General features: G+C 43.0%; 53 protein-coding genes and 1 pseudogene (1 of these 54 running past the window's edge). 12 read left to right on the top strand and 42 right to left on the bottom strand.

Annotation, left to right across the window (positions count from 1 at the left end; all coding sequences use genetic code 11):
• Positions 1 to 28: the 3' portion of an asparagine synthase (glutamine-hydrolyzing) gene (gene asnB / locus AC1DOK_RS06755; RefSeq protein ID WP_477553483.1), read on the top strand. It extends 1,817 nt beyond the left edge of the window; the window shows 28 of its 1,845 coding nt (coding positions 1,818-1,845); its start codon lies off the left edge, out of view; it ends in the stop codon at positions 26 to 28.
• A 212-nt stretch (positions 29 to 240) separates the two neighbouring features.
• Here the strand turns inward: asnB and AC1DOK_RS06750 are convergent, their stop codons facing one another.
• The 3 genes from AC1DOK_RS06750 to AC1DOK_RS06740 form a co-directional block, all read right to left on the bottom strand.
• Positions 241 to 918, bottom strand: a complete 678-nt coding sequence (locus tag AC1DOK_RS06750; RefSeq protein ID WP_477553482.1) for a non-canonical purine NTP pyrophosphatase — start codon at positions 916 to 918, stop codon at positions 241 to 243.
• Positions 919 to 1,671, bottom strand: a complete 753-nt coding sequence (gene rph, locus AC1DOK_RS06745; protein ID WP_477553481.1) for a ribonuclease PH — start codon at positions 1,669 to 1,671, stop codon at positions 919 to 921.
• Between the two features lie 209 nt (positions 1,672 to 1,880).
• The gene (locus AC1DOK_RS06740) at positions 1,881 to 2,945 is read right to left on the bottom strand and encodes a GerMN domain-containing protein (RefSeq protein ID WP_477553480.1); all 1,065 of its coding nucleotides are present in this window, start codon (positions 2,943 to 2,945) and stop codon (positions 1,881 to 1,883) included.
• 249 nt (positions 2,946 to 3,194) lie between these two features.
• On the opposite strand from AC1DOK_RS06740, the gene AC1DOK_RS06735 reads away from it, so the two are divergent.
• Positions 3,195 to 3,710, top strand: coding sequence for a phosphatidylglycerophosphatase A family protein (locus tag AC1DOK_RS06735; RefSeq protein ID WP_477553479.1), 516 nt, complete (start codon positions 3,195 to 3,197; stop codon positions 3,708 to 3,710).
• Positions 3,711 to 3,793: 83 nt separating this feature from the next.
• Positions 3,794 to 3,988, top strand: a complete 195-nt coding sequence (locus AC1DOK_RS06730; protein ID WP_477553478.1) for a hypothetical protein — start codon at positions 3,794 to 3,796, stop codon at positions 3,986 to 3,988.
• A 214-nt stretch (positions 3,989 to 4,202) separates the two neighbouring features.
• Here AC1DOK_RS06730 and AC1DOK_RS06725 read toward each other — a convergent pair whose 3' ends face one another.
• Both AC1DOK_RS06725 and AC1DOK_RS06720 read right to left on the bottom strand, forming a co-directional pair.
• Positions 4,203 to 4,397 carry a DUF6199 family natural product biosynthesis protein gene (locus AC1DOK_RS06725; RefSeq protein WP_477553477.1) on the bottom strand — a complete coding sequence of 65 codons (195 nt, stop codon included), beginning with the start codon at positions 4,395 to 4,397 and terminating at the stop codon, positions 4,203 to 4,205.
• Positions 4,398 to 4,505: 108 nt separating this feature from the next.
• The gene (locus AC1DOK_RS06720) at positions 4,506 to 5,498 is read right to left on the bottom strand and encodes an MBL fold metallo-hydrolase (protein ID WP_477553695.1); all 993 of its coding nucleotides are present in this window, start codon (positions 5,496 to 5,498) and stop codon (positions 4,506 to 4,508) included.
• 149 nt (positions 5,499 to 5,647) lie between these two features.
• On the opposite strand from AC1DOK_RS06720, the gene AC1DOK_RS06715 reads away from it, so the two are divergent.
• Both AC1DOK_RS06715 and AC1DOK_RS06710 read left to right on the top strand, forming a co-directional pair.
• Positions 5,648 to 6,835, top strand: coding sequence for an amino acid deaminase/aldolase (locus tag AC1DOK_RS06715; protein WP_477553476.1), 1,188 nt, complete (start codon positions 5,648 to 5,650; stop codon positions 6,833 to 6,835).
• Positions 6,832 to 8,139, top strand: coding sequence for a D-arabinono-1,4-lactone oxidase (locus AC1DOK_RS06710; protein ID WP_477553475.1), 1,308 nt, complete (start codon positions 6,832 to 6,834; stop codon positions 8,137 to 8,139). Before AC1DOK_RS06715 ends, AC1DOK_RS06710 begins: the two co-directional genes overlap by 4 nt.
• 166 nt (positions 8,140 to 8,305) lie before the next feature.
• Here the strand turns inward: AC1DOK_RS06710 and AC1DOK_RS06705 are convergent, their stop codons facing one another.
• From AC1DOK_RS06705 to AC1DOK_RS06610, 20 genes are all read right to left on the bottom strand, one after another.
• Complete coding sequence (locus AC1DOK_RS06705) at positions 8,306 to 9,835, bottom strand: amino acid permease (protein ID WP_477553474.1); 1,530 nt, start codon at positions 9,833 to 9,835, stop codon at positions 8,306 to 8,308.
• Positions 9,836 to 9,869: 34 nt separating this feature from the next.
• Entirely contained in the window at positions 9,870 to 9,995 is a 126-nt protein-coding gene (locus AC1DOK_RS06700; RefSeq protein WP_477553473.1) for a hypothetical protein, read from the bottom strand.
• 30 nt (positions 9,996 to 10,025) lie between these two features.
• Complete coding sequence (eutC, locus tag AC1DOK_RS06695) at positions 10,026 to 10,946, bottom strand: ethanolamine ammonia-lyase subunit EutC (protein WP_477553472.1); 921 nt, start codon at positions 10,944 to 10,946, stop codon at positions 10,026 to 10,028.
• Positions 10,947 to 10,958: 12 nt separating this feature from the next.
• Positions 10,959 to 12,320 carry an ethanolamine ammonia-lyase subunit EutB gene (locus AC1DOK_RS06690; RefSeq protein WP_477553471.1) on the bottom strand — a complete coding sequence of 454 codons (1,362 nt, stop codon included), beginning with the start codon at positions 12,318 to 12,320 and terminating at the stop codon, positions 10,959 to 10,961.
• A gap of 46 nt (positions 12,321 to 12,366) precedes the next feature.
• Positions 12,367 to 13,833 carry an ethanolamine ammonia-lyase reactivating factor EutA gene (locus AC1DOK_RS06685; RefSeq protein WP_477553470.1) on the bottom strand — a complete coding sequence of 489 codons (1,467 nt, stop codon included), beginning with the start codon at positions 13,831 to 13,833 and terminating at the stop codon, positions 12,367 to 12,369.
• 43 nt (positions 13,834 to 13,876) lie between these two features.
• Complete coding sequence (locus tag AC1DOK_RS06680; protein WP_477553469.1) at positions 13,877 to 14,335, bottom strand: EutP/PduV family microcompartment system protein; 459 nt, start codon at positions 14,333 to 14,335, stop codon at positions 13,877 to 13,879.
• Between the two features lies 1 nt (position 14,336).
• Positions 14,337 to 14,678 carry an ethanolamine utilization microcompartment protein EutS gene (gene eutS / locus AC1DOK_RS06675; RefSeq protein WP_477553468.1) on the bottom strand — a complete coding sequence of 114 codons (342 nt, stop codon included), beginning with the start codon at positions 14,676 to 14,678 and terminating at the stop codon, positions 14,337 to 14,339.
• Between the two features lie 5 nt (positions 14,679 to 14,683).
• Positions 14,684 to 14,974 carry a EutN/CcmL family microcompartment protein gene (locus AC1DOK_RS06670; RefSeq protein WP_477553467.1) on the bottom strand — a complete coding sequence of 97 codons (291 nt, stop codon included), beginning with the start codon at positions 14,972 to 14,974 and terminating at the stop codon, positions 14,684 to 14,686.
• Positions 14,975 to 14,984: 10 nt separating this feature from the next.
• On the bottom strand, positions 14,985 to 15,830 hold the full coding sequence (locus AC1DOK_RS06665; protein WP_477553466.1) for a hypothetical protein: 846 nt from the start codon (positions 15,828 to 15,830) through the stop codon (positions 14,985 to 14,987).
• 18 nt (positions 15,831 to 15,848) lie between these two features.
• Positions 15,849 to 16,577 (bottom strand): phosphate propanoyltransferase, encoded by a 729-nt coding sequence (gene pduL / locus AC1DOK_RS06660; RefSeq protein WP_477553465.1) that lies wholly within the window; start codon positions 16,575 to 16,577, stop codon positions 15,849 to 15,851.
• A gap of 9 nt (positions 16,578 to 16,586) precedes the next feature.
• Positions 16,587 to 16,874 carry an ethanolamine utilization microcompartment protein EutM gene (eutM, locus tag AC1DOK_RS06655; RefSeq protein ID WP_477553464.1) on the bottom strand — a complete coding sequence of 96 codons (288 nt, stop codon included), beginning with the start codon at positions 16,872 to 16,874 and terminating at the stop codon, positions 16,587 to 16,589.
• A 34-nt stretch (positions 16,875 to 16,908) separates the two neighbouring features.
• Positions 16,909 to 18,393, bottom strand: coding sequence for an aldehyde dehydrogenase family protein (locus AC1DOK_RS06650; RefSeq protein ID WP_477553463.1), 1,485 nt, complete (start codon positions 18,391 to 18,393; stop codon positions 16,909 to 16,911).
• Between the two features lie 14 nt (positions 18,394 to 18,407).
• Positions 18,408 to 18,689, bottom strand: coding sequence for a BMC domain-containing protein (locus AC1DOK_RS06645; protein ID WP_477553462.1), 282 nt, complete (start codon positions 18,687 to 18,689; stop codon positions 18,408 to 18,410).
• A gap of 15 nt (positions 18,690 to 18,704) precedes the next feature.
• The gene (eutL, locus tag AC1DOK_RS06640) at positions 18,705 to 19,361 is read right to left on the bottom strand and encodes an ethanolamine utilization microcompartment protein EutL (RefSeq protein ID WP_477553694.1); all 657 of its coding nucleotides are present in this window, start codon (positions 19,359 to 19,361) and stop codon (positions 18,705 to 18,707) included.
• Positions 19,362 to 19,640: 279 nt separating this feature from the next.
• Entirely contained in the window at positions 19,641 to 20,834 is a 1,194-nt protein-coding gene (locus AC1DOK_RS06635) for a response regulator (RefSeq protein WP_477553461.1), read from the bottom strand.
• Between the two features lie 6 nt (positions 20,835 to 20,840).
• Complete coding sequence (locus tag AC1DOK_RS06630) at positions 20,841 to 22,664, bottom strand: cache domain-containing sensor histidine kinase (RefSeq protein ID WP_477553460.1); 1,824 nt, start codon at positions 22,662 to 22,664, stop codon at positions 20,841 to 20,843.
• Between the two features lie 51 nt (positions 22,665 to 22,715).
• On the bottom strand, positions 22,716 to 23,546 hold the full coding sequence (locus tag AC1DOK_RS06625; RefSeq protein ID WP_477553693.1) for a carbohydrate ABC transporter permease: 831 nt from the start codon (positions 23,544 to 23,546) through the stop codon (positions 22,716 to 22,718).
• An 81-nt stretch (positions 23,547 to 23,627) separates the two neighbouring features.
• On the bottom strand, positions 23,628 to 24,458 hold the full coding sequence (locus AC1DOK_RS06620; protein WP_477553692.1) for a carbohydrate ABC transporter permease: 831 nt from the start codon (positions 24,456 to 24,458) through the stop codon (positions 23,628 to 23,630).
• A gap of 136 nt (positions 24,459 to 24,594) precedes the next feature.
• Positions 24,595 to 25,929 carry an extracellular solute-binding protein gene (locus AC1DOK_RS06615; RefSeq protein ID WP_477553459.1) on the bottom strand — a complete coding sequence of 445 codons (1,335 nt, stop codon included), beginning with the start codon at positions 25,927 to 25,929 and terminating at the stop codon, positions 24,595 to 24,597.
• A gap of 178 nt (positions 25,930 to 26,107) precedes the next feature.
• Positions 26,108 to 27,319, bottom strand: a complete 1,212-nt coding sequence (locus AC1DOK_RS06610; RefSeq protein ID WP_477553458.1) for an MFS transporter — start codon at positions 27,317 to 27,319, stop codon at positions 26,108 to 26,110.
• A 334-nt stretch (positions 27,320 to 27,653) separates the two neighbouring features.
• Between AC1DOK_RS06610 and AC1DOK_RS06605 the strand changes: the two genes are divergently transcribed.
• Both AC1DOK_RS06605 and AC1DOK_RS06600 read left to right on the top strand, forming a co-directional pair.
• On the top strand, positions 27,654 to 28,949 hold the full coding sequence (locus tag AC1DOK_RS06605) for an MFS transporter (RefSeq protein ID WP_477553457.1): 1,296 nt from the start codon (positions 27,654 to 27,656) through the stop codon (positions 28,947 to 28,949).
• A gap of 189 nt (positions 28,950 to 29,138) precedes the next feature.
• A complete protein-coding gene (locus AC1DOK_RS06600) occupies positions 29,139 to 31,292 on the top strand; it encodes a YhgE/Pip family protein (RefSeq protein ID WP_477553456.1) in 2,154 nt (717 codons plus the stop codon).
• A 127-nt stretch (positions 31,293 to 31,419) separates the two neighbouring features.
• Here the strand turns inward: AC1DOK_RS06600 and AC1DOK_RS06595 are convergent, their stop codons facing one another.
• Positions 31,420 to 31,644: a helix-turn-helix domain-containing protein gene (locus AC1DOK_RS06595; protein WP_132420118.1), complete on the bottom strand. Its 225-nt coding sequence runs from the start codon at positions 31,642 to 31,644 to the stop codon at positions 31,420 to 31,422.
• 279 nt (positions 31,645 to 31,923) lie between these two features.
• Here AC1DOK_RS06595 and AC1DOK_RS06590 point away from each other — a divergent pair, with 279 nt between their 5' ends.
• On the top strand, positions 31,924 to 32,925 hold the full coding sequence (locus tag AC1DOK_RS06590) for a beta-ketoacyl-ACP synthase 3 (RefSeq protein ID WP_477553455.1): 1,002 nt from the start codon (positions 31,924 to 31,926) through the stop codon (positions 32,923 to 32,925).
• Between the two features lie 123 nt (positions 32,926 to 33,048).
• On the opposite strand, the gene AC1DOK_RS06585 is transcribed toward AC1DOK_RS06590, so the two are convergent.
• The 3 genes from AC1DOK_RS06585 to AC1DOK_RS06575 are packed head-to-tail and all read right to left on the bottom strand — an operon-like array spanning position 33,049 to position 35,451.
• A complete protein-coding gene (locus AC1DOK_RS06585) occupies positions 33,049 to 33,675 on the bottom strand; it encodes a glycosyltransferase family 2 protein (RefSeq protein ID WP_477553454.1) in 627 nt (208 codons plus the stop codon).
• Positions 33,641 to 34,693 (bottom strand): hypothetical protein, encoded by a 1,053-nt coding sequence (locus AC1DOK_RS06580; protein WP_477553453.1) that lies wholly within the window; start codon positions 34,691 to 34,693, stop codon positions 33,641 to 33,643. The genes AC1DOK_RS06585 and AC1DOK_RS06580 overlap by 35 nt, the downstream gene beginning before the upstream one ends.
• A gap of 5 nt (positions 34,694 to 34,698) precedes the next feature.
• Complete coding sequence (locus AC1DOK_RS06575; RefSeq protein WP_477553452.1) at positions 34,699 to 35,451, bottom strand: glycosyltransferase family 2 protein; 753 nt, start codon at positions 35,449 to 35,451, stop codon at positions 34,699 to 34,701.
• Between the two features lie 67 nt (positions 35,452 to 35,518).
• Between AC1DOK_RS06575 and AC1DOK_RS06570 the strand changes: the two are divergent.
• Positions 35,519 to 36,031: pseudogene (locus AC1DOK_RS06570) on the top strand (GDP-mannose 4,6-dehydratase).
• Between the two features lie 408 nt (positions 36,032 to 36,439).
• Here AC1DOK_RS06570 and AC1DOK_RS06565 read toward each other — a convergent pair.
• From AC1DOK_RS06565 to AC1DOK_RS06540, 6 genes are all read right to left on the bottom strand, one after another.
• Positions 36,440 to 36,859 (bottom strand): PaaI family thioesterase, encoded by a 420-nt coding sequence (locus tag AC1DOK_RS06565; RefSeq protein ID WP_477553451.1) that lies wholly within the window; start codon positions 36,857 to 36,859, stop codon positions 36,440 to 36,442.
• A 207-nt stretch (positions 36,860 to 37,066) separates the two neighbouring features.
• The gene (locus AC1DOK_RS06560; protein ID WP_477553450.1) at positions 37,067 to 38,749 is read right to left on the bottom strand and encodes a long-chain-fatty-acid--CoA ligase; all 1,683 of its coding nucleotides are present in this window, start codon (positions 38,747 to 38,749) and stop codon (positions 37,067 to 37,069) included.
• A 42-nt stretch (positions 38,750 to 38,791) separates the two neighbouring features.
• The gene (locus tag AC1DOK_RS06555; RefSeq protein WP_477553449.1) at positions 38,792 to 40,570 is read right to left on the bottom strand and encodes an acyl-CoA dehydrogenase family protein; all 1,779 of its coding nucleotides are present in this window, start codon (positions 40,568 to 40,570) and stop codon (positions 38,792 to 38,794) included.
• 26 nt (positions 40,571 to 40,596) lie between these two features.
• Positions 40,597 to 41,781, bottom strand: a complete 1,185-nt coding sequence (locus tag AC1DOK_RS06550; protein WP_477553448.1) for an acetyl-CoA C-acyltransferase — start codon at positions 41,779 to 41,781, stop codon at positions 40,597 to 40,599.
• Between the two features lie 26 nt (positions 41,782 to 41,807).
• A complete protein-coding gene (locus AC1DOK_RS06545) occupies positions 41,808 to 44,204 on the bottom strand; it encodes a 3-hydroxyacyl-CoA dehydrogenase/enoyl-CoA hydratase family protein (RefSeq protein ID WP_477553447.1) in 2,397 nt (798 codons plus the stop codon).
• Positions 44,205 to 44,335: 131 nt separating this feature from the next.
• Positions 44,336 to 46,507, bottom strand: coding sequence for a (Fe-S)-binding protein (locus AC1DOK_RS06540; RefSeq protein ID WP_477553691.1), 2,172 nt, complete (start codon positions 46,505 to 46,507; stop codon positions 44,336 to 44,338).
• 164 nt (positions 46,508 to 46,671) lie between these two features.
• Between AC1DOK_RS06540 and AC1DOK_RS06535 the strand changes: the two genes are divergently transcribed.
• The 3 genes from AC1DOK_RS06535 to AC1DOK_RS06525 all read left to right on the top strand — a co-directional run bounded on the left by AC1DOK_RS06535 (position 46,672) and on the right by AC1DOK_RS06525 (position 49,191).
• Positions 46,672 to 47,259, top strand: a complete 588-nt coding sequence (locus AC1DOK_RS06535) for a TetR/AcrR family transcriptional regulator (RefSeq protein ID WP_477553446.1) — start codon at positions 46,672 to 46,674, stop codon at positions 47,257 to 47,259.
• 144 nt (positions 47,260 to 47,403) lie between these two features.
• Positions 47,404 to 48,165, top strand: a complete 762-nt coding sequence (locus tag AC1DOK_RS06530; protein WP_477553445.1) for an electron transfer flavoprotein subunit beta/FixA family protein — start codon at positions 47,404 to 47,406, stop codon at positions 48,163 to 48,165.
• A gap of 48 nt (positions 48,166 to 48,213) precedes the next feature.
• Positions 48,214 to 49,191 (top strand): electron transfer flavoprotein subunit alpha/FixB family protein, encoded by a 978-nt coding sequence (locus AC1DOK_RS06525; RefSeq protein ID WP_477553444.1) that lies wholly within the window; start codon positions 48,214 to 48,216, stop codon positions 49,189 to 49,191.
• A gap of 173 nt (positions 49,192 to 49,364) precedes the next feature.
• Here AC1DOK_RS06525 and AC1DOK_RS06520 read toward each other — a convergent pair whose 3' ends face one another.
• From AC1DOK_RS06520 to AC1DOK_RS06490, 7 genes are all read right to left on the bottom strand, one after another.
• Positions 49,365 to 50,339 carry a polysaccharide deacetylase family protein gene (locus AC1DOK_RS06520; protein WP_477553443.1) on the bottom strand — a complete coding sequence of 325 codons (975 nt, stop codon included), beginning with the start codon at positions 50,337 to 50,339 and terminating at the stop codon, positions 49,365 to 49,367.
• A 13-nt stretch (positions 50,340 to 50,352) separates the two neighbouring features.
• A complete protein-coding gene (locus tag AC1DOK_RS06515; RefSeq protein ID WP_477553442.1) occupies positions 50,353 to 51,132 on the bottom strand; it encodes a hypothetical protein in 780 nt (259 codons plus the stop codon).
• A gap of 30 nt (positions 51,133 to 51,162) precedes the next feature.
• On the bottom strand, positions 51,163 to 52,884 hold the full coding sequence (locus tag AC1DOK_RS06510) for a glycosyltransferase (RefSeq protein ID WP_477553441.1): 1,722 nt from the start codon (positions 52,882 to 52,884) through the stop codon (positions 51,163 to 51,165).
• Positions 52,885 to 52,986: 102 nt separating this feature from the next.
• Complete coding sequence (locus AC1DOK_RS06505) at positions 52,987 to 54,762, bottom strand: CgeB family protein (protein ID WP_477553440.1); 1,776 nt, start codon at positions 54,760 to 54,762, stop codon at positions 52,987 to 52,989.
• Complete coding sequence (locus AC1DOK_RS06500) at positions 54,759 to 56,048, bottom strand: nucleotide sugar dehydrogenase (protein ID WP_477553439.1); 1,290 nt, start codon at positions 56,046 to 56,048, stop codon at positions 54,759 to 54,761. The genes AC1DOK_RS06505 and AC1DOK_RS06500 overlap by 4 nt, the downstream gene beginning before the upstream one ends.
• Before the next feature lie 675 nt (positions 56,049 to 56,723).
• The gene (locus AC1DOK_RS06495) at positions 56,724 to 57,065 is read right to left on the bottom strand and encodes a hypothetical protein (RefSeq protein ID WP_477553438.1); all 342 of its coding nucleotides are present in this window, start codon (positions 57,063 to 57,065) and stop codon (positions 56,724 to 56,726) included.
• A 10-nt stretch (positions 57,066 to 57,075) separates the two neighbouring features.
• Positions 57,076 to 57,671 (bottom strand): hypothetical protein (locus AC1DOK_RS06490; RefSeq protein WP_477553437.1); only part of this gene is annotated, 596 nt, incomplete at its 5' end.

Below are 57,671 nucleotides of genomic sequence, written 5' to 3'. Positions count from 1 at the left end.
GAGAAAATATAAGGTATCTATAAAATAGTCGATGGCAATAAAGGCTCAACACCAAAATCTGTGCTTGATCGTATAGGATTTCTTGATCGTATACAGCTTAAAGCGGTAGAAAGTTATGGAGAGTTCCAAATATAATCACAGAAGCTTCCTAAACCACCGTTTAGAGTGGATAGGAAGCTTCTTGTGATTATGAAACTTTGATTACGGAACCTTGATTATAGAACTTTGATTATAAATCATTTAGTTTAGCTTATCTCCATGCAATTCAAAAAAAAGTTGAAGTGCTAATGCACGATGCGAGACCTCGTTCTTTAGCTCTAGCGGAAGTTCGGCCATGGTGCGGCCGAACTTCGGTATGTAGAAGAGCGGGTCGTAACCGAACCCGCCAGCTCCCTGTGGCCCGGCTATGATATAGCCAGGGCAACGGCCCTCTGCTTCGAGCGTGACGCCTCGAAGCGGATCAACCAGCGCAAGCGCGCACATAAAGTGTGCCGCGCTAAGCAGCGCTGGTGCATCAGCGCCGGCTGCGCCAGGCGCTGACTGAGCTGATGCGCTGCTGCCATTCGCAGCGCCATTCAGTGCGCCAAGCTCTCGTAGGAGCTTGGCGTTGTTGTCGGCATCGCTAGAGTGCTCGCCTGCATATCTGGCGGAATACACGCCAGGAGCACCACCCAGCGCATCGACGCACAGACCCGAATCATCGGCTAGTACGGGAAGCTGCAAATGCTTCGCGATAATTTGAGCCTTGATTAAGGCATTAGCCGCAAAGGTGTCGCCATCCTCCACGATATCAGGCATATCCTCGTAGTCTGCAAGTGATTTTACAGTAGTCCCAAACTTCTGAAACCATTCTGTAAATTCACGTACTTTACCTTGATTATGCGTAGCTATAATGACAATATTCCCTAACGAATTCATTTAGTTCGTCCGTTTCTTCCCAATGCGGGCACAAATTTCTTCGCCTAGTGCTTTCTCCTGTGCTGCAACCATTTGTTCAATTCCTAATTGAGCTAGCTTAATCAAACTATCAAGCTCATCATGCGTGAATGGAGACTCTTCTCCCGTTCCTTGAAGCTCGACAAACTTGCCCGTACCGGTCATAACAACGTTCATATCCACCTTAGCTGATGAATCTTCTTCATATTTTAAATCCAGATACGCTTTATCATTTACAACGCCAACAGATACTGAAGCGATAAAATCTGTAATCGGAATCTCTTTTAATTTGCCATCTTTAACAAGCTTGTTCATCGCCAGCGCCATCGCTACAAATGCACCTGTAATTGAAGTTGTACGTGTGCCTCCATCCGCTTGAATAACATCGCAATCAAGTGTAATGGAACGTTCACCTAGTGATTCCAGACTAACAACCGAGCGCAGCGCACGTCCTATTAATCGTTGAATTTCCATTGTCCGCCCACCAAGTTTGCCTCTTGCAGCTTCACGTTGATTACGCACCTGTGTTGCTCGCGGCAGCATGGAGTACTCGGCTGTAACCCAGCCCTTACCTTGGCCCTTCATGAAAGGTGGTACTCGCTCTTCAACTGAAGCTGTGCAAATGACTTTGGTTTCCCCAACCTCGATCAACACGGAGCCTTCGGCATGCTTAATATAATTTGGCGTAATTGTCATCGCCCTTAGTTCGTTTGCTTGTCTGCCATCTAATCGCATCTGTCTTTCCTCCATTTTCTAAACAAAGCTTACATCACTTTAGTTATTCTTCTCTTTTTCCCATCCTATTGTAGCAAAGTACATTCCGAAAAGCACGAAATTAGCAGAACGGACTTTAGGATTAGAAAAACAAGAAAGCTCCATTAATGGAGCTTCCAAGGATCGATTCATGGATCCCTTCATTATGGTTACACTATTTTCAGCAATTATTACATCTTCACAGGGTTTAAATGTGTAGGCCTTGTTACAGGCTTGGAATAATTCGTACTGTCTGTGGAAGTAAACTTCAAGTTACCATCAATCATTATTTGCACCTTAGTCGATGTACCTGTATTCTCGGTAAGTGAAAGGACGACTGAATTAAGCGCTTCACTTGATACCTTCTGATTTTCACTGAGCATTCCAGCTAAATTGACTGTAATCAAATCTTCTGCAGGGTTAAGATTTAACACTTGCGTTGATTTATTGATAGGGGATGTCAAGGACTGACGACTCATTGGTCCTTTGATTAATTGATCCATTACAGCTTCTGCCACTTGATCCGTCTGTTTAATATGTCGTGTAACTGGTACATAATATTTATAATCTGTCTCGTTACCACTCATGAAGTACAAGGTAACTGATGTGGATTGTCCAAAACTAACTTCAGGCTGCTTCTCAACATTAATACCCATTGCCCGGCTTAAAGCTCCATCTAACGGTGTCCTATTCTTCGGCATTTCCGTTAACTCTTTACCCTCTACGCGAAGCTGTACTTGATCGATAGAATCGAATGTAGTTAATGCCCAAGTCAGTCCTTCCAGCATTTTACGCTCATCAGCCTGATCGTATTGAAGCAGTTCCTTGGATAAATCAATAATCGCTAGTTTATCTTTAACGATACTCATACCTAAGACCTTGGTACCAGCTGGTAGGAGAGCTGTGAAGCCTTTAGGCAATTGCTTGCTGGCAGGACCTTTAGCCACCATATATTCGAGAACTTTCTGAGCAGGAGCTTCTGTTTTAGGCAAACTCAAGGTAACAGGAGCTACCAAACCATAGGCATCCTTTGCATAAATGGTTCTCTCCTCCATGCCTTGAAGAACTGCTTGAGGCTCAACTGGTATATGATCGTCGTTTGCATTCGCCGTTACTTCCTCAATTGAGCCAACTGGAGGAGGATCAATTTGTTTGGAGCCTTGGGAGTCACCAAGACCAATTAAGGAGCATCCTGACATCAGTAAAACGATAGCGCCGATTATAATTGTACTGCGGAACCACTTTCCGTATTTCATGTTTCTAACTCCTCCTTTAAATTGCGGTATTACATGTATACAGAGGATTTGTCCAATATATGCTTACTATTTGTCCAAATAACAAGACAAGTGCTAATTATCATCGATTCAACTAAATTGTTAATCTTTGGTGCTAATTTTGCCAATTAAGTCCATTGCTTGTACAATTATGAGAATGAATCGTACGAGTGACAAAATAGTGACTCAGGTAAACCAATTAAATGTTATTATTCTGGAGGAGGCCATTACATGGAATATAGTTTGAATAGTAAAAAAGTAGCTGCGGCTGCAAAGCAAATGCTTAAAGATCGTGGTGTTACGATCGAAGAAATCGCGGAGTTGACTCTTTTTTTACAATCTCAATATTATCCTGGTTTGACCCTACAGCAATGCATTGAAAGTGTCGAGAGCGTTCTCGTTAAGCGAGAAGTTCAGAATGCCGTAATCACTGGTATCCAGCTGGATGTACTTGCAGAGAAAGGCATGCTAGAGCCCGTATTGCAAGAAATGATTGCACACGATGAAGGTTTATATGGAATAGACGAAATCATGTCACTCGCAATCGTTAATGTATACGGCACCATCGGCTTAACAAATTACGGCTACATCGATAAATTAAAGCCAGGTATTCTAAACCGCTTGAACGACAAGAGCACAGGAGAAATTCACACCTTCCTCGATGATATCGTAGGCGCAATTGCTGCTGCAGCGAGTTCGCGTATTGCACATCGTAAGCAAGCAGAAAATGAAGAACAAGATCAATAGTAAATAACAAATTAGGCTCTAAATCATAATCAGCGCTTGCTCAAGACAGAACCATATGCAGACCCATAGCGGAGGGGACGGAATTGTCCTGGAGAAGCGAAGCGTTCGCCTACAAGTTTTCCGAAGGAAAACTACTTCGTAAGCTTATGCTTTGCCACCGGATTTCTACCGCTATAAGCGGTATACGATCAAGAAATCTGGGGGCAACAGCGATCGTAAGGACAATCCGTCCACGCAGCGGTAATCTAACGGCAACATTACAATTTTTCAAGGACTGATTTTGGTGTTGGGCCCCAAATAATAAATAACAAGAAATAGACAGTAAATAATAAACAACCAATATCTAAGAGTAATGCACTCTTGTTGATATTGGTTGGTTTTATTATGCTGTTATCGGAGTACGCACATGCTCCACCATCACCCCAAGGCGTTCTTGATGATGTGCAATGAGTTCAATTGCGCGCTGGGAGGTAAAGAGGAGCTTAATCCTTTCTACCAACTCGAAATAATGATTAAGAATAAGACCAATACAATAGTAGAGCCAATACGCGTCATCAGTAGATAAGCATCACTTGGCTCTACGTTATCATCTTTTATCTTCCATCCATAACGTATGTACCATCCAAACCTAGGAAAGATGATATTAATTAAACTAAGTGCAACAAACAGAAATATAAAAAAGCCCATGATATCAACTCCTTTGATGGTATATACGCAGTAATGGAAAGAGTTGTTTCAAAGTGGTTATGCATGGCCACTGAACTGTCTCTTAAGTTTGATCATTAAGTTTGATCATTAAGATTGATACTTCAGAATGCCTTCTTCCTCGAACTTCGTAACTCGCCCTTCACTCTCAAGGTATACGAGATGAGCAATTGTCTCTGATAGTGCAAAACGAAGTTGATGGGTCGTAAGTCTAAAGCCAAAGACAGCTCTGCACAACTCATATGCCGTCATCGGTGTACGCACATGCTCCACCATCACTCCAAGGCGTTCTTGATGATGTGCAATAAGTTCAATTGCGCGCTCGCCGAACTTCTCGAACGGCTCCCGGTGACCAGGATAAGCCATATCCACCGGGAGGGTGCTGATTTCCTCAAGCGAGCTTAAGTAAGCTTGCAACGGATTCTCTTCAGCTCCAGGTAAATAGCTGACGTTAGGGGATATCTGCGGTAACACGTGATCACCGCATAAGATTTCTCGTGCCTCGCGGTCATAGAAGCATAGATGCCCCGCAGCATGGCCGGGGGTTTCAATTGCTTCGTACATCCGGTCCCCGAGGCGCACCATATCACCCGCAGCAATGATTGTCTGCGCCGGCTGCGGCGACACGAGCCCGACGAACTCATCCATGTGGTTCGTCGTCTCATGACGCAGCTCCGGCGGTAGCCCATGCTGCGTGAAGTTGTCACAGAGCAGCTGTGTCATCGGCTGCTCTGGCCCCCATAGGAGCGCAGCGAGGCGTGATCCGGTCTCCGATAGGAGAACCGGTGCACCACCTGTGCGCTCCTGGAACCAGCCAGCCATCCCGTAGTGATCGGGATGGTAATGCGTTAATACGATCTGTTCTACCTGATCGTACCCAATACCCAGCTCATGAAATGCTGTGTTCCACACCTCTTCTGCTTCCTGCGTATGTAAACCAGGGTCAATCACCGTATACCCGTTCTTTCCCTTCAGCACATACGCATTTACCCAGCGTAGTGGAAATGGCAGCGGCACTCGCACCTGTATGAATTGATTTGGATGGATCGTTACGACTTCTCTCACTTCTATTTCCCCTCTCATAAACATCACAGTAATCGATAAACCCATTATGACATAGGCCAGCTGATAATTGGAATCATCTCATGAAAATCAATCTACTCTGTAAAACTATTCCATGTTAAAATATGGAGAAAGATTTTCCAGCTTTCATGATGGAGGTATATTGAATAATGACCAGTTATGCCGAATATAGGAGTTCTTTCGCAGATATTCCGAGACCGTTTGCCTTCCTTAATCTCGACCTGCTTGAGCAGAACATACAGCAAGTACTCACACTCTCTGGTTCTAAGCAAATTCGCGTTGCTAGCAAATCAATTCGTTCTCGTGAAATACTTCGGAGAATTCTAGACTCCGATTCAAGATTTATAGGCGTCATGTGTTATACCGCTGCTGAAGCATTATTTCTTGCAGAACATGGCTTTGACGACTTATTACTTGGCTATCCCATTTGGGATCCCGAAGCTATTAAGAAGATCGCTCATAAAGTCAATGAAGGCATTCAAATTACGCTAATGGTTGATTCAGTAGAGCATGTAGAACATATCGAGAGAATCGCACAACAATCAAGATGTAAGATTCCACTCTGTATAGATCTTGATTTATCAATGGATTTCTTCGGGCTACATTTTGGGGTATGGCGATCACCGGTTCGTTCAGTTGCTGAGGGAGTGAAGCTTGCAGAGCGTATAGCTGGATCCTCCTTCGTCACACTAGACGGTATTATGGGATATGAAGCACAAATTGCTGGGGTCGGGGATGCGAATCCGAGTACCAAGCTTCGAAATCAACTCATTCGATTTCTGAAGCATAAATCCATTAACCAATTAACTCACTTTCGAGCAGAACTCTTACATACGCTTCAATCCAAAGGCATCACCCCACGAGTAGTTAACGGAGGAGGTAGCGGAAGTCTGAACAGTACATGTTCAGAAGCTGTGGTTACTGAAGTGACAGTAGGTTCCGCTTTTTATGCACCCGTATTATTCGATTATTACAACAACTATCATTTTCAACCTGCAGCAGGCTATGCCATTGAAATCGTTCGCAAGCCCAAAGCAGACATCTACACTTGCCTAGGTGGTGGATATACAGCCTCTGGAGCAATCGCAATGGACAAACAGCCTAAACCCTACTTACCCTCAGGTGCTAAGCTGCTGTCTATGGAGGGGGCAGGAGAAGTGCAAACGCCTATTAAGTACAATGGATCTGAGACTTTACAGCTTGGCGATCCCATATTTATGCGGCACAGCAAAGCCGGTGAGCTATGTGAACGATTTACAGAATTGCACATGTATTCACAAGGAAATGTAATTAGCAAAACAACAACCTATCGTGGTGAAGGGCAGTGTTTTCTATGAAACAAGTAAGTGGTAAAGTATGGAGCAATTGGTCAGGTAGTTCTTCAAGTACCCCTCACAAAATTGTATATCCGGCTAGCATCAACGAAGTTTCAGAAGTTGTCAAACAGAGCTATGAGCAGAATACCAAGGTTCGAATTGTAGGCTCAGGTCATTCATTCACTGCGCTCGTACCTACAGATGCTACCCTGATATCACTGGACGAAATGCAAGGCATACAGCATATGGATCAAGAGAAGCTCATTGCACAAGTATGGGCAGGTACGAAGCTTAAGCTACTTGGCGAATCCTTACATGCTCTCGGCTATGCACAGGAGAACTTAGGTGATGTGAATTTTCAATCCATTGCAGGCGCTGCAAGTACAGGAACACATGGAACAGGCATTTATTTTGGCAGTGTAGCAACACAAGTTGCCGGGATAACAGCTGTCACAGCTGATGGATCCATTGTGGAATGTGATGAACAGAATAATCCTGAATTATTTAAAGCGATGCAAGTTTCGCTAGGTTCACTAGGTGTAGTTGTACAAGTTAAATTACGTGTTGTGCCCGCTTGGCGTATGGATTTTGAAAGCAAACGAATGAAGTTTGACGAATGTATGAGTCAGTTAGATCACTTATGTCAGAATAACCGGCATTTTGAGTTCTTCCTATTCCCTTATAGTGATGACGTACAAGTGAAGCTCATGAATTTAACGGATGACGAACCAAGTAAGAGCAGTCTTTGGAACAATTTTAATAAGGTTGTCCTTGAGAATGGCGCCTTCTGGGTTATGTCTGAGTGTAGTCGATTAATACCTAAACTATCTCGTTCAGTTAGTCGATTATCCGCTAAAGCTGCGCCGGTTATGAAGCAAATTGGGCACAGTCATCAAATGTTTGCCACACCACGATTTGTTAAATTCAACGAGATGGAATACAACATTCCCGCACAACATATGCAAGCAGCACTTGAAGAAGTTCGCGCCTGTATTGAGAAGAACCAGTTTGCAGTTCATTTCCCACTGGAGTGCCGTTATGTAAAAGGGGATGATATGTGGCTAAGCCCTGCATATGGCCGAGACTCTGCCTACATTGCTGCTCATATGTACAAAGGCATGCCTCATGAAGCCTATTTTAAAGCTTTGGAAGATATCTTCCTTAAATATGAAGGACGTCCTCATTGGGGCAAATTACATACGCTGAAGGCTAGTCAATTAGCAGAACGCTATCCGAAATGGCAAGAATTCACTAGAATAAGAAAAGAGCTTGATCCGAAGGGGATTTTTCTCAACAAATATTTAGAAGGCATATTCATTGAATAAATATTAGAAGGTACTTCTTAAACACTACATACGAAGGCACTGAAATTAGGTTATGTTCCACCTAAATCCAGTGCCTTTATTAACATTTAATTAAGCTTGTTTATTATGTTTATATAGTTGTTCTTCCGCTTGTTAAGCATGCTTGTCAAGCATATGACAAACCGTACTACTCTCCGAGTTCTTTTTCCCGTTTAAGAATGTCTTGCATCGATGTTTGAAGTGCTGCTTGTGGTCCTTGGAAATGCTTGTTGTAATAAAGCACATCCATCAGAATGAGTACAATCATCATGACGATTAATGCATACCCTGCATTCTGGTTCGGAGGAATAACCATCAACACACTAATAAACACGATCCACAGCAAGGCTAAGACATTGATTGTTCGTCCATATCGGCCTAAATTCCATGGTCCCAAATGCTTAGGCTGGAACTTGCCTCTTGCTTGCGCGAACAAGCGCAATAATACGGGAATTCCATATGCTACGTATAACCCAACCACACTGATCGCTGTCATAAACACGATGGTTCCCACCGTATTATCCGGATTAATTAATCGCATAACATAATCAATCGCTGCTAAGATAAAAGATAGAATAACAGCGAGCCAAATCGCTTTGGCTGGTGTCCGATATTTCTTGGAAATAGCAGCCCAGTGTTTACTAAACGGCATCCCTTTATCCCTGGAGAACGCATACATCATTCGCGAGAAGGAAGTAATCGATGATAACCCACAGAACCACATCGCTAGTGTAACAAGCCACAAGATGACCGAACCGAAAGTTCCGCCAAGTGCTTGCGTGATAATATAAATGAATGCATTACTTTCTCCAGCAGCTGTTCCTGCGTCTTTAATCGATAAAGTAACGAACACGAGCATGATGAACCCGAATACGAAGGAATAGGCGACGGATGTAAAAATCCCCCAAGGCGCTCGAATTCTTGGATTAATTGTTTCTTCAATTGTATGAGCTGATGCATCATATCCAGTGAATGTCCATTGTGCCTGTAGTAACCCAATTAGGAATGCAAATGCATAAGGCTTATCTGAGAAGGATTGACCCACTTGGAATATGTATTCAACAGGCTGAAGTCCACCGTTAGTGAAAAAGGCTAAACTGACGACCAGAACGCCAACGATCGCAATGTGATACCAGGCTGAAATATCGTTAAATAGCGCTACAATTTTAATCCCGACATGATTCAAAATACCATGACTGAGTAAGATTACAGCAAACACGATTAGTACGGAAGTATCTGTTGAAGCATAGCCAAATACCGATGCGAGCAGTGGATCAGCGAATAGAGCAACAGAATAATCAATCCCTGCAACAATCCCGATCTCTCCAATTAGGTTGATCCATGCCGTATACCAGCCCCAACGTTTGTTACCAAGCAGCGATGCCCAGTGATACAAGGCTCCAGCAGTCGGTATAGCCGATGCAAGTTCAGCCATCGAAGCAGCTACCAATATGACGAATAAAGCCACAAGGGGCCACCCAAAGCCCATCATACCTGGCCCGCCATACAATAACCCATGCCCATAAAGGGAGACTGCTCCAGTTAAGATTGAAATTACAGAGAACGATATAGCAAAGTTCGAGAAGCCACCCATACTTCGTAACAGCTCTTGTGCATAACCAAAACGATTTAAATCCTTCTTATCCGTCAATCGCTGGTCGTTCAAATTGTGACTCATATTATCCCTCCTCAAATTTCGGCTCATTCAGCAGCTACTTTAAGAAGTTTTCATGATGTTTTTCATCATAATTACGTATATTTTTGCTGGCAATTGCTCCAATTCCTAACGTCACACCACAAGTAATAAGCACTAAAACAATTCCAATAAACAAATTCATTTATTCCTCACCTCCTCTTAGCTCATCAGCTTACATTACTAGCTTGACTCCACTTGTTCGCTGCTCTAGCATCATCTGAAGGACTGTGCCAATATGTGCACCTGCTTCAATTGGAGGCGTTCCACCACGATGAATGTTGGAAATCACATTGCGATCCGACTCAACGGTGCTTTGCTGTGGACGATAGCACATGTAAGCACTCATTGACTCAGATGAAACAAGTCCAGGCCGCTCACCAATGAGCATCACAAGTACTTCTGGCTGTAATATGTCCCCAATATGATTCATACAACCGACACGTCCGCCTTTCACAAACAGGGGAGTTCCAACCGTTAATCCATGAACCTGTAGCGAGTTTAGTAGGGAGGGGTATACATCTTTTAAATTACTCGTAATCGCATTGGCACTTAACCCGTCTGCAATTACAATTTGCACCTGCGGTTTATTCCTGCATCGCTGCTTTATTCGATCCACACCTACATCTGTAATGATGCGACCTTTATCCGGTCTTCGAAGAAAGGTTTCTATATTCTCGTAGTTCGTCTCAACCAAACAGAGCTCGAATTCTTCGATGAGTGCAGTTGATACTTCACTATAAACAGCATCAATTGCTGCAGCATGATCATTCCGAAGTGATAGTAATGTCCTCGTGAGTGGTCTTGTACCCGTACGCCAAACGCCAATTCTGGAAGGTGTACTTGCTAGCAGTTCATCCATTCCTGCATGCCATTTAGGTGATGGAATATGGCTTGATCGAATTGAAGAGACTTCATTTTCATAATTGCCCCTATTAACTGTATTTGGATTTGGGAGTGGACTTGAACTTGAATCTCGATCTTGTAAAGCTTCCGGCATCTTAACTTGACTGTGCTCCTGAATAGGAATCTGCTTCCTCAGCTCTTCCATTACCTGATCGACAAGCTGATCTAGTGCAATTAGGGATTCATTCATTCGTAGCTCCTCCTACATGAAAAATGTTGGATCACCTGCTATTGCGGTTAATTTGCCATTCTCCATCAATCCTTGCTTCTCTAGCCATCGTTCAAAATCAGGTGCAGGACGCAGGTTCATAACATCTCTGAGCGTTGCAATGTCATGAAAACTTGTAGATTGATAATTGAGCATACAATCATCAGCCATTGCTACACCGATCAAATAGTTGACGCCTGCTGAAGCTAATAGTACGGACAAATTATCCATATCATTCTGATCTGCTTTCATATGATTCGTATAACAGACATCTACTCCCATAGGAAGCAGATGAAGCTTCCCCATGAAGTGATCTTCAAGTCCTGCGCGCATCACTTGCTTGCTATCGTACAAATATTCAGGACCTATAAAACCAACGACCGTATTCACTAAGAAAGGCTTATACTTACGTGCTAGCCCATAGCATCTCGCTTCAAGCGTTACTTGATCAATGTCGTAATGTGCTTCAGCAGAAAGCTCAGAGCCTTGCCCCGTCTCAAAATACCAGCAATTGGGCCCTGCGGCAGTTCCTTCTGTCCGAATCAGTTCATCCGCTTCATCAAGCAGCCTCGTATGAATGCCAAATGCCTTATTCCCCATTTCCGTACCTGCTAAGCTCTGAAAAATCAAATCAGCGGGCCCGCCTTGCCGTATGGCTCTCATCTGCGTTGTCACATGTGCAAGTACACAGTTCTGGGTCGGTATATTCCAGGTCTGCATAACATCTTTAGTCATTTTCATAATTTCGCGTACACTGTCTGTTGTATCAATAACTGGATTGATTCCTATCACAGCATCCCCAATGCCATAGCTCAGAGCTTCAAATAAGGCTGCTTTAATCCCAAGTAAATCATCTGTCGGATGATTTGGCTGAGCGCGCCCAGACAGGACACCCTTTTGCCCAACAGTATGATTACAGTGGGTTGTTACCTCGATTTTGGCAGCTGCCTGAATTAAGTCCAGATTACTCATGAGCTTCGTCACTGCAGCAATCATTTCACTTGTTAACCCTCGGCTAATACGTTTAATTTGGGTTAGACCGGTATCTGGTCTTAGCAAATACTCACGAAGCTCAGCAATGGACCAATTGCGTATTTCTGCATACATTTTTTCATTAACCTGTTGTTCAATCACCCTTGATACCTCATCTTCTTCAGGAGGCAACAAAGGCTCATTGCGAATATCTGCTAGCGTAAGGTCAGCAAGCACGGCTTTGGCTGCCATTCGCTCACTTGCATCTGAGGCTGCAATCCCCGCAAGCTGATCGCCAGACTTCTCTTCATTGGCTTTGGCCATTATTTCCTTCAGATGACGAAATTGATACGTTCTACCAAGCAGGGTTACATTCGTATTCAAATCATCACCTCCTCACATGTGAAAATTACTAGAACACTCTTATAACCTAGAAAGCTAAGGTTTTGACGATCACTGGTATAGTGGTTCCTTTGATGGGTTCACCTAAATCAACATAATCTCCATGCTGAGTAGATATTTGATCAATACAGACAATTGAGGGCTGACCTAAGCAGCGTAAATGAAGAGACTGCCCAAGTGCTTTGGCCATATCATTCTCACAAATTACAATTAGCTTTCCATTAGGAGAGAAGTATTGGAGATAAGTGGAGACAAGTAGTGCGGATAATTGTTGCAAATTAGCATAGGTACATGATTTAAGACCTGTTATTGCGATTGCAAATGTGGTTGTAGCTGAATATAAAGCAGCCGCTTGTCTAAAGGCAGCATCTATAAGCTCTTCTGTATTATGCTCCCTCTCATTCTTATGAAAAGGCGATAACGCTAACGCTGATTCAGATAGATCAATTGAGACAACAGGGACATTCCGAATGGGAAGCACGCCTTGCTCTATATAAACAGTCGAGCCACTTATTTCCGTACTTTGCATCCCGGCTCCGAGCACTGTTGCGCGTACAGTTTGCAAAGGAACAAGTGGTTCAAAGCCATAATGGCAGCATTCAACCTTCAAAGCATGAGCTAGTAATGGGCCAAAATCACCAAATTGGGTAATATATTCTAATGTTAAAGACATCTTCCCAGGAGTATTAAACCAATATCCAACTCCCCCTGAAACCATTAGTTGATGTGAAGCAGGGGGAATTACGGAGGGTTGCTTCACAAGCAGCAGGCTGCCGGTTCCTTCATAGTCACCCGCTAAATAGGAGAGCATACTTCGGACCATCGTAGTAGCAAGCTCAGATAATTGATACAGACTTAGACAATCTCCCACTTGAATCAAGTAGTTATGATGGCGAAGCCAAGGCTCTAGTGCCTCTGCAATATATAGAAGTGTGCCATCAGGCTGTAGTCGCAGAAGTCGTCCGCCAAGATGGAATGTTGTTGTGTGTAAGGTTTTTCCCCGATAACAATAAGCAATATTCGCTGTACCTCCGCCAATATCCATGTTGATAACCATTTCTTTGACTTGCTGAGAATAAGCTTCCGCACCAGAGCCTTTGGCAGCCAGCACAGCTTCTAATTCACAACCTGCTGTAGCTACAACAAAGGAGCCTGAATCAAGCGCAAGCTGATGTAAGACTCCTTCTGCATTGGTCTTGCTCGCCGTCTCTCCTGTAAAGATTATGGCACCTGACTGTACACTTGAGCGTTCGATATGCGCTTCTTGATATTGTTGTTCAAGCCAGTAGGCAATCTGAGCAGCATCTATTTCTTTATAAGACTGTAAAGGAGTTGAAATAATCGGACTTTCATATTCAATCCTGCGTTCCACAATCTCATAACGTGGTAAGGCAAATGGACTAGACATCCGGGCAATTTTGAGCTTGCTAACAATCATCTTGGTTGTACTGGTCCCTACATCAATCCCAACGCTAGTTAACCATTGTTCGCGCATGATGATCTTCCTTCCTCACCCTAGCTAATGCAAAGTATAGGCGTTAATTTGATGCATTCTTATGACTAAGAAAAGACATAAGCCTCTCCTTCAGCAGTTGAACATTGTGCAAGGTTAACGCTGATACATGCCATATTTCCTCTCCTATATAAGACTGTTTTAATAAATGCTGGGCTAGCTCTATATCAGCTTTCGGATGATCAATTTTAGTGATGATACCAATTGCAGGAATCGGAAATCCTACTGAGAAGCCTGGAGGAAAGAACGGACGATTCCGAGTTGCATCCTGCGCCATGATCAGTAGCTTCGCTTCAAAGGAGGTAGCCATAAGCGAACGATAATACATCGGATTCTCTGTATACTCACCAGGTGTATCAATGATCCAGTCGCGAAACTCCAAGCTTTGCGTCTTGCGAGCTGGCATAGGATCATCAAATAGAGCCTGTAACAGCGTGGATTTACCTGCTCCAACAGAGCCGATAATCATGATTTTCCCATTCATATCAAGATCTCGTCAGCAAGGCTGGTGTATATTTAAGCTTCGTAGTAAGAAAGCTGTTAATTGCTTCTAACGCCATTTCGACAGCAGCTACATCACCCGTTATAACAAGTGAACCTGTGAAACGGTCCAAATATCCAAGCTGGATATGCGCAGCTTTGGTTGCGATATCTGCTGCAATGATCGAGGTTTCAGTAGGCGTTAAGGTTAAGATGCCGATTGCACCCGCTTCATGAAGTCCTAGCTTTGTGTATAGTAAAGGGTCAGGATTAGCGATCACATGCGCAAGGGTAACTTGTTTACCTGGAACGTATTCTTGTACGACGCGTTGCTTCTGATCATCCATCTTCTCTATCCCTCCCTTGCCACAGCTTCTACACACAGCTCATAAGCATCTACAATTCCAACGACAATAGCATCGATCGGTACGCTGCGATTATCGAACAATATTCTCGCAGGATTACCTCTTGATACAATCACCTTCTCTCCGCTTCCTGCACCAATTCGATCAGCTGCAATTACCGTGCTCCCTTGTTCTTCACTCTTAAAATCAAGTGGCTGAATGATGAGCAGCTTAACATTCTCCATTCCCACTTCCTTCTGTGTTGCCCATACACTGCCAACTACTTTGCCAAGGAACATTCCAATCACCTCACTCTATAACTTGGAGGGTAACACCCTTTTCCTTCATTAAATCAGCTGCTAATGCTGTAATAATTGTCCCTTTTGCAACTGGTAGTGAACGGTTCCCAGCTTCTAGAATGAATTTGCGAACCCATTCTGAAGTTAGTAATTTACTTCTATATGGTTGCTTCTGTTCAACACGTTCTTTATCTTGCTCCTGTTCTATATGTTCAGTAGTTTGCCGATCATCTACGCGTTCAGCTTGAGGAGCATCTGGCTTATAATAAGCAATTAATTGCTTCGCTAATAAATGAGTGTTGCTTAATGCAACTCCCAGCTCTTGCAGATCGTCTAAAGTCTGCTTATAACGACGACCATATGCAGCTGGCAGAGTTAACGTCTGTAAGGTGCGTCTGTCAGAGCGCTTAATACCCGTCGAATCCTGAGCAACTAGAACATACTTATTTAGCAGAATGGCTGCGTAAATAAGTTCAGCCTTAACGCTACCTTTCATACCGTGAATAACTCTTGAGGCTGTGTCTAAATCAAGTTCTGGTATGATAATCGCATCATAGGATTTAGGCAATTCAAGTGGTGCAGGTGCGAATTCATCTATCGCAATACACTTGCCACCAGTACGCGTACACTCAATGCAGTGTTTTCCTAGCCAGCCGGAAGTTTCACCATCAAGTGTGAGAATATCATACGAGATCCCATGGTTATGTAAATCAATCCACTGATCTGAGAAGCTCTCTGCTACAAAGCTATCATCAAGCACATAGAGCACTTTAACGGATGGCAGTGAAGCTCTCTGATATGTCTGAAGCAGCTCAAGCACGATCGCTTCGATTGTCTTATCCAGATCCAGATCCATGTAATGTCTCCTCTCAGGCTAAACCCATTCCACCAAGTCTCCCGTCACAAGATCTCCAGCATTAGCCTCATCCATATCGATATGAAAATCGAGCGTAAACCGCTCGTTCACCCTTACTATCACATTCGAGTAAAGGATTGAACGGGTGTGTAACTTATGGGTTCGTAGCCCAATCACATCACCATTCAAAACGCCATATTGAGCAGCTTCCACCGGAGACATATGTACATGACATTTGGCAATAATCACACCATGATCTAGGGTTACAGCTCCAGCCGGACCGACGAGCTTAATACCTGGGGTATGTTCAATATCCCCTGATAAACGTATGAGCGGATGCACACCAAGCTGATAGCCATCCGTCTTCGTTATTTCTACCTGTGAATGTGAACGTGCAGGACCAAGAACACGAACACGCTGTATTTGACCTTTAGGACCAATCAAATTAACTGTTTCTGTAGCTGCAAATTGTCCCACCTGGGATAATTCACGAAGTGGTGTTAGCGAATGTCCCTGACCAAATAACTGATCAATATGAAGCGTAGTCAGATGTACATGTCGATTGGACACGCCTACAGGTATTGATGCATAAGTTCGTTTCTCTTGTGTTTCCACGATCTTGATTCCCCGATATCTCAGGAAATCAGCTGCAGCTGGTGTAATAACCTGATGTGGGGTAATCGGATAGGGATTCGGAATTCCTTTGACAAGCATGGAGCGCAGCATAGTTTCCGTAATAACTCCCATAACAGCCTTTTATTCCTCTAATTTAGGCAAAATATGTTCAATATCAGAATGCGGACGAGGAATCACATGTACAGAGACCAGCTCGCCAACCTTCTCAGCAGCTGCAGCGCCAGAATCTGTTGCTGCCTTAACAGCTCCAACATCACCTCTAACCATCACCGTAACTAACCCGCCACCCACATGCACTTTACCCACTAATTTGACATTTGCTGCCTTGACCATTGCATCTGCAGCTTCAACCGCACCAACTAATCCTTTTGTTTCGATCATTCCTAATGCAGACCATTCTCCAGCCATTGTTCATTCCTCCTATAAATGATTTATTACTAACTCATGAGCGCTGTAATTCAGACAGTACTCGCTTGACAATTTGCATAACTTCATCTCGGCTAACGCCTGCTAAAGTGCTAACATTTGATTTAACTTCTTCAACTATATGGTTATTAACTTCTACTTGACTGGCTTCAATCTCGCGTATACCAAATGCTACACGCTTCATGTTCATTAAATGCTGCGGTCCAATATTATCAGAGGTGATGTTGTTGCCAAATGATCCGCAACCTAGTGTCATAGAAGGAAATATCCCTGTACTCATTCCAATACCGCCAAAGGTTGTTCCCGCGTTAACTACGATTCGTGAAGCTGGCTTCTCAAGTCCAAAAGCTTCGATTACCGAAATGTCCTCACAGTGGATGCCTAACGTATGTCCAAGTCCGCCCAGCCTAAGTAATTGCTTGCAGATATCACAACCCTCTTGTTCATCCTTCACTGTATATAGGGCTAATAGTGGACTTAATTTCTCAAGTGAAAAGGGCGCATGACTAGCAATTTCAGTTTCCTCTGCAATGAGAACGTTTGCATGTGGCGGGAGAGAAATGCCTGCCATGCTTCCAATACTCGCAGCAGACTTGCCAACGATTAGTGGATTCAAACTGCCACCGACCATAATTAACTTCGCTACCTTCTCCTTCTCACTAACGCTAAGAAAATAAGCACCATGGAGAGTAAGTGCTTCAATTAATGGCTTCTTAACCGCCTCATCAACGACAATTGCTTGCTCAGATGCACAGATCGTTCCATAATCGAATGTTTTACTTGTCATGATTCGCTTGGCGGCAAGCGGTAGATTCGCACTTCTATGTACATACACAGGAACGTTACCTGGTCCAACCCCATACGCTGGCTTTCCAGAGCTGTATGCTGCTTTAACCATTCCCTTACCACCAGTAGCAAGGATCAATTGTGTTGACTTATGTGTCATCAGCTCATGACTTGCTTCTAATGTTGGTATTGTTAAACATTGCACCGCATAGGCCGGAGCACCTGCACGTTCGGCTGCTGCTTGCATCCTCTCTGCTGCTGCCAGTGAACAGCGTTTAGCTGATGGATGTGGACTGAGCACGATTGCATTACGAGCCTTAAGCGCGATCATCGCTTTGAACATGATCGTTGAAGTCGGATTAGTCGATGGCACGATCCCCGCAATAATGCCAACTGGTTGTGCTATTTCCCATATCTGCTTCAGCTCGTCTTTCCGGATAATACCCACTGTCTTCATGTCTTTAATCGCTTCATATATTTCGTTAGCAACAAAATTGTTCTTAGCTGTTTTATCCGTCACATTCCCAAACCCTGTCTCTTCTACAGCCAGCTCTGCAAGCAACTTTGCCGATCGTTTAACCTCTTCCGCCATTTCTTGTACAATCAGATCGATCTGCTGCTGACTTAAGGCTTCAAGCTGCTGCTGTGCGAATTCAGCACGCTTGAGGGAATCACGAACTTCCTGTATCGAATGTAAATCCATATCTAAGCCCATATAGAGCTCTCCCTTCACTTATGTTGCAGAAACTTAGCTATATCTGGATCAGGCCTCGCAATAACATGTGCACACAGAAGCTTGCCGACACGTGCTGCTTCTACCTTGCCTGCATCAACTGCCGCTTTGACAGATGCAACATCTCCCACAATATAGATGGTGACAATGCCAGCATCAACCTTCTCATAAGTGACAACCTGTACATTAGCAGCCTTAGCAGCTGCGTCTGCTGCAGCAATAAGCGCTGGTATTCCCCAGGTTTCAATCATGCCAAGCGCCCTCTTATCTTCGCTCATGGAGTCTTCCTCCTATCACTTTGGTCTGAATAGTGGGGTTAGTGCTACTTGCCTTACTGCTGCTTGAAACGCTTCCGCTGCTGCCGTACAAGCCGATTGGCTTCCTGTAAGTAAGCCGCCTGCAAAATTCGTTTCGGAAGGAGGGCCATAAAACGTCTGAATGCGTACATCTGCTGCTTTAAGTGCAGCATCTAAGCCAACCATCGCCTCAAGCGGAGGGGCAATTAAATAGGCAATCGGTTCTCCCTCAGCTATGCCAGCAATTCGTGATAAATATTGTCCAGAACGAGAAATAACATGGGCATAATACGCATGTGTCATTTCTTCATTCAAGGCATAGAAACAAGCACCATCTCTCATCAGATCCATTGCTGCATCAAGCCCACTTTGCACCTCAGCCGGATTCTCACCGCCGATTATCCCAATAAACTCTCCAGATAGAGGACCGGAGGCATGGGCAGAACCTGCATAAAAAGACTTTGCATAAACGACCTCAACAGCTGCTCTTTTGGTCGCTTCATCAATTGCGGTATAACCTACATCATCGATACTTGATGTAATCAAACCTAAACTTCGTATGGATGGTGACAATTGCAAATGCTTAGCTAGCCCAGCATCTACATTCGGAATTATCCAGCTTGCTAACGGTACCGCACGAATCGGTCGATCCATCACTTATATTCATCTCCTCTGTTACGTAAGGTGAATACTAGAAAGTATAGGTGTATAGTTTATACTTTCTTATTCACCAAAGACGCCAAGGTCACGGGGATTATCAATCTCCTTTTCCAAAGCGTCGTTAGATTAGTACTTGTTATGAATCATATGTTGGACAATCTTGAATATGCATCTGAATTTTATTCGAGCTGTGTGATAATGCTTAACATAAATAAAACCCCCTTCGCATCCTGCATAAGCAGAATGATAAGGAGGTTCTATAAGTAAGCTTCATTAAATAGATGAGGGTGATTTCGTTTCTACTTGGTATGTATGACGGAACTGCGATGGTGTGAGCTGATATTTCTTACGAAACACATGTGTAAAATGCCGTATATCTGAATATCCAACAAACGCTGCAACTTCCGTTATTTTCATAGTTGAATTCGATAGCAATTCCTTTGCTTGTTCCATACGCAGCTGAATTACGCAGTCTTTATATCCGCTGCCAGTCTTATGTTTAAACAATTGGCTAAAATAGACAGGGCTCAAGAAAACAATAGATGCAACCTTCTCTAATGACAAGTTCTCACGGAAGTTATTTTTAATATATTGAACCGCAATATCAATCATATCTTCATTTTTATTCATCGATAAATAAGATACAGGCTTCGTTTCACCTTTAATAAATTTACGAACCTCTGCTGGAATAGAATTAAATTCCGTTAGTTCATCACTTATTCGAAGCTGATATGGTACTTTGAGATAACGATTCAAGTGCTCCAAAATCTTATATTCCAAATCCCAAATTCGACTACCTTCATGTATAGAAACGATGCCTAGTAAGCTATGATGATCTAGACTTGCAACGAATCCCTGACCATTCGCTTCAATTAACTCCGTTAGTACATTCTCAATAATAAAATGATTAATCGTCAGGTCACGTATCTTATCTTCCAGACGAATTAATATCAAATGAAATTTGGGATACGACTCCTCAAGCTTAGAGATATCGAATCTTCCAATATCAAGGCCATGTGCCCAGCGTTGAAATATAGCTTCTCTTAAATATTTTAAATTAAAATGGAGTAAGCTTGTATCAGCGGATTGTGATAACTCAGATAATAACTCGGCTTCAATAGTCGTTATAACTTCTATTAATTTATTCTTACCGATCGGTTTTAAAATGTACTCTCTCGCACCTAAGCGGAGCGCTTCCTGTGCAAATGAAAATTCAGAATGAGCTGAAATCACAATCCACTTCGTATGGGGATTCGTTTTGATACAGGCAGCCATCATTTCCAAGCCTGACATACCAGGCATTAGAATATCTAGAAAAACGACATGAACATGTTGATTGCGCAAAATGAGTAGAGCTTCCTGAGCCGAGCCTGCTGTTACGATATTCATATGCGGAAACGAGTGAATGATCGTTCTTCTCACTCCTTCTCTGATAACCTTTTCGTCATCCACAACGAGAATATTCATAGGCGTTCAGTTATCTCCTTCCAAGTACTTTTGCTCCGTTTTCATATAAATAAGTGGGAGCACAATCGATACAACAGTTCCTTCATTCTCTTCGCTTATAATACTCAAGCCATATTCAGAGCCGAACTTAATGACTAATCTTCTATGTACATTAAGCAATCCAATACCTATTTCCTCACTTGACTCTTGCGCAATAAGTTCGTTAGAAGTCGTTTGATCCGTGCTTCGTTGTAAGGCTTCCTGAAGCGTAAGTAGTTTCATTGCAGATATACCCGCTCCATTATCACTAATTTTAATGTGAAGCTTATTGTAATAGGATTCTGCACTAACTCTTAGTTTACCAGGCTCATTACGAACCATTATCCCATGTACAATCGCATTCTCAATGATCGGTTGCAGCGTCATCTTAGGTAGTACAATCAATAACCACTGTTCTGATACATCGATGTCTACATGCAGTCCTCCAGCAGCTCGAGCCTGAAGAATGGTTAGATAATGGCGGATTTGCTCCATTTCCTCTTTGAGGGTTACATCACTGTGTCCCCAGTCACTGCTATATCGAAACATGTGTGACAAGGATAGAATAATATTCCCTAGTTGTTCATTCTCCTTCTCATCAAGCATCCAATAGATCATATCTAGTGTGTTATATAGAAAATGGGGGTTTACTTGAGATTGTAAGGCTTGGAGCTGTGCATTCTTCTCACTCGTTGATACGAATCGGACACGTTCAATAAGCCCATTCATTCGACTTACCATGCGATTAAACGAGGAGACAAGATAGTTAATTTCGTCAAACGATTTCACCTCGAGCAGTACATTAAATTCACCACGTTCCACCTGCTTCATACCGTGCACCAGCTTCTTAATGGGTGACGATATCATACGGGAAAAGAAACTACCGAGTCCAATTGCAAGAATGACCAAAATGCCAATTACAATAAATAAGAATCTTTCGTTCTCATTCAGTTCTACATTCAGATCAGATTTCGGTGTTATACTGACAATTTGCCAGTTCAAAGTGGGCTGTTTCTCTACAACAGTTAAAAAACCTGATTCATTATCTACGTAGGTTCGTTCGTCTTCTTGAAGAGGAGGTATTGTTACAGACTTTGGTTCCTCTTTATCTGGAAATCCAGAATAAGCGAGTATTCTATTGCTCTTTGCTAAAATATAGGCCTCACCATGAGTTCCCAAATGAAGATTATCCAGTGTATTCAGAACCGCTCTAGAATCTGTTTCAATGAGTACAATCCCCATTGGTACATTGGAATAGATATTATACAGAAGTCGTCCAAATGAAAACACGGCACTTTGATGTGTCTCATCAATTAAGGAGTTAGCTTGCATACCTAACCAAACCATTTCTCCCTTTGATTGTTTCAATTCCTTGTACCAATTATTAGTTGAATATTCTGCATCTATGGCATGTGTGAAGCTACCATAGCTATATACCTTCTGCTCGTCGGTAATAATATAAATCCCAACCAGGTCATCTCTACTGTAATACATAGTACCTAGAATATTCTCAATGGTACGTTGTGAAATAGCCTCAATAGCTGGATTTGTTTCTACATGTGAGAGCAATCGCTGAATATCTAGATTACCAATAATTGATTTGGAAACGCTATCATAACCTTTCATAACAAGAGCCAGATGATCTGTCGCTTGAGATACATTTTTTTGCGAAATTTCACCAATTCGTTTGTTGATCTGATTAGTTGTTTTATTATAGTAAACAATGGATAGAACGGTAAGCAAAACAAGATTACCAAGAAGAAACCATATGAACACAGAAACACTAATCGTATTTACTCGAATTGGTTTCATGTTATACGCCTCCTTCAAGTAATCTGTGTTGACTTATTTTAACATGCAGCGTTAGCCTTTGACAGCTCCTGCTACCATACCAGAAGTAATCTTCTGTGATAGAGTGAAATAAACGAGCAGGACAGGTAAAGCCCCCATCACTAAATACGCACCAATCGCACCGTAATTCGTCGAGTACTGACTAAAGAAGCTATATACGCCGAATGGTAATGTTTTAAACTTCTCAGACGAAATAAAAGTCGCTGCCAGAATATATTCGTTCCAAGTCGAAATAAAGGTAAGGATACACACTGTTACCACTGGTGGAACCGTAATTGGTAGAATAACACTTCGAAACAGACGGAATATAGAAGCTCCATCCATAATTGCAGACTCTTCGATTTCATGAGGAATACTCTGCATAAAGCCTGATAAAATGAAAATAGCTAGTGGAATGGAGAATGCCACGTATGGCAAAATCAGTGAAAGATACGTATTCAAGATACCCATATTTTTAAAAATAATCATCAGTGGGAGTAAAGTCGATTGAATTGGAATCATAATCCCGATTAGAAAGACGAGCATAACCAAATTGCCATAACGCCAACGAAATCTTGCAATGGCAAAGGACACCATCGTACCAAGTAAAATCGTAAATGCCATTGTTACAGCTGTTACAAGTAAACTGTTAAATAAATATTTTAAATAATGCCCTGCGACATATGCACTCTTAAAGTTGATCCATTGAAGTGTTTCAGGTAACGCAAAAAAATTACCGTCCAGTATTTCTTGTGTCGTTTTTAAGGAATAGATCAGTAGCCATACTAATGGATAAACTTGTGTAACAAACAATACGATCAACAATATCCAAACTAGATATTTCTTGATCTGATTTATCCACATAGATGGAAAAGCAACTGTAGGTTTAGATGAACGTACAGAGCTTGTGAGTGGATCAAGTTTCATCTTAAACAGCCCCTTCCACTAATTTAATCGCTTCTCAAAACGTTTAAATAGAGCATTTAACAACACAGTTGCAACTAAGCACTCCACAACTAAAAAGGCAGAAATCGCACTACCGTAACCGTATTTAAGCGATAAAAATGACATGTTATACATATGAGTGGAAATAACATCCGTTGCATGGGCTGGCCCGCCACTTGTCATGACCATAATCATGTCAAATGCTTTTAAAGAGCCAATTACAGCGAGTACAATCGATATTTTGATAATCGGCATAACGAGTGGGAGTGTAATGTATCTATCTGCCGTAAATCCTTCAGCACCATCAATCCGAGCTGCTTCATAAAGCTCTTTTGGCACATTCTGAATACCTGTAAATTGAATCAAAATATGATAACCCAAGTATTGCCACAGAGCTACAAAGTAGATCGCATATATTGCAAATTTAGGTTCAGATAACCACGCATGTGTCCAGCTTTCGAGTCCTACGCTGATCAAGACTTTATTTAACATCCCACCTAAGGAAGCAGGGTTATAAATTGTGCTCCATAATTGTCCTACAACTACAACCGATAGAATGACAGGAAGAAAATAGCTGGATATTAGAAAATTTGGACGTCGTAAATATCGGCTCATGAGAATGGCGATAAATAACACAATTGGAACCTCAGCTACAGAAAAAAGAGCGAAAATAATGGTACGATTTACAGAGGGCCAGAAAATTGAGTCTTTGGTGAACATTTCAACGAAGTTCTGTAAGCCAACAAACTTAGGAGTACCTATCCCATTCCATTCAACTAATGAATAATACAGGGACACAAGGATAGGAGCAAATACAAATGCAACATACATCAGTAGACAAGGTAGTACAAACAAAGATATGGTCCATTTGGATACTTTCAATACGCCGTTCACCTGATTCTCCTCCTCTCTTTTCTCTCATTTATTAAAGGAAAGGGAACCATCCAAGGTTCCCTTGATTCATTCCTTACTTATTATTGGTTTCAAAAGAGGTTTGATGTTCCTTCGCCACATTCTCAGGCTTAATTTGTTCGACGAACACATGTTGAAGACTTGTCAAATGTGTTTGAGCAATAGCAGGGTTCATCGTGTTATCGAATGCAAGATCCCCGCCTTTAACATCTTTGAAGAGACCGAGTATATCCATTGCTAATTGGGAGTATCCGGCCGCTTTAAAGTCGCCATTTACCTTCTGAGCAATACCAACTGCATTTTTCATATCAAATGATACGATTGGGTAGTTCTTCATGAAATAATGAAGGAAATCCTTAGTTTCTTTCAAATGCTTACTCTTAGCTGATACGGCAAATGCACTTCCGGGAGCTAACATAAACTGATCCGGATTACCTTTGCCATCAACGGTTGGGAATTTGAATACACCGACTTTATCTTTAACCTCAGAGGCATCAATTCCACCTGTTTCCCATGTGCCGATGAAGTGCATAGCTGCTTTGCCTGTTTTGAACATGTTCGCAGCCGATGTCTGATCGACGGATGTTGCACCCTCTTGGAAGCCGCCTACTTGCACTAAATCCTGCAATTTCTGAATTGACTGGACGAAGGCTGGATCCATGAATGTTTTCTTCTTATCGAGAACGTCCTGCAGGAAGTTAGGTCCATTATTAGCGCGAAGTACAATGTTCATGAACAAGAATGAACCTGTCCAAGTATCTTTCTCTCCGACAGCGATCGGTGTAATACCTTTTGCTTTTAATTTTTTTGAAATTTCAATTAACTCTTCGAATGTTTTAGGTATCTCTACACCAGCTTGCTTAAACAAATCTTTGTTGTAGTAAACAACGGCAATATTGTTACCATCGGGTAAAGCATAAACGTTGTTGTTAAACGAATAATAATCCAGAATCCCTGATTGGAACGTTTCCTTCAGCCCATCCCCAAGCATATCATCAAGCGGCGCAAGTACGCCTCCGTCTACAAATGGCTTCATTTGTGCAGCAGGGTTTACTATCGTGATATCAGGTACTTCATCAGAGGCTGCTTGCGTTTTTAATTTAATTTTCTGCTGATCTGTATTTAATGAATCAAGTTCAATTGTGATATTCTTATTTTCAGCCATGTAATCGCTCACGATTTTATTCATGATTTTATTGTTCGGCTGTGTTGGGTCTGCGTAAATGTTTTGAAACGTAATCGTTACCTTCTTATCACTTTTATCTGTTGCCGGTTGTTTATCTCCACTACTTGTAGGTGCAGCACTCTTAGTACCACTATCTACACCACCACAAGCTGCAAGCCCTACAGTTAATGATGAAGCCAATAGAAGTGTCATTAGTTTCTTCATTGCTTTTCCCCCTTGATATAAATATCAATCATAAGTTCATTATGCTATTGAAGTGCCACTTCCAACAATGTGTAAATTAAAGGCCTTATGTTTGTTTTTTAAAGAATCTATGTACTTTAACACACAAATAGCTGTCGAGAGTGCCTCAACAGCTAATAAGTGTGTATTATTTGGACTACTACATACTGCTGGAATTATTGACCGTAGGTTTAGTTAAATGAACAAGGTTCAACCTGATAACGATGAAACTAATGAACAATAACCCTGCAGAAATTATAAATACACTTCTTACTCCATACGTATCGACTATTAAACCCATGATCAGCGATGCTATTCCAAAACTTAAGGAATTCAAGGCTCCATATGCCGAATAGATTTTGGGAAGAAATTGAACATCGATAACTTGTTGCTCGATTGTATGCAACGAGATCGCTTTAATCTGCTCAGCAATTCCGAAGATAAAGGATAAGAACAGAGCGAGCCAAGGAAGTGAAATAAGTCCGAAGACGAATGTCGATAAGCAAACTGTTAGGGAACCTAGGGTTAAGTACAATTTCTTACGCGATTCAAATTTGGCACTACTCTTAAGCATGATAAATCCACCTATTAATAAACCAAACATGAATGAAGCGTTGATATAGCCCCACCACTGCTCATCTACACGAAGCACCTGCTCAACATATACGTAAATAATCGCTGCAATCCATACGACATACGCTATACTTTCGAGAACAATATTGAAAGTGATCACCTTTAGTAACTTATTCGACCAGAGAAGAACCCAGCCCTCGCGAAGAGAATCCCAGGGTTTCATTCTGTTCTCCTGATCCTTCTTAGGTTCATCAACTCTTAGTAAGCTCATCATAATTGTAGATAAGGTAAACAGGATAAAGGTCAACCAAATGATATTGGTCGGGCCTATTATAGTAACAATGATGCCACCTACAGCCCATCCCCCGAGTCGAATCGTTTCATCCACAATAGAAAGAAAGCTATTGGCCTTCACTAATTCATCTTTATCTAGTAGCATCGGAACCATCGAATTTCGTGCCGGCGTTTCCACCCCATCCAAGAAGGAAATAATCGCAACAAGTCCAAATAGGTAAATCAATTCAATATCCGAAATGAAAATAACCATAATAAGCAAACAAATCGTCTTACCAAGCTGCGAATAGACAAGCAATATGGTCAGTGCAAAACGATCAATAAATAATGGAACAATCAATCCACTTACAAATAAAGAGCTCGTAATTGCAAGCGGTAAGATTGCCATATAAGTAGCAGAACCTGTTCGAGCGTAAATCATCGTAATCAAACCGACAATGTACAATAAATCCGCTATATTAGCGAATGATTGACCTAACCATAGAAACCGAAAAGCCTTCTTCATATCCTGTATCCCCATTCATAAGTATTTACTCTTATTCCTAATTAAGGGGATAGAACCTACACCTTACCACCTCCAGGTTACAGGAAAACAATTATTCAGATCATAGTCGATGTGTTCATTCTTGTTCATACACGAATTTCACAATACTAAGATACAGGATAGAAGAAGGTTATTATTTATTTGAATATTCTATTGATTCTATTATCAAAATTTTACAGCAGCAAAGTTAGTTGTGCAATCTATTTTAATTATCTTACTATTTAACTTGAGCAGATGTTACAATGAAATTTATGAACTGGACTTATGATCTTGAAGAGATATTGGAGGAGAACATATGCGTTTCTTTCAACAAATAAACACAGATATTAAACAATGGAATCGCAATATCCGTTTGTTTTTCCTAGCTAATATTTTCTATCAGGTGGGCAGTGGTATGTTCTCGGTGCTCTATAATCTGTACATTCAATCACTCGGTTACAATGAAAATATAAATGGATCGATCGTCAGTGTTCAATCACTAGCAACAGCACTCATGTTTATCCCAGTCGGATTTCTAGGAGATCGTAAAAGTCATAAAATCATTTTAATCGTCGGTGCCTTATTTACTGGGCTAACCTTTATAGGACGTGCTTATGCAGAAGCAGAGCTAAGCATGCAGCTTCTAGCTATTGGCTCTGGATTATTCGTATCTTGCTTCCAAGTTCTCGCAGTTCCATTCCTTGCTGAGAATGTAAGTAAAGATCAACGCCTCAAATTGTTCAGCTACCACTTCTCCATGGTACTTGCCGCACAAGTATTAGGCAGTCTTGGAGGTGGCTATATAGCAGATTTACTTCAAGATGCGGGGTGGAATCAAACCTCTAGTCTACAAACCGTATTGATGATCGGCGGCATTGCAAGCTTGATCTCTTTCATACCGCTCTTATTTGTTATCGAACCTAGAGTAAATCAGATTACAGTCACCAAACTGCAGCCTTCAAGCATTCCTGCATCTAATAATAGTCTAGCATCCAAAGATGTGAAATCTGAATGGAAAGTGATCGGACAACTTACCCTCATTCAACTCATTGTCGGAATTGGCTCTGGGCTAGTTATACCTTACCTTAATTTGTACTTCGTCAATCGATTCTCTGTTAACCTCACGACTGTTGGCCTACTCATCTCACTTGGTCAAATCATGACGATAATCTCCATGATGATCGGCCCTATGCTAGTTATTCGTATCGGACAAGTACGAGCACTCGTCTGTTTCCAACTATTATCTCTACCCTTCCTGTTAATTACAGGATTCACGAACTTGCTAGCCATTGCTTCAATTAGCTTCCTATTCCGTCAAGCACTCATGAATGCTGCCAACCCGATTCATTCAACCATCATGGTTGAAAGTGTATCCGACTCACGCCGTGGAATCGTCAACTCGCTTACACAAACGGCATTCATGTTAGGCTGGGCAAGTATGGGGACTGTCCAATCGTACTTCGTAACCACATATGGCTCCTATTGGGGTTATGCCATCACCTTCAGCATTACAGGCGTGTTATATGTAACAGCCGCTTCTCTATTTTATTTTCTGTTTGGTGGAAGAAAAAAGAAGAGCATATCCCAAAAGTCACATCACATGGTGGGATAGCCTCCTAGACCGTTACCATTAAGCGCCAAAACATAAGCAGAAATGCTCTTCTTTCTCTTGATACACGCTGGAATGCTTAAAACCAGCTAATGGTTTTTATAAAGCATGAATTTCTCTCCCTCATTGTTTTAAATCGTCGAAATTAAAGCCATACTATTCGAAATATGGATAGAAAAGGCTGATGTACATATGAAACATATTCTCACGATATTTACCCGCGACATCAACAACATAATAAAGAATTGGGTGGCATTCGTCATCATTGCCGGCCTCATCGTACTCCCTTCGCTATATGCATGGTTTAATATTAAAGCTTCGTGGGACCCCTACGGACAAACTAGCGGGCTAGCCATTGCTGTCGCCAATAATGATCAAGGCGCCTTACTGCGTGATAGACAGATCGATATCGGTAGCGAAATTATAGATTCGCTGCGGGAGAATCGGTCGATCGGCTGGGTCTTTACGGATGAAGAAGAAGCGATCCGAGGCGTGAATCATGGTGATTATTATGCGAGCATCACGATACCAGCCGATTTCTCTAGCAAGATTGCAACTGTCTTAACATCCAACCCGCAAAATGCTGAAATCATCTATCGAGTCAATGAGAAAATAAATGCCATCTCACCAAAGGTGACCGCCGGAGGCGCCAGCGGCATTATTGAAGAAGTGAATCGAAATTTTATCAAAGTAGCGAATGGTGCTATTTTCCAAATTATGAATGAAATCGGTGTCGAACTGGAAAGCGGCCTTCCAACAATCGAACAACTGAGACAGCTTATTTTTAAGCTGGAGGGCATGTTTCCCGAGATCAAACAAACCATCGATTCAGCGTTAGGAGATATCGGTCAGACTAGCCAAATCGTAAATAAAGTGCAAGAACAATTGCCAATCGTCGTGCGGTTAGCCCAGGATAGTCAGGATTTTATTACTGATCTTGGCCAATTTCTGAGTCGGGGAGCGGAGACAATCGATGCCATCGGCCCCGATATCAAACAGAACCTACTACTTCTACAGCAAACGGCGATTGCGACGGAGCAAATAAGCGGCTTGCTTCAGGATACGAATATCGATTCCGATACGCTTGATCGGGCTAATCGACGCCTAGCGACATCAATTGACGTTACGGATAAGATGATTAGCGTTTTTCAGAAATTAAATACTGTGATCGGTGGAGATAAGCTTAAATCCCCGATTCAGAAGCTGCAACAAGTAAAATCGAATTTCAAGCAGCAGGCTGATGTGGTTGGAACGATCAAAAAAAACATTGATAAAGGTGAAAAGCCAGCCCAAACATTGATTGATAGTCTAAATCGATTATCGAAGGAAGCAACCGGCATCCTCGAAGATATTCTAAACCGATTCGACAGCGAAATTCTGCCCTTGATTGTGCAAGGACTCAATCATGCGAAACTGATTACGGACAAAGCAAATGTGATATTAGCGGAAGCAAATCAGAAATTGCCAGGTATTGGTGAGACTTTACAGAATACTGCCGCAGGTCTTTCATTTGGTGAACGAGAATTGAAGGCCATTCAAGATAGGTTACCGACGATTGAAACCAAAATCAAAGATTTGGCTGATCAGATAAGGACGTTTGAGCGGGAATATAAGTTGCAGGACATTATTGATCTTCTGAAATTGAATGCGGTTAAGGAGAGTGAATTTTTCGCAAATCCAGTTCTACTTAAGGAAATTAAGCTATTTCCGATTCCGAATTACGGATCCGCGATATCTCCTTTCTTCTCGACGCTATCGCTGTGGGTTGGAGCGCTATTGCTTGTTTCTTTGCTCACAGTTGATGTACATCGTGATCCTGCACAACCAGGTTCAGCTTCCTATCGAAGCTATGAAGTTTATTTCGGTCGTTATTTAACTTTTATGACGCTGGCTATTCTTCAATCTGTCTTGGTTACACTTGGCGATATTTATATTCTCGGCTGCTATGTTGTCGACAAGACCATGTTCTTCCTGTTCGGCATGTTACTCAGCGCTGTGTTCATGCTCATCGTTTACACACTAGTTTCGGTATTCGGTAATGTCGGAAAGGCCTTAGGAATCGTCCTGCTCGTTCTACAGCTTGCAGGCTCTGGCGGGACTTTCCCGATTCAAATGACACCGCCGTTCTTCCAAGCAATCTACCCCTACCTGCCGTTCACCTACGGTATCAGTATGATGCGTGAAGCCGTTGGCGGTATTCTGTGGGATATCATCCAGAAGGATCTGACCATGATGGGTGTATATGTTGTTATCATGCTTCTTATCGGCCTTGCTTTGAAGAAGTGGATCAATAAAGTAAGCCGTCAACTGGTTCACAAGGCCAAAAAAAGCGGATTGATTCATTAAACTGCTTCATTAAAGTGATGCATTAACCGATCCACTAAATTGACTCACTAAAACTCAAAAACCTTCTTATTGATCCTGCTCTCACAGGAATAATAAGAAGGTAAATGGAAGAAGCGCAAAACTGACATCAAATTGTTAACTCCCCAAGCCTGATTAACTCCACAACCGCTTGTGAACGTCCTTTGACGTTGAGCTTCTGCATGACATTGGAGATGTGATTTCGGACGGTTTTTTCCGAGATAAATAGATGCTGAGCGATGTCTTTGGTTGTTTTGTCTTGTACAAGCAATTCGAAAACTTCTCGTTCACGATTGGTAAGTAAAAATTTGTTCTTATGGTCGCTGCCCTTCAATGTGTCACCCCTCCTTGCTCGGGTTGTAGTAGTTACAAGGGTAAGGGATACAGTCAACATATCTTATGAGTATGACTGATTTATGGTGCGCTGATATAATAAAAATGGGCGGTATTTCTCGCTACTTCACATATTGATTCAGAATATCGATAATCACTTTACTTTTATTTAACCTACAATTGTTATTGACTTTCGGGCTTCCGTTATTGTACATTTAGTACCAGGTACTAGTAGTAATTCACACTATGACATCAATTCTAAATTAAAGAGGTGCTTTGCATGACTGCAGTTCCTTCACAGAATACAACTCTTAACCCACGTATTACGGCTATCGGAAGTTATGTTCCTGAACGTCGATTAACCAATACCGAGATGGAAGCATTGGTAGAAACAAACGATGAATGGATCGTTCAACGTACTGGCATTCGTGAACGCAGAGTAGCTGGAGAGAACGAATATACATCTGATTTTGCAATTGCAGCGGTTAAGAATTTAATAGACAATTATAATGTAGACGTAACCGATGTTGATATGGTTATTGTGGCAACCCACTCATCTGATTTCGTATTCCCTTCCGTTGCCTGTCTAGTTCAAGGTCACTTTGGTATTACAAGCACTGGTGCAATGGATCTCAATGCAACCTGTGCTGGATTCGCATACGGACTACATTTGGCTAATGGCTTAATCAGCTCCGGTCTACATCGTAAAATCTTACTCATCGGAGCGGATAATTTAACACGCGAAACCGATTATACGGATCGCTCCACATGCATCTTGTTTGGTGACGGTGCGGGTGCGGTTCTAATTGAAGCAAAAGAAGAACCTTCTGCATTCTTTACTTCACGACTAGGATCAGACGGTACTGGTGGTATTCATGTCTACCGAATTGGAATGTCTGATACGATGAATGGACAACCACTAGGCGGCAATGGGAAGCTCGTTCAGAATGGCCGTGAGGTATATAAATTCGCTGTAACGACTGTTACACAAGGCGTTGGTGCCTTATTAGAACAAGCTAACATGAGTGTGAACGATATTGACTGGTTCATTCCTCATAGCGCGAACCTACGGATTATTGAGTCCATATGTGAAAGAAGCGGTATTCCATTCGACAAAACCTTATATTCCCTTGAGTACTACGGTAATACATCTGCCGCATCCATTCCGCTTGCTTTACATCTTGGTATACAAGAAGGCAAAGTGAACAAAGGCGATACGATGCTATTGTATGGATTCGGCGGCGGACTAACACATTGCGGCGTCATTGCACAATGGGGCTAATCATATTGTAGACATTTCTAAAAATAAGCAATTAAAAACCGTGGAATGATTTTCTCCTTCGAGGGAGATTGATCCACGGTTTTTTGTGGTTTAGAAGTAGATACTTTGCGCTTTAAGAAGCGTTTAATAAGCTTCCTGATAAATGAACACATCTCCAGCAACAATCAAGCGATGCCCTGACTGACGAGCACGATTACAATAATCTTCATCATAATAGTGACTAGGCGAGGTATTTTCGTCCAGATAACCGATTTGGGTTACTAATTCTCTTTTGAACAACATACATGAATCAGCAATTCGCTGAATCTCGAACCATTTGGCTGGATTAACTTGATTATATTTATCCGTCATCTCTTGAATCGAAGTAAATGGCTCTTCAATTCGCTGTTGTCCACTTGTATCATTTGTTAATGGACCTACAATTCCAATATCATTCTGACTGTACAAACAACGAAGCATATTATCGAGCCAATTAGCGGTTACAATCATGTCTTTATTCAGGAGTAGTAAGGCTTCTCCTCTTGCTATCTTCAATCCAGCATTACAAGCTTTTGAGTACCCATAATTTACTGGATAGGAAATAAACTTAACACGCTCTTGATAACACATTTCTAGTGAACCATCACTTGAGCCATTATCAATAACAATTATTTCATAAGGTGTAAAGGTGTTATGTTTAATGGATTGGATACAGCTTTGCAGCAAGGACTTCCCATTATAATTCGGAATGATAATACTTGTTGTCTGCAAGCTGCTGACCTCCTTCTGCATAACTTCTTTGCCTTTGTTCATCAGGAAAATGCAGTCGCATTCCGCGCTCATTAATCAGCAGTCGCATCGCTTCGATATGATCACTTAGAACTTGACTAATCTGTGAGGAAGTAAACAGCTTTTGTTTGAATTGACCTAGAGATACCTTCACAGGACGAACTTCCAGTCCGCGAGTCACAGCTAGGACATGTGCTTTTGATGGAATAACAAGATTAGCTGGATGGATCGTTTCACATGCTGCCTTCGTCAATACATGCGGTGTTTCCTCAAGTGATGCAGCTCCCAGATCAGGTCTACCTAGACAAAAATTAATAAATTGCTTCGTAACTGGCAACATGTTTCTTTTGCTAAACTCTTGCAATTGCAAGTGCATTCCAGCATCGTTTAATGCAACATCCGTACCCTCCACAATTTCCATTATAAAAGGTAGAATTTGCTCTGCGGTCACACTATCTCGTCCATCTAGGAATAGAAGAATATCTGCTTCAATCAATTTAGCCCCTATTGCTCGAGCAATTTCAGGGCTAATCGGTTCATCATAATACACAATTGTAGCTGTTGACTCTTGTCGTATGAACTCAATCAGTTTCTGATTCGCTCCGCTCACTATACAAATCACTTGCTTCAGTGGAAGCCTTGTCAATTGCTGGAGCAGCTTTTGGGCTGTTTTCTCATGCTTATCTAAAGAAATAATGGCACCTACCGTTTGATCCGTCGGTAATAAAATCCAATCGGTTGCAGGTACCTCCTTCAATTGGCAATAACCTTCAATGTATCCTTTAACAGCGGCGTTATATGCAGTTAACGATAACTTTAACAGCTCCGAAGAACGAAGCCGTTGAACCCATAATTCATTCAGAATAAATAGGCACTGGTTCTGTTCTAAGGAATCTAATTTTAATGTACTCGTTCCAGCATCGACTCTTCCCATTCTGAAGCCCCATTGTTCCCACTTCAATCTTATTTGACGGTTAGTTTCCTTCACTCTCGTTCTCATAAGCTTCACCTCACGATGGCGCGAAGACGTTGTAAATCTGAATCAACACTTGGATTATCTGTATGTGATAGCACCCAGTGCATAGCTTCGACGTGATCGCCAACGATTAAATTCCCGATTGTATCACTATTTTTTCTTTTACGTCTGATTGGATTTTTGGAACCGACGTCAATTACTTTGATAGCTGCAACTTGTAATCCTTTATATATGGCAATGGCTTGCGCTTTGGGCGGCACACATAAGGCTTCATCACCAATTATCTGCAAAGCTCTCCTTGAGATCGCATGTGGTATGGATGTCATGGAGGCGCCCTTCAGATCAGAGCGAAGCAATAAATGATTCAAAGCATGTTTGGCTAAAACAACCTTATGCACTCGTTTACGATGAATCGGACCTAAGTAACCATTTAAGGCAACATCGACGCCTTGCTCTACGGCTCTGACCAGTGGCTTCATCTGAGAGGCTGGAATCACAATATCACCATCTGTGAACAACAAAATGGAGCCTTTAGCCGCTCTGGCACCCACACTTCGTCCTACATCATGTCCAAGCTTCTGATCGAATGAAAGGACTTTGGCTCCCATTTGTTTAGCGATTTTCTTGGATCCGTCTGTTGATCCATTAATAACTACAATTACTTCTGTTTCCGGATGTACGCGGTAAGCTTCAGTAATGACAGAGGCAATCGTTTTACGTTCGTTGAACACCGGAATAATAACAGACACTATAGGTGTATCTGAATTAGTAAATCGTTTCATGATGAATGCCTCCTCTAGCTAATGTATACTATGGCATTTGAGGAAAGCAGGGCAGGGCATTAGCTGAATAGCTTGGAAAAAAAGGCGCTGTTATCTCCTCGATCGGTCCCCCCAGCATGCTGCACAAGCAGATGTCACAAGCACGATTCGCGATCCCTTACAGGATGTTGATATTAACATTAGCGGAACTATTCAATTGTTAGAGGCATGTAGCCTTGCAGGAGTAGATAAATTTATTTTCTCTTCTACTTCAACTGTCTACGGTAATCTAAATAAAATACGACTTAAAGAGGAAAACCCTACCCATCCGATCTCTTTCTACGGTCTCTATAAATACAAAGCTGAGAACTATATTCGTGCTTATAGTCGTTTGTAGTCGCTGTTTTTCTCCATAAAACAAAACCATCCCCTATATATCCATGGAGAAGGCGAAAAAACACGCTATTTTATTTATGTTAAGGACGTTCTCAAAGCGAATCTCGCTGCGATTAAACTCAGTAATGGAGAATCCTATCATGTCAGTACAGGGACACAAATATCAGTAAATACGTTTGTGTTTATCGAGCACATAGCTAGTTAGCCTGTATTCCGTACAATCAAAATATGCTTATTGGACGTAAATGGGGATTAGTACGAATTTTGACTGCATGTTATGCAGGCAAACACTCCAAGTGGAATAAAATAGTCCATTTGAATGCACAAAATGCAGGCAAACAGCGGACAGGTGACGGGCAAACAAACGAACAGGCAATCAAATAGATAAATTAACAAGCGAACCACGGAATGAACAAACAAACTAACTAACAATCAAGCAAGCTGGCAACCAAACTCACTAAACAATATGCATACCAAAAGATCGGAAATTAACAAAGGGAGGTACCATAGTCATTTATTGCACTGTAACCCGCAAGATCGACGCTTGTGTCCAAGTGTCTACAGTTCATATCTGACTTCTGGAACATCCCTTATTTCTGAAGCATTGCCTCCATTAAATGACTCGAAAAGAGCCAGTACCGTGCGTCGCCAGTTGACCTTGTTCATCTGTCACGCTACCGGTTACGGTTATCGTTTTGCGTGATTGATGAATAACCTCAGCTGTTGCATAAACTTTACCGCTTTTCATTGGTGATACAAAATGTACATTTAAGCACGAGGTTACCGTCTTCTCTTGGGGACCTCGGGATAGCATAGCTGCAATTCCCATCGCATTATCGAGCATCGAGGACAAGACACCACCATGCACAATTCCAATTGGGTTCAGATGATGCGGCTCAAGATCAAGACTAATTACGACTTTATTCGCTTCCAAACGGTGCAGCTTACAGCCAAGATATTCCCAGAACGTGCCCTTGGCTCGTTGTTCCAATTGCTTCCAAAACGCTTGATCGATTTGTATTTCTTCTGACATATGCTAGCTCCATTCCTAATAATTATTTAATCCTTACATCTTCAGAATATTATATCACGTAGCAACGGTTGTACCCTCAATATAGCAACTGTTTATCTAATAGAATTTCTAATAGAGTTTCTTAAGGTGACTCTATGCACTCATTGGTTTAACGTCATATATTCTAGATTCAGCAAAAGCCCCAGAAGGGGCTTTTGCGTAAACCTATCAGGAAATATGTTGCTTCTGCAATTCTTCCTCAAGTAGCTTACGGCGAAGCACTTTACCAACGAGCGTCTTAGGCAAAGTATCGCGGAACTCATAGCTTCGAGGGACCTTAAAGGCAGCAAGCCGTTCACGGCACCACTTATCTAGCTCTTGATCCGTAACATTAACCCCTTCGCGAAGCACGATAAAGGCTTTAACGGTCTCACCTCGATAGGCATCCGGAATTCCGGCAATCACGACTTCCTTTATATCGGGATGCTGATACAATACTTCTTCGATTTCACGCGGATAAATATTGAATCCACCCGCAATGATCATGTCCTTCTTACGATCTACAATGGTAAAATAGCCATCTTCGTCCATGGTTCCCATATCGCCTGTATATAACCAGCCATCACGCAGCGTACTCGCTGTCTCTTCTGCTCGATTCCAGTAGCCTTTCATAACCTGCKGCCCTTTGACTACAAGCTCACCAATTTGTCCAATTGGCATTACCTCACCAGTTTCAGAATCAACTATCTTGGCATTTGTATCTGGTAATGGTAATCCGATCGTTCCATTACGACGTTCAGCCCAAATTGGATTCACATGCGTAACTGGAGAAGTCTCTGTCAATCCGTAGCCTTCAATCAACTTACCGCCTGTAATTGCCTCGAATTTCTCCTGTACTTCATGAGGAAGTGCAGCAGCACCACTTACGCATACTCGAATCGAAGATAGATCATACTCCTTAATCCGAGGATTGTTAATGAGACCAATATACATCGTCGGTGCACCTGGGAATACGGTACCTTTTAGTTTAGAAATTGCTTTCAGAATGGCATCTGCATCAAATTTAGGGATAAGCACCATCAAACCAGCCAACATAACCGCTTGATTCATGAACACCGTCATACCAAATACGTGGAAGATGGGAAGGACGCCAATAAACACTTCTTCCCCTTCTTTTAACTTGTACACCCATTTAATAATCTGCGTCGTATTCGAATTCACATTATTATGGGTCAGCATGACACCCTTAGATAGCCCTGTGGTTCCCCCTGTATATTGCAAGAGAGCAAGGTCATTCTCTGCATCGATTTTGACAAATAACGGTTGATTAGACGCCGAGGTAAGCGCCTTCTTAAATGAAATTACAGTTGACGTGTATGTAACTGATAGATCCGCTCCCTCTTTTTTGGCCTTAATTGGATATAGCATATTAATCGGGAACGGTAAGTAATCTTTGATCGATGTTACGATCACCTGTTTAATACTTGTCTTACTTTGAACGTTCAGAACTCGGCGATGAAACATGTCTAGCGTTACAATCGTCTCAGCACCTGAATCCATAAGCTGAAATTCCAGTTCACGTTCGGTATACATAGGATTCGTCTGTACCACGACGGCTCCGATTAGGAGCGCGCCGTAGTAAGATATAACTGCTTGAGGACAATTGGGGAGCATAAGAGCAACACGATCTCCCTTATTAACCCCGAGATTTTGCAGCACATGAGCGAATCGATAGCTAGCATCTAGCACTTGTGCGTAATTCATTTTTTTACCCATAAAATATAGGGCATCTTTATTCGGATACTTCTGTGCCGTTTGAACTAAGAATTGAGCAATATTATGCTGGGGATACTCGTAGCTGGGAGCAACTTGAGCTGGGTATTGCTTAAGCCATCGTCTATCCGAATGCATTAAACCATCCCTTTCAATTATACCTTAGCTTGCGACCTAATATTATACGATGTACTTCTCAGCTTGAATGACACGAGCCGCAATTTCACGTTTCAAAGCTATAGAATCGACTGGAGTAGCTTTAGTCAGCTTCTTGAGCATTGATAACTGTGTACGAAGCGTATCTCCGCTTTCCATAGCTGACAATGTTTCTTTAGCCCATTCTTCAATTTTGCTAAATGCCTCATAAATGAACACAGTTGTCATTTGAATGGCATTGTTCGACTTATCCTCACTAGTACGTTTGATCATTTTCTGTGTACGAAGAAGTGCACTTTCCATCGCATAGATTTGGATCATGATATCTGACATATTGCTTAGAACCTCTTGTTCTTTCTCGATATTCATCCCGTATTTCTGAACAGCGAGACCTCCAACCATGAGGAAGATTTTCTTAGCCATTGATAGTAAGTGAGCTTCTTGCGAAAGAGCGGAACCATCATTCTGACTTGGCATGATTTGCATCAATTCACTTTGCAAGGCCATAGTCTTCTGCATCAAAGGTAACTCGCCCTTCATTGCTTTCTTAAGAAGTGAACCTGGGATCAGCAAGCGATTAATTTCATTCGTGCCTTCAAAAATACGATTAATCCGCGAATCACGATATATCCGTTCGATTTTGTATTCTTGGATAAAACCATATCCTCCATGAATTTGGACTCCTTCATCCGCTACGAAGTCAAGACTTTCAGAAGCAAATACTTTGTTAAGTGAGCATTCAAGCATATAGTCAGCAATTTGCTTGAGTGACTGTTTATCAGCTTCTGGGCTGTTAGGATCAATATCTTTGAGACCTTGCTCTACCATTCCTGAGGTACGGTAAACTACACTTTCTGTTACATAAGTGATAATGTTCATATCTGCCAGTTTCTTACCAATTAACGGAAAGGAAGATAGCGGTGAATTAAATTGTGTTCTTGTGTTCGCATATTTAACACTGATCTCTAGTGCTTCCTTCTCTGCACCTAGACAACCAGCACCTAATTTGAAACGACCGATATTAAGGATATTAAATGCGATTTGATGCCCCTTACCGATTTCTCCTAATAAATTTTCTACTGGGACCTTCAGATCTTCGAAGAACAATGGCCGAGTCGAGGAACCCTTAATCCCCATTTTCTTCTCTTCAGTACCAATTGTAAGACCAGGCATATCACGTTCAACAATAAATGCACTGAAATCCTTGCCATCAATTTTGGCATATACAATGAAAATATCAGCAAACCCTGCATTCGTAATAAACTGCTTAGAACCGTTCAGAATATAATGCGTTCCATCTTCTGACAGCTTAGCTGTTGTTTTAGCACCTAGGGCATCCGAGCCTGAAGTTGGTTCTGTTAAGCAATAAGCTGCGAGCTTAGCGCCTGATGCAAGATCAGGAAGATACTTCTGCTTCTGCTCTTTTGTACCGAAGTACACGATAGGAAGCGTACCAATACCGACATGTGCCCCTAATGAAAGCGCAAAGGATGAACCTCTTGCTAATGATTCATTAATCAGTGTTGCGCTTACTTTATCTAATCCTAGCCCACCGAACTCTTCTGGCACTTCTGCTCCAAGCAGACCAACCTCACCCGCCTTACGCAGCAGCTTAACCGTCAGGTCATAATTGAGCTTTTCGATTTCTTCATCATGTGGAATTACTTCTGTGTCTATGAAATCACGAGTTGTTTCAGCAAACATACGCTGCTCTTCTGTAAAATCCTCGGGTGTTAGAATTTGATCTGGCTCTAAATCTTCAATTACAAAGCTGCCACCGACAATTTTCGTTCCAGTAATCATTCAAATCGTCCCCTTAATCAAATTAATTACTCAGCAAATACTTCGAATACCCCAGCTGCGCCCATTCCTCCGCCTATACACATCGACACTACCCCATAACCACCACCTTGACGTCTTAATTCATGAATAAGACTAGTCGTCAGCTTCGCACCAGTACATCCTAATGGATGGCCTAACGCAATAGCTCCACCGTTTACATTCACTTTATTCTCATCAAGTCCAAGCTCCCGAATGATATGCACACACTGGGAAGCAAAGGCTTCGTTAATCTCGAATAATTTGACCTCATCTAACGATATACCAGCCATCTGCAAAGCCTTGGGAATTGCCTTAACGGGTCCAACTCCCATGATTTCAGGTTCAACACCTGTTACTGTGAAGGAACGAAATACAGCAAGTGGCTTTAGACCAAGCTCATCTGCCTTCTCTCTGCTCATCAGTACAGCTGCTGCTGCGCCATCACTCATTTGTGAAGTATTCCCAGCAGTAACGGAACCTTTAAGGGAGAAAGCAGGCTTAAGCTTCGCGAGTCCCTCAACAGATGTATCTACACGTACACCTTCATCCATATCGAAAGTGAACTTCTTCTCCCAGAACTTGCCGTTATCATCTACGCCTCTAAATGAAGTTGCAACGGGTACAATCTCCTCTTTAAACTTGCCTTCTGCAATGGCAACTGCTGCCTTGCGATGACTGTTTGTCGCATACCGATCCTGATCCTCACGATTTACTCCGAATCGATTCGCCACATTCTCAGCCGTATTCCCCATGCCAAGGTATACTTCCGGCATGGACTCAATAATCCCAGGATGTGGTGAAACCTTAAAGCCTGTCATCGGTACATGACTCATGCTTTCAACCCCACCAGCGATTACTACTTCAGCGGAGCCTAGCATAATGCGTTCTGCTGCATAAGCAATCGCTTGTAAGCCAGATGAACAGAAACGGTTGACCGTAATGGCTGGCACTGTAACAGGAAATCCTGCATACAATGCCATCGTACGTGCAAAATTAAGTCCTTGCTCACCCTCTGGCATCGCACACCCGATAATGATATCCTCAACATCTTCCTTACGTAGTCCTGGCGCTCTTGCTATAACTTCTTCAAGCACTACCTTGCCTAAATCTTCCGCACGCGTCTGCGACAAGCTACCTTTCTTTGCTTTGCCGACAGGCGTTCTAGTGATGGATACGATCACAGCCTCTTTCATGAAATGTTCACTCCTCTAGGTTTAAATTAGTTGCGAAATGGTTTACCTGTCGTTAGCAAGCTTTGCATACGTTGCTGTGTCTTCGGTTCGCCGCATAAACTCATGAACGCTTCACGTTCCAAATCAAGCATATATTGCTCTGTCACGAGTGTTCCTGCTGGTACATTCCCTCCTGCAAGTACATGTGCAAGCTTGTTAGCAATTAGATGATCATGACTGCTTATATATCCACTTTGACGCATCGTATAGGCAGCAGTCTGTAGAACTGCTTTACCCGCATCACCGACGACGCGAATCTTCTCAGGAAGCTGTACATTGTAGCCTGCTGCATCCATTCTTAAGACAGCTTGCTTCGCTTCATAAATACGATGATCTTGGTTAACGACAACAAAATCCCCTTGTCTCATGAATCCAAGTCGTTTCGTATCATGCCCGCTTGTCGATACCTTTGCCATGCCAATCGTTTCAAAATATTGATTAATCAGAGGCTGTAAATCATGCTCAGGATTTGGCATATGCTTACTAGCCATTAGAGTCACTTCCTTACAACCACCGCCTGCAGGAATTAAGCCCACACCTACTTCGACAAGGCCAAAATACGTTTCTGCTGAGAAAGCAATTTGGTCTGCTGGCAAGCACGCCTCAACCCCGCCGCCTAATGTCATGCTGTGTGGAGCTGCGACGACTGGCTTCTCGAACCATTTAAGCTTCATCATCGTATCTTGGAACGTCTTAATAATGTGGTTGACTTCATCCCACTCATCATCCTGAATTTCCATCAAGAGAAGCATTAAGTTCGCTCCTACACAGAAATGTCTGCCTTCATTGGCAATCACAAGTCCACGATAATTACTCCGAACCTCATCGACACTTCTGGAAATCATGGAAAGAATATCTTCACCAACAGCATTGTTGTTGGAATGGAATTCAAGACAGGCAACATCATCTCCTAGATCAACTAAGCTAGCTCCACTATTACCGATGATCACTCTGCTCTGTTCTTTCAACGATTTCAGTGAAATGTTCTCAGGTTTAATATCCATGCCTTTATAGGCACCGCTTGAATAGTAGAACGCATGACCTGGTTCACGCTTATAAAAGCTTGTATTTCCTTCGGCAATCCATTCCTTGACCCAGCCTGGGATGACTTCCCCTTCTGACTCCATTCTCTGAACGGATTTAACTAAACCAATTGCATCCCATAGCTCGAATGGTCCAAGATTCCAATTAAAGCCCCATTTCATCGCTTTATCGATTTCAACAATAGAATCGGCAATTTCACCGAGCAGCTTTGCTGAATAGAGAAGAACTGGCTTAAGTAAGTTCCAGGCAAGTTCAGAATAACGATCCTTACTACCTATCAGAGCCTTTACTTTAGCAGCAGTACCTTTAGCCGCCTTAGAGGCTTCTAATGACGCAGAAGTAATCTTGTTACTTGGTGCATATTCCATCGTTGATAAATTTAAGGCAAGGATTTGTTTGCCTGACTCGTCTTTTACCTTCTTGTAAAAGCCTTGCCCATTCTTCTCGCCAATCCAGCCTCTAGACACCATATCTTGAAGAAAATCAGGAATATGAAATACTTTCTTCTCATCTTCCGTGTTCACATGATCGTATACATTCTGAGCAACATGAACGAATGTATCCAGCCCGACCAAATCGAGTGTACGGAAAGTTGCACTTTTGGGTCTTCCCATCGCTGGTCCTGTGACTGCTTCCACCTCTTCAACGGTGTAGCCCTTCTCAATCATTTCGTTCAAGGTAGCCATAAGGCCGTACGTTCCAATACGGTTGGCTATAAAGTTTGGCGTATCTTTAGCAATAACAACGCCTTTGCCAAGTTTGTTATCACAAAATTCTGACATATAAGAAAGGATTTCAAGATCTGTTTGATTGCCTGGAATAATCTCTAGCAATTTCATATAACGTGGAGGATTAAAGAAATGAGTTCCTAAGAAATGCTTTTTAAATTCATCACCACAATCACTAACCATTTCATTAATAGAAATACCTGATGTGTTCGAGCTGACAATTGTGCCCGGTGTCCAGACGGATTCTATTTTACCCAGTAAAGATTTCTTAACATCTAGACGTTCCACAACGACCTCGATGATCCAGTCGACTTTAGCTAATTCAGCTAAATGATCCTCCAAGTTGCCTGGCGTAATCCTTTCAGCGAATGCTTCACTGTATAGTGGCGCTGGATTCGTCTTCTTCAGCTTCTGAATCGCTCCAGTAGCTAACTTATTACGAACCTTAGGATGCTGAAGTGTTAATCCTGCTGCTTCTTCATCTGCTGTTAAGCTATTAGGCACGACATCAAGTAACAAACAAGGAATACCTACACCTGCCAAATGAGCTGCAATGCCAGAGCCCATAACACCAGAGCCAATAACCGCAGCGTTTCGAATCTTTTTGTGCATCTTGAAACCCTCCTAAAAGTTTTGATTTTACAAGAGCGATAGCTCGAAGAGCAAAACTACTTCGGAAGCATACGCTATACAAGAATTGTGTTACAAGTTTTGTGAAACAAACGAACAGAGAATATAATGACTTAATTCATTACAACTGCTTCTTTACTCGTGACTCCAAAGACTGACGCTTCAAGAATTTCTGCGATGTCTCTTGCTTTCACAGCTTCCTCAACTTCCTTCATTTTGGTCCCATCTTCCAGCATCGTTAAGCAGTACGGACAAGCGGAACTTATCACAGTCGGATTAACCTCAAGCGCTTGCTCGGTACGTGCTAAATTCACACGCTTGCCTGCAGTTTCTTCCATCCACATCATTCCACCACCAGCTCCACAGCACATCCCGTTCGAGCGAGAACGCTGCATCTCAACTAATTCAACACCTGGGATCGAGCGCAGAATATTACGTGGCTGATCATACACATTGTTATAACGCCCCAGATAGCAAGAATCGTGATAAGTTATGCGTTCACGCACCTTGTATGTTGGCTTCAGCTTTCCTTCACGCACCAGCTGATCAAGCAGCTCTGTGTGATGGAATACTTCCGCTTCCAGCCCGAATTCAGGATACTCATTCTTGAACGTATTAAATGTATGTGGGCATGCTGTCACGATCTTCTTCACATGATATTTCTGAAATATCTGAATATTTTCTGCGCTCAGCTGCTGGAACAACATCTCATTCCCCATTCTGCGCGGTGTATCGCCAGAGTTCTTCTCTTCATTGCCAAGTATGGCAAAGTTAACGTCTGCTTCATTAAGCAATCTGACAAGTGCACGTGTAATCTTGCGACTGCGATTGTCATATGAGCCCATAGAGCCAACAAACAGTAAATATTCGAACTCTGGATTTTCTTTCACTGTCGGTACTGAAAGCTCACCATTTGGATCAACCTCCTGCACCCACTTCGCTCGCTCTCCCCGGGAGATTCCCCATGGATTGCTTTGACGTTCAATATTTTGCAGTGCCCGTTGACCATCATGCGGTATACTACCTTGCATCAGTACAAGATGTCTGCGCAGATCAATAATTTTATCTACATGCTCATTATCAACAGGACATTGGTCTTCGCAGTTGCGGCATGTTGTACAAGACCAAATTTCATCTTCGGTCATTACATCACCAATGAGTTCAAGCTCATTAGCAGAGCGATTACCTACTGACCAACCATACTTCTGCACGTGCATCGTATGCTCAATATTCGTTGTCGCTTTGTCATTCCACTGCAATAAGCGTTCAGCAGTATCAGGCTGCATAGCATGCGCAGCGCCATTGTTGGCAAATGCAAATGCGGGTACCCAAGGCGATTTGCTCGTAATTGCAGCGCCTTTCTCCATCAAATGATCACGCAGCTTAACAATTAGATGCATTGGTGAAAGCAGCTTACCTGTGTTGGAAGCAGGGCATACACTTGTACAACGGCCACACTCAACACATGCGTATAGATCAAGCATTTGCTTTTGAGTGAAATCTTCTATTTTTCCAACCCCAAATGATTCTGCTTCTTCATCCTCTAGATCCAGCTTATGCAGCTTGCCAACTGGTTCTGTTCTTTTTAACAGAATATTGATCGGTCCGGTAATGAGATGAAAGTGCTTGGATTGCGGAACATAGACTAGGAATGACAGTAGGATCAGCAGATGTGCCCACCAGAAAATCATGAACAGAACCTCTGCTGCTAATTGTGATAGTCCGTCAAAGCCTGCTGCCAGCAATGAGGAAATCGGTGCTGACCATGAAGCTGGCAAATCATCCTTTACACGTTCGAATCCTAAGCTGAGTACGACAGATAACATGAGAAAAAAAATAAAGAACACAACGATACTCGGCTTCCAGCCACGTTTGAGACGCTTCAGCTGTTCCACATATCGCCGATAAGTTGCATATAACATCGCTACGACAATTAAGACAACGGTCGTCTCTTGCAAGAGACTAAAAATCTCATAGCCCGGGATAGGCAGCCCTCGTCCAATCAGCCCTTTGAGAATCAAGTCGAGTGCACCGAACTGCAAAATAATGAATCCGTAAAAAATGACAATGTGCATGATCCCGCTTTTGCGATCCTTAAGCAGCTTCGTCTGACCAAACACTTCGATCAAGAATGTTCGCAGCCTTGCTGACAGCTGTTTGCGCAGATTGGATGGCTGCCCTAGCTTTAAATATAAGTACCGATGATACACTGCTAGGACAAACGCATACACGAACGCCCCTGTCACAGCAAGAAAAAGGAGAAATTGTATCCATGCAATGAACATAAGCTTCTGTAGCCCCTTTCTCATTCTAATACACGTAAAAACGCTTACATCTTGTACTTATAAACGGATCGTTGACAACGCTTTTAATGTATTTTATGATGATTATAGAAAATGAATGACTATTCATTCATAACTTATTCACATTCTAACACCGAGGTGGTATCGTGACAAGTAGCAAAAAGACAGAAAAATACAATTTAATTTTAGAGGCAGCTGTAAAGGTATTTGCGGTTCATGGATTTCACCGTGCTCAGGTATCTAAAATCGCCAAAGAAGCAGGTGTTGCTGACGGCACCATATATTTATATTTTAAAAACAAAGAAGATATCCTTATTTGTTTATTTAAAGAAAAGCTCGGAGAGCTCGTGGATAAATTCCACTTAAGCATCGAGCAAACAACAAATGCCAAGGATGCGCTGCGCAGGGTATGTGAAATCCATTATGGCGAGTTAGAAGAACAGGTGGATCTAGCCTTTGTTACCCAGATCGAACTAAGACAAAGCTCACTTGAGCTGCGAAGAGAGATTGGAAAGGCTGTTAAGCCATATATTGTATTAATCGAGCAATTATTGCTTAAAGGAATTGAAGAAAAGCTATTCCGCCAAGACCTTGATGTTAAACTGACCAGACAACTGCTATTCGGAGGGTTGGACGAGGTTGTAACCTCTTGGTTAATCTCTGGGCGCAAGTATTCCCTTACTGCACAGATTGAGGGTACGATTAACTTTTTCTTTAATGGAATTAAGGCGTAAACGCAGCACAAGCTAATATCTTTAATTATATTAGCTTGTTGAATCAATTTCATAACTCATTAAAACGATGAAATTGATTCTGTTGCGTATTAAATTTTCTTAATATTCAATTTATCAGAAAATAAGTTCATAGGAGGATTTTCAATGGAAATTTATGTGTTATTAAAACAAACTTTTGACACCGAAGAGAAGATTGTCATACAGCAGGGTGCTATTTCGGAGGACGGTGTTAAGTTCGTCATAAATCCATATGATGAATATGCTGTTGAGCAGGCCATTCAATTCCGTGATGAGCACGGCGGTAAAGTAACAGTTCTGGCTGTGGGACCTGATCGCATGGCTGAAGCGCTGCGGACAGCTCTTGCAATGGGAGCTGATGAAGCTGTATTAATCAACGATGATCGCATCACTGGAGATGAATATTCGGTGTCACAAGTAATTCATCGTTATTTATCAGATAAACCATTCGATCTTATCCTTGGTGGCAGCTTCTCTGTTGATAACGGTGCAGGGCAGGTTACGATTCGTCTTGCTAAGCTGCTGGACATCCCTCATGTCTCCACGGTGACGAAGCTTGAGCTGTCAGGTAGTCAAGTGGTTGCTTATCGAGACTCCGAAGGAGACCTGGAAGTATCTGAGCTTACGCTTCCTGCACTATTCACTGCACAACAAGGCTTGAATGAGCCTAGATACCCTTCTCTTCCAGGCATTATGAAGGCTAAGAAGAAGCCATTCAGCCAATTGAGCTTGGACGATCTAGGGATTGGACAGCTTGAATCCAAAACAAATCGCACGGATTTGTTCTTACCAGAAGCACGCAAGGCAGGCAAGATTCTGCAAGGCGATCTAACCAATCAGGTCAAAGAACTAGTCACATTGCTTCGTAACGAATCAAAGGTTATATAATCAATTTCATAATACCTTTTAAATCGCATATAAGGGAGACGAATATATATGGGGAAAACATTATTAATCGTTGCAGAATCAAAAGGTGGTAAGCTCCGCCAGGTATCCTTTGAAACAATCGGAGCAGCAAGAACGATCGTAGATGAAGGCGACCGCTTACAAGCAGTCATTATTGGTTCCGGTGTTAGTGGGCTAACTAGCGAGCTTGCATCATATGGTCTCGATCAGACCTATGTCATTGATGATGCTAGTCTTGAGCACTACAACCCGGAGGCCTATTTTGCTGCTATTAGCGCGGTACTTAATGCGGCGAAGCCTGATGCTGTGCTGCTTGGACATACGGCGATGGGCAAGGACCTTGCACCACAGATCGCAGCTACGCTTGGTGCAGGTCAAATATCCGACGTCATCGCCGCAACCAAAGTCGCTTCGGGCGCCTCATTCACACGCCCGATCTATGCAGGCAAAGCGTTCGAGAAGCGCGCGTTTGCCGGTAGTGGTCCTTGGGTCGTGACGATCAGACCCAACAATATTGCAGCGCCTGCAGCTGACGGTGCGGGCGACACAGCAACAATAGCGCTCCCAGCGCCTACACCATCCCTTCGCTCGGTGATCAAAGAGGTCGTCAAGAAGACCTCTGGCAAGATCGACCTAACGGAAGCGAAGGTTGTTGTCTCTGGTGGACGCGGAGTCAAGAGCGCTGACGGCTTTGCACCGCTTGAAGAGCTTGCGAATGTGCTTGGCGGTGCGGTTGGAGCTTCGCGTGGCGCATGTGATGCGGGTTACTGCGATTATGGACTTCAAATTGGCCAAACAGGCAAAGTCGTAACGCCAGAAATCTATATCGCATGTGGAATCAGTGGCGCTATCCAGCATTTAGCAGGCATGAGCGGTTCTAGGGTGATCATCGCAATCAACAAAGACCCTGAAGCTCCTATCTTCAAGTTAGCTGACTATGGGATCGTTGGCGATTTATTTGAAGTTGTACCTTTATTAACAGAAGAGTTTAAGAATCTTCTTCAATAGCCTAGCTTCATTGAATACAAGAAGAAACGGCTTCACCGTTCATAAAGACGGAGCGTTTCTTCAGGTGATACTAAGAATTTATTGTACGGATGTTATAAATTCTTTATCACTGTAAGTGGGGTATCTGATTCTAAATTAGTCTAGAATCTGGATACCCCTTTCGCATCTCGTCTTTATTTCTTGGGAAGTCTGTCAATGACCGGGATATAATCTTCACCCGGAGGTTCGTTCTTATTTCTTGCGTACCAATCTTTAAACGTGGTTACTTCAATTTCGGGATCGCTCGTCATGTAGTTAAGCAGCCTGTCGAAGGAAGAAATATCCGGATAGTCGGTTCCGTATATTTCACAATATACAGTTCCGCCCGAAGATTTGTCCCGGAACAGGGCCGAGGGATCCTCCGGTGCCGCAGCGGGTTTGGTTTTCTTGTTGATAAATGAGAAACTGTGCATAAAGAGGGTAAGCTTCCTGAGCCCGTGGGCTTTCGCTAGTTGGATGACTTTCACCAGTTCCTCGTAAGATAACCAGTCAAGATCGAATTTGGAGTTCAGGAGTTCCCCTTTCTTCGAGATGATATTGACGTAGGTGACCGGGATCTCAATAGTGTTATAATAGGAAATTGTTTTATTCACGGTCGGGATTTGACCCAGATTATTATTGGGATGTTGATGAAAAACCGACGAATCAATCGGTATGCCGATCTCCGATAAAGCGTACAGCGTGTTTTCGTTAACCGCGTAAGATCCCCCTCTATGCGCAATCGGGCACGATCCCGTTTGCTCGGCGATGAAATGTTTCCCGTACTCCAAAATATCAATCTGTTCCCGTAACGAATACCGATAGATCGCCTTTTTGTAAAACGGAAGATTTCCGGACGGATGCGTATGCAGCTCCACTTCATGGCCCCTGTGATGGATGTTCCGGGTAATCTTTTGGAGCATGGCAGAACCGTACTTAACATCGTATACATCCAGGAAAAAATTGCCTTTAACCTGGTATTGATCCATCATATCCATGATTTTCCCGATACCCGGCTGTTCCGGTAATCCCTCCCCGGTGATCAGCCTGGGTGTATTGAAATAAGCGTCTTCCGTATCAATCGTAATAAATATCGTGAGCTTCTTCTCCGGTTTGTCTGCTTGTTCCATTCGGACTCTCCCTTCAATCGTTATGCACGAGATAAGCGGGTTCGAAACCCGTTTTTTTCCGCCAAGTGATCCGACCTTCCCCACCGTCATAGTAACGGCCGTATATCAAATGCTCCAATCCTTGACCGTATGGATTGTTATCGTCCAAGATCCATTTAATTATTTCCAAATGGAGATGGAACATGATCCCGTCAGTCAAATAATCGCCGTGTCCTAGGATTTGCGTGTATATGGCGACATTCCCCGTCCGCCGCAAATGGATAAATCCGATAAGCCGTTCGTCCGTCACCACTTCTCCTTGTACGTGACCCGGCGCATCCATAAAAATCCCCCAGAAGATCGAGTAATGAAATGGACAACCCGGCATCCGAAAGTGATAATATTGTGGCGGCGCTCCTCCAATATCCTCCAAAGTTTCGAGAAGAAACCCACTCCTCGGGCCTCCGCTGCGGACTTCCTTGGAATGAGTGATCGAGATGATATCGGGAGTAAACAGCCTTCTCACAAAGGGCTTTATATAGTACCCCTTTTTTAACGACTTGCCGGCTGCATGCTCCGCCGACCTAGTACTCTTGTATGTGCGTTTTGTTTTGACAATGTAGTTTTCATAGGTTTGGTTTCTTAGATCCAACCAACCAGCAACGGTTTCGATTGGCTGGAATCGCCCTACATAGTCGTCTAAATACTCGACGATATAGTCTTCTCGGTTTTCTTGTGCGTCACAGGTGTGATTTTCCGGTCGATAACTTACAGTAATGACGGGTAAACTCGAATCGATGCCCAATATTTTCAAAGCAGCTCCTTCCCCTCTTTCGCTAATCTCTTATTTCCGGTGTCTCAATCCATCATAGACGTCAACATAGCCGCGTAAAAGGTTGCGCCAGTCCCTATTTTGCATCACCCATTCCCTCGCATTCCTTCCTAAGTAGGGATGCTGCTCGCTACTAACTATCGCCTCCGCGAGCGACGCAGCATCCTCCGGCTGAAACATCAGGCCGGTGTTACCGTCCGACACCATCTCCCGTAGGGCCGGTATATCGCTGACCATTACGGTTTTTCCCATCGCCATCGCTTCGTATGGCTTCAGCGGTGTCACCAGCTCGCAAACCCTCGCCCGCGTTCGCGGAAAGGGTAGAATATCCATGACCGAGTAAAACCTCCTAACCTGATCACGGGGTACCGCACCGACAAATGAAACTTCTCTTTGCAGACCAAGTTGAGCGGACAGTCTGTACAAATCGGGCAAGGCGGGTCCGTCTCCAACGATAATCAGCTTTATATCGCTTCGCTGCCCTTGCAGGATGGCTAGAGCGTGAAGCAGATAGTCCAGTCCCTCGTACTTTTCCAAGGTACCGACAAACCCGACAACGAGTTTTCCCTCGAGGTCGAAGGTCTGTTGCAACTCGGGACAAGGTGGCTGCGGTTGAAAATTGCTAATATTAACGCCGTTATAAACGACTGTTATTTTCTTCGAAGGGATACCCAGATCAATCAGAAGCTTCTTTAAGGTATCGCTGATAACAACGACCCGATCGGCAAGCCGGCAGCAGGTCAATTCATAAGCTTCGTGCAGGCGATACCTCTCCGAATACTCAAACCCTCTCGTTTTTGAAGTCTGGGTATAATGCCACATGCCTCTCACTTCATAAACGGACCGGATTCCGAGCTTACGGGCGACCACAAGAGGAGGAAGAGCGTTTTGAAAGTTCGATGCCGCATGAATAATGCCCGGCTTCAGATACCCGAGTAATTTGGCGAACCGAAGGGCATATAACCGAAAATATTTGCTCATCGGTATCTTATTCAACTCGGTATGGTTCGCATCGTATAGGCGAAACATGTCGATCTCGTTAAGGTAGGTATGGACCGAATCGGAACGGTCATCCGGAGGCCACCCCAGTTTCGTAACGCCGACGGTATTCAGTCCCATTTCCTTCAGGTGTTTAATAATTTCCGCATTTCTTACGGTATAACCGTTTATCGTTGGGAAGGATTTGTTCCATACGTGGACAATCGTATGGCCACGAACGATACGGCGTAAATCGTAATCCAATTCCCATTGTTTCTTCAAATGCCGTATTTCGTCACGCGCGTTTGCCAACTCATTGTCATAGAGGCGACCGAATCGCTTATTGATCCGTTTCAGAAAATACAGCCGCTCCGTGATGTTGCCGAGCCGATGATGGATGCTCGCAAGCCGCCTGTGCACTTGCACATTATTAGCATCGATGCGATAAGCTTGTTTGGCATAGTTCAACGCAGTAAGAAAATCATTGTATTGACAGCAGATTTTCGCCAGATAGAGGAGGATTTTCACCTTCTGATTTCCCCCATAATTACTCAAATCCCTCTGGACTTCTTCCAGTTCCCCCCGTTCGACCAACCAGCGCAACCGCAGACATGCCCAACCGTGTTTTCCGGAGAATAAATCGGTTAATAGCTTATCGGTTTCAGGGGTGATCGGCAGATGTGAACCCGAGTCAAGCAGGGATCGGCTGACAAGCTCCCACATTGACCGCCTCTCAGCTTCCGGGGCTTCACCCATAACGGATACAATCTCGAACAATCTGTTTGCGTCCCATTCATCCGGGTATTCTCCTTGTTCGGTTATCCTAATGGTCTCTCACGTCCTATCGTTAACATCAGCCTAAATTGTGGCATATGCCAAATGATCGTCGCCATAGGCTACGACCGTAGTCGTTTCAGTATCCATCTCGTCCCCGGATATGGAAGGCTCGTCGCTTTCCTTTACTACACGGATGTAATTGAATTTATCCGCAGCGAACATTTTCATGCCGCTGCTCCGGCAGTCCGAAAAAAACTGTTCAAATCCTTCCTCCGTCTTGCCGCGCAGTAAAATTTCGGAAAAAACCTCCTTTTTCACGATCATTGCTTCTGCGCTTAACCGATCGACATACCGGTTCTCTTTATCCGTGGAAACGAGCATCAATTGGTTCTGGGATTCCAGGTACATATAGTGAGCCCGCTTGCCGACGATTTGGGCATCCGTATAATGAAAGGCATGCATCAGATCGGTCAGGAAATGCGCAGCGTAATAATCCACTCCATTCATCAATGCGACACGATCATAATCGGTATGACGGAGAGCAAAGCTGATGCGCTCGTCAAAAGGAGTCTCCTCGGAAAACAGATGTAGCGATACGTTTGGCTCGGATTGTAATTCCTTTATCCGATTTTCGGATATGCTGCTCTTATCAAACAAAAGGATCAGCTCCTTATGTTCCCAAGCCTGGTTATGAAAGCTCTTGAGCAGGCGATCAAGACATCCATATTGATCTTGACAGGCGACGATTGTCACTCCCTTATGACTGGATGTCGCTAACCCGATCGTTTTAAGAATGTCATCGAACCTGTGTCTGTACAAATGCTTCAGATGTACTTCCCGTAGTCCGAGCAAACTGAGCCGCTCGCTGTAATGCGCGTTATGAAGCAGGTTGTTTAAGAGAGCATTCGACTCATAGACCGATCCCGCGATCTGCACAATTCCGGGAAACATGGTTTCTATCCCGAGAGAGTAAGTGCTGATCACATTCGTTCCTGATGCAAGTATTTCAAAAACTCTTCTCGAAAACATCGTCGGGCTGTCTTTCACCGAGTTTACATTTAAAAATACCTTGTATAACTTATATGCCTCTACCATCTCATCATAGGGCAATTCGCCTACAATATAAGGGCGATATCTTCGGGGAAACTTATATACATTGTTGATTCTGTAATCGCGTTTTCGATCAAAAATATGCAGGTTAAAGCTCCGGGCCGGACCCAGAATCAACGACATATCCTCTGGCCTATGTGGATATTTGGTTCGATACCAGGTTCCTGCGAAGGCCACGTTATCCTTTGTACAATAGTCGGAATCAACGGGATTATGAAGGGCGGGCTGTGCGGCAAAAGGAAGTACGTTGACTCGGTCGTGACCCAAATCACGTCTATATCGCTTGATACAGTTTGCGTCGGTAGTAAATACGTAATCGAATAATTTAGCGGTGGAGATGAAATGCTTATAGTTTGGGGAATCCTCCTTATTCCAAAACACGGTGGGTATTCCACTTTTCCTACAAAACCTGATCAATTTCCGTATTACCGCAGCATACTCTGTGCCGATATCGCAAAGCTGGCGCTGCCATGAACCATCGATTCCCTCCCAAGCGGATTCCACCAATAACAGATTCGGTTTAAACCGCTCAATTTGTCGCTTCCAGGTTGAAGCATTCAGATGCATCAACGAACATTCGTATTTGAAGCAGGCATAGCTGAACGTATCCATGATACAGGCCACACGGATGTCGGGTCGCCCGCAACCGTTTAACCTACACAGCTTGAGTCGTCCGATCCTGTCCATGATCGTTTCCCACAGTTGTTCCCGGTCAGCTCCGTTTTCAGGCATATCGAACTGGCTCACCTACCCTCATCCCGGTCTGCGGAATCGGGCGCAAGCGGTGTACCGATTTTTTCGCATAAGAATCCCGAAAGCCGCAGCCTACCCAGATCCACCAGATTTCGGGTATCAATGATCCGACGCGATCGCATCAACCTTCCGATCTGGTCGAAATCAATATCTTTGAATATTGCATGGTCTGTAAGTAGGACGATGCAATCGGATCCTGTCACCGCTTCGTGCAATGTAGGCACCTTGTCCGTCATGTCCTGTTTGACATAGGGATCGTAAATTTTAAGCTGATAACCGTTTATGCGAAGTTCGTTCATTACGACAAGGGAAGGACTCTCTCTGATATCATTTGTATCGCCTTTAAATGCGACACCCAGCAGGGTGATGACAGGCTTATTGATATTCCTTACCATTTCACGGATTCGATTTGAGATCACATGAGGAACATTGTCGTTCGTTATTCGCGACAGCTCGATCAATCGGGCTGCCTTGGGCGCTTTTTCGAAAATAAACCATGGATCGACAGCGATACAGTGACCCCCAACACCAGGACCAGGAGAATGAATATGAACTCTGGGATGCGAGTTAGCCAATTGGATCGCTTCCCAAACGTCAAAACCGATCTCTTCCGCAATTCGAGCCAGTTCGTTCGCTAATGCGATATTGACGTCACGGTACGTATTCTCCATCAATTTGACCATTTCGGCGGTTATGGTATCGGTAATGTGAATGGCCCCCTGTACAATTCGTTCATACAGCTCCTTGCACTTTTGAGCAGAAAGTGGGGATATTCCTCCAATAATTCGGTCATTATGCTTTAGTTCGTGAAACAGTTTGCCCGGTAGCACCCGCTCGGGAGAGTAGCAAACAAACAACTGTTCACCGAGGACCAGATTCGATTGTTTGAGCACAGGAAGCAATACCGATTCCACCGTTTTAGGAGGCACCGTAGATTCGAGAACGACCAAATCTCCTTCCTTCAAAATGGGGACAAGTATTTCTGCAGCCTTGACAACTTGCGACAAATTAGCCGTATTTCCGGGGCCAATTGGCGTCGGAACGGCTATAATAAAGGCATCCGCTTCCTGCGGCTGCATCGAAACCGTTAAAGCCCCCGTGTCGATCGCATCCTTCAAGGCTTGTTCCAAACCGGGTTCGTGCAAATGAATTTGTTTTGAACGGATCATGTCGATCACAGATGGATTCACATCGACTCCATGAACATTCATTCCAGAATTGGCAAACAGGACGGCTGTTGGCAAACCGATATAACCCAATCCTATAACACTGAGCTTCATATCCTCCCCCCCATTCTTGGATCTTCGAATATAGAATATGAACAAATTTTCTGCTCGGTAACGGTAGATATCATAGGAATATAAAAAAGGCATGGGCCTTCCGCACTCAGCGGCGTATTCGCGAACAGCCAGTTCTTCCACTTATGCTCTTGAAAGCATAAATGAAATTATGCATTGTCTCTATTTATGCTCAGTCCCTTGTAATTTCGTATCTAAAAAGCGTTTTGCAAGGTCATCCGGCTCCGCCAGCCAACATGTTTTGCCGCCTGTTCTAAGGTTTGCCTTCTGATCCTCCGCACCCTGCCTTAAGGTCAGAGCACTATCAGTCAGCTAGGGACTTACGCCACCCTGCGGTGCGTTCAGCACTTCCACCTGTTAGTACGATGCGCTGCCAAGCCAAGTAGAACGGCTTCGCCGTCCTTATTGGATAAAAGTAGTTTTCGTAAGAAAACTGCGGACAGGATGCGTTTCTTAAGGTGATACTTAGCATTTATTAGTTAATCAGAAGTATAAAGTTTCACTATACTTTCTCTGATTAACCTTGGGAAACACTGTCGTCCTAAAGGCCGACGTGGCCGTTTCCTCTTGGACGAATGTTATAAATTCTTTTATCACGTACAAAAGGCTATGATGATATTTTCATCATAGCCTTTGACCCGGCCGGGTTATGAGAATTTATTTAATTTGCAATTCGATAGAAGATGGATTTTTGCTATTTCTGGAAACTTTAATACCTGAACCGCCTGCTTTTTGAATAATCTCGAAAGTAACCTTTCCGTCTACACTCGATACGTCTATTCTATAGACTTTCTGTGCGCCAGGCTCCAGGGTATCAATAAGTGTAAGTTGGTCATCTGCATATACGGGTAATAATTCTTTTGTTGACGAATCTTTATCGTAAACATTCATTTCGAATTGACGACTAAATTGTTCGTTATTGTTTTTAACTTTCACATAAAGGTTGTCGTTATCTTTCTTCGTAGGAATCGAACAGCGTGAGACGTTTGTTCGTGACATACAATCCCCCTCAATCTTTCTCTTTTTTGAGAGAATTAATAGTATCAAGGATAACTTTACGATTATCTTTTTCTCCTTGTAACAACCCATTCAGTGTATTACTTAGGCTGGAGATTAGGGCATCTATATTGTTTGAATTCTGGTTTCCCTTTAAGGCTTCCAACATAGTAAGTGAATACATGGCCATAGCGATATATGCACCAGAATTATCGGTGTAATTGATGATGGTATTGTTCCCGTTCGTAAAGGAATTGTGCCCAGAGTCAGCTTTCGCATCAGCATCGGCGTCGGCATCCGCATCGGCGTCGGCATCGGCATCGGCATCAGCTTTCGCATCGGCGTCGGCGTCAGCATCCGCATGAGCATCGGCGTCAGCATCAGCATCGGCGTCAGCATCTGCATCGGCGTCAGCATCAGCATCAGCATCGGCATGAGCATCAGAATCTGCATCGGCATCAGCATCAGCATCTGCATCGGCATCAGCATCGGCGTCAGCATCGGCGTCGGCATSAGCATCAGAATCGGCATCCGCATCAGCATCGGCATCGGCATCGGCATCGGCGTCAGCATCGGCATCAGCATCAGCGTCGGCATCAGCATCAGCAT

This window comes from Paenibacillus sp. P5_B5, from assembly GCF_056400365.1.
The sequence above is the reverse complement of the archived record's forward strand: the minus strand, read 5'-3'. Positions and strand labels throughout refer to the sequence as shown.

Excerpts from the sequence above, each read along its gene's own strand:
- AC1DOK_RS06750 (WP_477553482.1), bottom strand. The coding sequence starts at position 918 with ATGAATTCGTTAGGGAATATTGTCATTATAGCTACGCATAATCAAGGT.
- rph (WP_477553481.1), bottom strand. The coding sequence starts at position 1,671 with ATGCGATTAGATGGCAGACAAGCAAACGAACTAAGGGCGATGACAATT.
- AC1DOK_RS06740 (WP_477553480.1), bottom strand. The coding sequence starts at position 2,945 with ATGAAATACGGAAAGTGGTTCCGCAGTACAATTATAATCGGCGCTATC.
- AC1DOK_RS06735 (WP_477553479.1), top strand. The coding sequence starts at position 3,195 with ATGGAATATAGTTTGAATAGTAAAAAAGTAGCTGCGGCTGCAAAGCAA.
- AC1DOK_RS06725 (WP_477553477.1), bottom strand. The coding sequence starts at position 4,397 with ATGGGCTTTTTTATATTTCTGTTTGTTGCACTTAGTTTAATTAATATC.
- AC1DOK_RS06720 (WP_477553695.1), bottom strand. The coding sequence starts at position 5,498 with ATGAGAGGGGAAATAGAAGTGAGAGAAGTCGTAACGATCCATCCAAAT.
- AC1DOK_RS06715 (WP_477553476.1), top strand. The coding sequence starts at position 5,648 with ATGACCAGTTATGCCGAATATAGGAGTTCTTTCGCAGATATTCCGAGA.
- AC1DOK_RS06710 (WP_477553475.1), top strand. The coding sequence starts at position 6,832 with ATGAAACAAGTAAGTGGTAAAGTATGGAGCAATTGGTCAGGTAGTTCT.
- AC1DOK_RS06705 (WP_477553474.1), bottom strand. The coding sequence starts at position 9,835 with ATGAGTCACAATTTGAACGACCAGCGATTGACGGATAAGAAGGATTTA.
- AC1DOK_RS06700 (WP_477553473.1), bottom strand. The coding sequence starts at position 9,995 with ATGAATTTGTTTATTGGAATTGTTTTAGTGCTTATTACTTGTGGTGTG.
- eutC (WP_477553472.1), bottom strand. The coding sequence starts at position 10,946 with ATGAATGAATCCCTAATTGCACTAGATCAGCTTGTCGATCAGGTAATG.
- AC1DOK_RS06685 (WP_477553470.1), bottom strand. The coding sequence starts at position 13,833 with ATGCGCGAACAATGGTTAACTAGCGTTGGGATTGATGTAGGGACCAGT.
- AC1DOK_RS06680 (WP_477553469.1), bottom strand. The coding sequence starts at position 14,335 with ATGAATGGGAAAATCATGATTATCGGCTCTGTTGGAGCAGGTAAATCC.
- eutS (WP_477553468.1), bottom strand. The coding sequence starts at position 14,678 with ATGGATGATCAGAAGCAACGCGTCGTACAAGAATACGTTCCAGGTAAA.
- AC1DOK_RS06670 (WP_477553467.1), bottom strand. The coding sequence starts at position 14,974 with ATGTTCCTTGGCAAAGTAGTTGGCAGTGTATGGGCAACACAGAAGGAA.
- AC1DOK_RS06665 (WP_477553466.1), bottom strand. The coding sequence starts at position 15,830 with ATGGATCTGGATCTGGATAAGACAATCGAAGCGATCGTGCTTGAGCTG.
- pduL (WP_477553465.1), bottom strand. The coding sequence starts at position 16,577 with ATGGGAGTTATTACGGAAACTATGCTGCGCTCCATGCTTGTCAAAGGA.
- eutM (WP_477553464.1), bottom strand. The coding sequence starts at position 16,874 with ATGGCTGGAGAATGGTCTGCATTAGGAATGATCGAAACAAAAGGATTA.
- AC1DOK_RS06650 (WP_477553463.1), bottom strand. The coding sequence starts at position 18,393 with ATGGGCTTAGATATGGATTTACATTCGATACAGGAAGTTCGTGATTCC.
- AC1DOK_RS06645 (WP_477553462.1), bottom strand. The coding sequence starts at position 18,689 with ATGAGCGAAGATAAGAGGGCGCTTGGCATGATTGAAACCTGGGGAATA.
- eutL (WP_477553694.1), bottom strand. The coding sequence starts at position 19,361 with ATGGATCGACCGATTCGTGCGGTACCGTTAGCAAGCTGGATAATTCCG.
- AC1DOK_RS06635 (WP_477553461.1), bottom strand. The coding sequence starts at position 20,834 with ATGAATATTCTCGTTGTGGATGACGAAAAGGTTATCAGAGAAGGAGTG.
- AC1DOK_RS06630 (WP_477553460.1), bottom strand. The coding sequence starts at position 22,664 with ATGAAACCAATTCGAGTAAATACGATTAGTGTTTCTGTGTTCATATGG.
- AC1DOK_RS06625 (WP_477553693.1), bottom strand. The coding sequence starts at position 23,546 with ATGTGGATAAATCAGATCAAGAAATATCTAGTTTGGATATTGTTGATC.
- AC1DOK_RS06620 (WP_477553692.1), bottom strand. The coding sequence starts at position 24,458 with ATGTATGTTGCATTTGTATTTGCTCCTATCCTTGTGTCCCTGTATTAT.
- AC1DOK_RS06615 (WP_477553459.1), bottom strand. The coding sequence starts at position 25,929 with ATGAAGAAACTAATGACACTTCTATTGGCTTCATCATTAACTGTAGGG.
- AC1DOK_RS06610 (WP_477553458.1), bottom strand. The coding sequence starts at position 27,319 with ATGAAGAAGGCTTTTCGGTTTCTATGGTTAGGTCAATCATTCGCTAAT.
- AC1DOK_RS06605 (WP_477553457.1), top strand. The coding sequence starts at position 27,654 with ATGCGTTTCTTTCAACAAATAAACACAGATATTAAACAATGGAATCGC.
- AC1DOK_RS06600 (WP_477553456.1), top strand. The coding sequence starts at position 29,139 with ATGAAACATATTCTCACGATATTTACCCGCGACATCAACAACATAATA.
- AC1DOK_RS06590 (WP_477553455.1), top strand. The coding sequence starts at position 31,924 with ATGACTGCAGTTCCTTCACAGAATACAACTCTTAACCCACGTATTACG.
- AC1DOK_RS06580 (WP_477553453.1), bottom strand. The coding sequence starts at position 34,693 with ATGAGAACGAGAGTGAAGGAAACTAACCGTCAAATAAGATTGAAGTGG.
- AC1DOK_RS06575 (WP_477553452.1), bottom strand. The coding sequence starts at position 35,451 with ATGAAACGATTTACTAATTCAGATACACCTATAGTGTCTGTTATTATT.
- AC1DOK_RS06565 (WP_477553451.1), bottom strand. The coding sequence starts at position 36,859 with ATGTCAGAAGAAATACAAATCGATCAAGCGTTTTGGAAGCAATTGGAA.
- AC1DOK_RS06555 (WP_477553449.1), bottom strand. The coding sequence starts at position 40,570 with ATGATTACTGGAACGAAAATTGTCGGTGGCAGCTTTGTAATTGAAGAT.
- AC1DOK_RS06550 (WP_477553448.1), bottom strand. The coding sequence starts at position 41,781 with ATGAAAGAGGCTGTGATCGTATCCATCACTAGAACGCCTGTCGGCAAA.
- AC1DOK_RS06545 (WP_477553447.1), bottom strand. The coding sequence starts at position 44,204 with ATGCACAAAAAGATTCGAAACGCTGCGGTTATTGGCTCTGGTGTTATG.
- AC1DOK_RS06540 (WP_477553691.1), bottom strand. The coding sequence starts at position 46,507 with ATGTTCATTGCATGGATACAATTTCTCCTTTTTCTTGCTGTGACAGGG.
- AC1DOK_RS06530 (WP_477553445.1), top strand. The coding sequence starts at position 47,404 with ATGGAAATTTATGTGTTATTAAAACAAACTTTTGACACCGAAGAGAAG.
- AC1DOK_RS06525 (WP_477553444.1), top strand. The coding sequence starts at position 48,214 with ATGGGGAAAACATTATTAATCGTTGCAGAATCAAAAGGTGGTAAGCTC.
- AC1DOK_RS06520 (WP_477553443.1), bottom strand. The coding sequence starts at position 50,339 with ATGGAACAAGCAGACAAACCGGAGAAGAAGCTCACGATATTTATTACG.
- AC1DOK_RS06510 (WP_477553441.1), bottom strand. The coding sequence starts at position 52,884 with ATGGGTGAAGCCCCGGAAGCTGAGAGGCGGTCAATGTGGGAGCTTGTC.
- AC1DOK_RS06500 (WP_477553439.1), bottom strand. The coding sequence starts at position 56,048 with ATGAAGCTCAGTGTTATAGGATTGGGTTATATCGGTTTGCCAACAGCC.
- AC1DOK_RS06495 (WP_477553438.1), bottom strand. The coding sequence starts at position 57,065 with ATGTCACGAACAAACGTCTCACGCTGTTCGATTCCTACGAAGAAAGAT.